56 protein-coding genes (1 of these 56 running past the window's edge) are annotated in these 57,671 nt (G+C 35.8%); 20 read left to right on the top strand and 36 right to left on the bottom strand.

The window, feature by feature from the left end:
* From purB to ACS8MM_RS16255, 3 genes are all read right to left on the bottom strand, one after another.
* Window positions 1-1,083 carry the 5' portion of an adenylosuccinate lyase gene (gene purB / locus ACS8MM_RS16265; RefSeq protein WP_379719224.1) on the bottom strand. 261 nt of this gene lie to the left of the window's left edge, so the window shows 1,083 of its 1,344 coding nt (coding positions 1-1,083); the start codon lies at window positions 1,081-1,083; its stop codon lies off the left edge, out of view.
* A gap of 259 nt (window positions 1,084-1,342) precedes the next feature.
* Window positions 1,343-2,026, bottom strand: a complete 684-nt coding sequence (locus tag ACS8MM_RS16260) for an SIR2 family NAD-dependent protein deacylase (protein ID WP_379719221.1) — start codon at window positions 2,024-2,026, stop codon at window positions 1,343-1,345.
* 471 nt (window positions 2,027-2,497) lie between these two features.
* Window positions 2,498-2,932 carry a protease inhibitor I42 family protein gene (locus ACS8MM_RS16255; RefSeq protein ID WP_379719218.1) on the bottom strand — a complete coding sequence of 145 codons (435 nt, stop codon included), beginning with the start codon at window positions 2,930-2,932 and terminating at the stop codon, window positions 2,498-2,500.
* A gap of 44 nt (window positions 2,933-2,976) precedes the next feature.
* Here ACS8MM_RS16255 and ACS8MM_RS16250 point away from each other — a divergent pair, with 44 nt between their 5' ends.
* Window positions 2,977-3,657, top strand: coding sequence for a TrmH family RNA methyltransferase (locus ACS8MM_RS16250; RefSeq protein ID WP_379719215.1), 681 nt, complete (start codon window positions 2,977-2,979; stop codon window positions 3,655-3,657).
* A 7-nt stretch (window positions 3,658-3,664) separates the two neighbouring features.
* Here ACS8MM_RS16250 and ACS8MM_RS16245 read toward each other — a convergent pair whose 3' ends face one another.
* The 9 genes from ACS8MM_RS16245 to ACS8MM_RS16205 form a co-directional block, all read right to left on the bottom strand.
* Window positions 3,665-4,831, bottom strand: a complete 1,167-nt coding sequence (locus tag ACS8MM_RS16245) for a WG repeat-containing protein (protein WP_379719212.1) — start codon at window positions 4,829-4,831, stop codon at window positions 3,665-3,667.
* Between the two features lie 125 nt (window positions 4,832-4,956).
* Window positions 4,957-5,847, bottom strand: coding sequence for a YARHG domain-containing protein (locus tag ACS8MM_RS16240; RefSeq protein WP_379719209.1), 891 nt, complete (start codon window positions 5,845-5,847; stop codon window positions 4,957-4,959).
* Complete coding sequence (locus ACS8MM_RS16235) at window positions 5,844-6,410, bottom strand: DUF2306 domain-containing protein (RefSeq protein ID WP_379719206.1); 567 nt, start codon at window positions 6,408-6,410, stop codon at window positions 5,844-5,846. Before ACS8MM_RS16235 ends, ACS8MM_RS16240 begins: the two co-directional genes overlap by 4 nt.
* Before the next feature lie 75 nt (window positions 6,411-6,485).
* A complete protein-coding gene (locus tag ACS8MM_RS16230; protein WP_379719203.1) occupies window positions 6,486-7,241 on the bottom strand; it encodes a carboxypeptidase-like regulatory domain-containing protein in 756 nt (251 codons plus the stop codon).
* A gap of 117 nt (window positions 7,242-7,358) precedes the next feature.
* Window positions 7,359-9,269, bottom strand: a complete 1,911-nt coding sequence (locus tag ACS8MM_RS16225) for a DEAD/DEAH box helicase (RefSeq protein WP_379719200.1) — start codon at window positions 9,267-9,269, stop codon at window positions 7,359-7,361.
* A gap of 176 nt (window positions 9,270-9,445) precedes the next feature.
* A complete protein-coding gene (locus ACS8MM_RS16220; RefSeq protein ID WP_379719197.1) occupies window positions 9,446-10,021 on the bottom strand; it encodes a non-canonical purine NTP diphosphatase in 576 nt (191 codons plus the stop codon).
* A gap of 324 nt (window positions 10,022-10,345) precedes the next feature.
* Window positions 10,346-10,924 carry a GDYXXLXY domain-containing protein gene (locus tag ACS8MM_RS16215; protein WP_379719194.1) on the bottom strand — a complete coding sequence of 193 codons (579 nt, stop codon included), beginning with the start codon at window positions 10,922-10,924 and terminating at the stop codon, window positions 10,346-10,348.
* Window positions 10,914-12,194, bottom strand: coding sequence for a DUF2157 domain-containing protein (locus ACS8MM_RS16210; RefSeq protein ID WP_379719191.1), 1,281 nt, complete (start codon window positions 12,192-12,194; stop codon window positions 10,914-10,916). Before ACS8MM_RS16210 ends, ACS8MM_RS16215 begins: the two co-directional genes overlap by 11 nt.
* Window positions 12,195-12,413: 219 nt before the next feature.
* Complete coding sequence (locus ACS8MM_RS16205; RefSeq protein WP_379719188.1) at window positions 12,414-13,742, bottom strand: APC family permease; 1,329 nt, start codon at window positions 13,740-13,742, stop codon at window positions 12,414-12,416.
* A gap of 217 nt (window positions 13,743-13,959) precedes the next feature.
* Here ACS8MM_RS16205 and ACS8MM_RS16200 point away from each other — a divergent pair, with 217 nt between their 5' ends.
* The gene (locus ACS8MM_RS16200; RefSeq protein ID WP_379719185.1) at window positions 13,960-15,219 is read left to right on the top strand and encodes an aminotransferase class I/II-fold pyridoxal phosphate-dependent enzyme; all 1,260 of its coding nucleotides are present in this window, start codon (window positions 13,960-13,962) and stop codon (window positions 15,217-15,219) included.
* 55 nt (window positions 15,220-15,274) lie between these two features.
* Here the strand turns inward: ACS8MM_RS16200 and ACS8MM_RS16195 are convergent, their stop codons facing one another.
* Complete coding sequence (locus ACS8MM_RS16195; RefSeq protein ID WP_379719182.1) at window positions 15,275-16,393, bottom strand: GTP cyclohydrolase; 1,119 nt, start codon at window positions 16,391-16,393, stop codon at window positions 15,275-15,277.
* A 3-nt stretch (window positions 16,394-16,396) separates the two neighbouring features.
* A complete protein-coding gene (locus ACS8MM_RS16190) occupies window positions 16,397-17,458 on the bottom strand; it encodes a transporter (protein ID WP_379719179.1) in 1,062 nt (353 codons plus the stop codon).
* A gap of 96 nt (window positions 17,459-17,554) precedes the next feature.
* Between ACS8MM_RS16190 and ACS8MM_RS16185 the strand changes: the two genes are divergently transcribed.
* From ACS8MM_RS16185 to ACS8MM_RS16170, 4 genes are all read left to right on the top strand, one after another.
* Window positions 17,555-17,821: a DUF4834 family protein gene (locus ACS8MM_RS16185; RefSeq protein ID WP_379719176.1), complete on the top strand. Its 267-nt coding sequence runs from the start codon at window positions 17,555-17,557 to the stop codon at window positions 17,819-17,821.
* A gap of 124 nt (window positions 17,822-17,945) precedes the next feature.
* Complete coding sequence (locus ACS8MM_RS16180) at window positions 17,946-20,387, top strand: YfhO family protein (RefSeq protein ID WP_379719173.1); 2,442 nt, start codon at window positions 17,946-17,948, stop codon at window positions 20,385-20,387.
* A 10-nt stretch (window positions 20,388-20,397) separates the two neighbouring features.
* Window positions 20,398-20,772 carry a fluoride efflux transporter CrcB gene (gene crcB, locus ACS8MM_RS16175; protein WP_379719170.1) on the top strand — a complete coding sequence of 125 codons (375 nt, stop codon included), beginning with the start codon at window positions 20,398-20,400 and terminating at the stop codon, window positions 20,770-20,772.
* Window positions 20,772-22,046, top strand: a complete 1,275-nt coding sequence (locus tag ACS8MM_RS16170; protein WP_379719167.1) for a glycosyltransferase family 4 protein — start codon at window positions 20,772-20,774, stop codon at window positions 22,044-22,046. Before crcB ends, ACS8MM_RS16170 begins: the two co-directional genes overlap by 1 nt.
* Window positions 22,047-22,240: 194 nt before the next feature.
* On the opposite strand, the gene ACS8MM_RS16165 is transcribed toward ACS8MM_RS16170, so the two are convergent.
* Window positions 22,241-22,936, bottom strand: coding sequence for a hypothetical protein (locus ACS8MM_RS16165; protein WP_379719164.1), 696 nt, complete (start codon window positions 22,934-22,936; stop codon window positions 22,241-22,243).
* A gap of 235 nt (window positions 22,937-23,171) precedes the next feature.
* Here ACS8MM_RS16165 and ACS8MM_RS16160 point away from each other — a divergent pair, with 235 nt between their 5' ends.
* Window positions 23,172-24,353, top strand: a complete 1,182-nt coding sequence (locus ACS8MM_RS16160) for a M28 family peptidase (RefSeq protein WP_379719161.1) — start codon at window positions 23,172-23,174, stop codon at window positions 24,351-24,353.
* 25 nt (window positions 24,354-24,378) lie between these two features.
* Here the strand turns inward: ACS8MM_RS16160 and uvrA are convergent, their stop codons facing one another.
* Entirely contained in the window at window positions 24,379-27,165 is a 2,787-nt protein-coding gene (gene uvrA, locus ACS8MM_RS16155; RefSeq protein WP_379719158.1) for an excinuclease ABC subunit UvrA, read from the bottom strand.
* Between the two features lie 243 nt (window positions 27,166-27,408).
* On the opposite strand from uvrA, the gene ACS8MM_RS16150 reads away from it, so the two are divergent.
* On the top strand, window positions 27,409-27,993 hold the full coding sequence (locus ACS8MM_RS16150; RefSeq protein ID WP_379719155.1) for an RNA polymerase sigma factor: 585 nt from the start codon (window positions 27,409-27,411) through the stop codon (window positions 27,991-27,993).
* A 50-nt stretch (window positions 27,994-28,043) separates the two neighbouring features.
* Complete coding sequence (locus ACS8MM_RS16145; protein ID WP_379719152.1) at window positions 28,044-28,187, top strand: hypothetical protein; 144 nt, start codon at window positions 28,044-28,046, stop codon at window positions 28,185-28,187.
* Between the two features lie 25 nt (window positions 28,188-28,212).
* On the opposite strand, the gene ACS8MM_RS16140 is transcribed toward ACS8MM_RS16145, so the two are convergent.
* Entirely contained in the window at window positions 28,213-28,872 is a 660-nt protein-coding gene (locus tag ACS8MM_RS16140) for an endonuclease III domain-containing protein (RefSeq protein ID WP_379719149.1), read from the bottom strand.
* Window positions 28,873-28,980: 108 nt separating this feature from the next.
* Here ACS8MM_RS16140 and bcp point away from each other — a divergent pair, with 108 nt between their 5' ends.
* Window positions 28,981-29,433 (top strand): thioredoxin-dependent thiol peroxidase, encoded by a 453-nt coding sequence (bcp, locus tag ACS8MM_RS16135; RefSeq protein ID WP_379719146.1) that lies wholly within the window; start codon window positions 28,981-28,983, stop codon window positions 29,431-29,433.
* A 33-nt stretch (window positions 29,434-29,466) separates the two neighbouring features.
* Here bcp and ACS8MM_RS16130 read toward each other — a convergent pair whose 3' ends face one another.
* A complete protein-coding gene (locus ACS8MM_RS16130; protein WP_379719143.1) occupies window positions 29,467-30,939 on the bottom strand; it encodes a TonB-dependent receptor in 1,473 nt (490 codons plus the stop codon).
* An 86-nt stretch (window positions 30,940-31,025) separates the two neighbouring features.
* Between ACS8MM_RS16130 and ACS8MM_RS16125 the strand changes: the two genes are divergently transcribed.
* Window positions 31,026-31,790 carry an MBL fold metallo-hydrolase gene (locus ACS8MM_RS16125; protein ID WP_379719140.1) on the top strand — a complete coding sequence of 255 codons (765 nt, stop codon included), beginning with the start codon at window positions 31,026-31,028 and terminating at the stop codon, window positions 31,788-31,790.
* Window positions 31,791-31,793: 3 nt separating this feature from the next.
* On the top strand, window positions 31,794-32,261 hold the full coding sequence (locus tag ACS8MM_RS16120; protein WP_379719137.1) for a hypothetical protein: 468 nt from the start codon (window positions 31,794-31,796) through the stop codon (window positions 32,259-32,261).
* A 55-nt stretch (window positions 32,262-32,316) separates the two neighbouring features.
* On the opposite strand, the gene ACS8MM_RS16115 is transcribed toward ACS8MM_RS16120, so the two are convergent.
* The 7 genes from ACS8MM_RS16115 to ACS8MM_RS16085 all read right to left on the bottom strand — a co-directional run bounded on the left by ACS8MM_RS16115 (window position 32,317) and on the right by ACS8MM_RS16085 (window position 38,892).
* Window positions 32,317-32,493: a hypothetical protein gene (locus ACS8MM_RS16115; protein WP_379719134.1), complete on the bottom strand. Its 177-nt coding sequence runs from the start codon at window positions 32,491-32,493 to the stop codon at window positions 32,317-32,319.
* A 213-nt stretch (window positions 32,494-32,706) separates the two neighbouring features.
* The gene (locus ACS8MM_RS16110; RefSeq protein ID WP_379719131.1) at window positions 32,707-33,357 is read right to left on the bottom strand and encodes an alpha/beta hydrolase; all 651 of its coding nucleotides are present in this window, start codon (window positions 33,355-33,357) and stop codon (window positions 32,707-32,709) included.
* Entirely contained in the window at window positions 33,358-33,681 is a 324-nt protein-coding gene (locus ACS8MM_RS16105; protein ID WP_379719128.1) for a DUF4870 domain-containing protein, read from the bottom strand. It abuts the gene before it with no gap.
* On the bottom strand, window positions 33,681-34,934 hold the full coding sequence (locus tag ACS8MM_RS16100; protein WP_379719125.1) for a dihydroorotase: 1,254 nt from the start codon (window positions 34,932-34,934) through the stop codon (window positions 33,681-33,683). The genes ACS8MM_RS16105 and ACS8MM_RS16100 overlap by 1 nt, the downstream gene beginning before the upstream one ends.
* Window positions 34,931-36,859 (bottom strand): BatA domain-containing protein, encoded by a 1,929-nt coding sequence (locus ACS8MM_RS16095; RefSeq protein WP_379719122.1) that lies wholly within the window; start codon window positions 36,857-36,859, stop codon window positions 34,931-34,933. Before ACS8MM_RS16095 ends, ACS8MM_RS16100 begins: the two co-directional genes overlap by 4 nt.
* 102 nt (window positions 36,860-36,961) lie before the next feature.
* Window positions 36,962-37,471, bottom strand: coding sequence for a DUF4442 domain-containing protein (locus tag ACS8MM_RS16090; protein WP_379719119.1), 510 nt, complete (start codon window positions 37,469-37,471; stop codon window positions 36,962-36,964).
* A 74-nt stretch (window positions 37,472-37,545) separates the two neighbouring features.
* The gene (locus tag ACS8MM_RS16085; RefSeq protein WP_379719116.1) at window positions 37,546-38,892 is read right to left on the bottom strand and encodes a DEAD/DEAH box helicase; all 1,347 of its coding nucleotides are present in this window, start codon (window positions 38,890-38,892) and stop codon (window positions 37,546-37,548) included.
* A gap of 135 nt (window positions 38,893-39,027) precedes the next feature.
* On the opposite strand from ACS8MM_RS16085, the gene ACS8MM_RS16080 reads away from it, so the two are divergent.
* Both ACS8MM_RS16080 and ACS8MM_RS16075 read left to right on the top strand, forming a co-directional pair.
* On the top strand, window positions 39,028-41,580 hold the full coding sequence (locus ACS8MM_RS16080; protein ID WP_379719113.1) for a PAS domain-containing protein: 2,553 nt from the start codon (window positions 39,028-39,030) through the stop codon (window positions 41,578-41,580).
* Window positions 41,577-41,963, top strand: coding sequence for a response regulator (locus ACS8MM_RS16075; protein ID WP_379719110.1), 387 nt, complete (start codon window positions 41,577-41,579; stop codon window positions 41,961-41,963). Before ACS8MM_RS16080 ends, ACS8MM_RS16075 begins: the two co-directional genes overlap by 4 nt.
* Window positions 41,964-42,023: 60 nt before the next feature.
* Here ACS8MM_RS16075 and dnaN read toward each other — a convergent pair whose 3' ends face one another.
* The 6 genes from dnaN to ACS8MM_RS16045 all read right to left on the bottom strand — a co-directional run bounded on the left by dnaN (window position 42,024) and on the right by ACS8MM_RS16045 (window position 47,621).
* Complete coding sequence (gene dnaN / locus ACS8MM_RS16070) at window positions 42,024-43,142, bottom strand: DNA polymerase III subunit beta (protein ID WP_250600958.1); 1,119 nt, start codon at window positions 43,140-43,142, stop codon at window positions 42,024-42,026.
* 118 nt (window positions 43,143-43,260) lie between these two features.
* Window positions 43,261-44,925 (bottom strand): gliding motility-associated ABC transporter substrate-binding protein GldG, encoded by a 1,665-nt coding sequence (gene gldG, locus ACS8MM_RS16065; RefSeq protein ID WP_379719106.1) that lies wholly within the window; start codon window positions 44,923-44,925, stop codon window positions 43,261-43,263.
* Window positions 44,925-45,656, bottom strand: coding sequence for a gliding motility-associated ABC transporter permease subunit GldF (gene gldF / locus ACS8MM_RS16060; RefSeq protein WP_379719103.1), 732 nt, complete (start codon window positions 45,654-45,656; stop codon window positions 44,925-44,927). Before gldF ends, gldG begins: the two co-directional genes overlap by 1 nt.
* Window positions 45,656-46,486, bottom strand: coding sequence for a class I SAM-dependent methyltransferase (locus ACS8MM_RS16055; RefSeq protein WP_379719100.1), 831 nt, complete (start codon window positions 46,484-46,486; stop codon window positions 45,656-45,658). Before ACS8MM_RS16055 ends, gldF begins: the two co-directional genes overlap by 1 nt.
* Complete coding sequence (locus tag ACS8MM_RS16050) at window positions 46,486-46,782, bottom strand: putative quinol monooxygenase (RefSeq protein ID WP_379719097.1); 297 nt, start codon at window positions 46,780-46,782, stop codon at window positions 46,486-46,488. Before ACS8MM_RS16050 ends, ACS8MM_RS16055 begins: the two co-directional genes overlap by 1 nt.
* Before the next feature lie 11 nt (window positions 46,783-46,793).
* On the bottom strand, window positions 46,794-47,621 hold the full coding sequence (locus ACS8MM_RS16045; RefSeq protein ID WP_379719094.1) for an SAM hydrolase/SAM-dependent halogenase family protein: 828 nt from the start codon (window positions 47,619-47,621) through the stop codon (window positions 46,794-46,796).
* A 94-nt stretch (window positions 47,622-47,715) separates the two neighbouring features.
* Here ACS8MM_RS16045 and ACS8MM_RS16040 point away from each other — a divergent pair, with 94 nt between their 5' ends.
* The 5 genes from ACS8MM_RS16040 to ACS8MM_RS16020 all read left to right on the top strand — a co-directional run bounded on the left by ACS8MM_RS16040 (window position 47,716) and on the right by ACS8MM_RS16020 (window position 52,423).
* Window positions 47,716-48,666 (top strand): PhoH family protein, encoded by a 951-nt coding sequence (locus ACS8MM_RS16040; protein ID WP_250600970.1) that lies wholly within the window; start codon window positions 47,716-47,718, stop codon window positions 48,664-48,666.
* A 3-nt stretch (window positions 48,667-48,669) separates the two neighbouring features.
* Entirely contained in the window at window positions 48,670-49,131 is a 462-nt protein-coding gene (locus tag ACS8MM_RS16035; protein WP_379719091.1) for a hypothetical protein, read from the top strand.
* 207 nt (window positions 49,132-49,338) lie between these two features.
* Window positions 49,339-50,778, top strand: coding sequence for an alpha-amylase (locus ACS8MM_RS16030; RefSeq protein ID WP_379719088.1), 1,440 nt, complete (start codon window positions 49,339-49,341; stop codon window positions 50,776-50,778).
* A 114-nt stretch (window positions 50,779-50,892) separates the two neighbouring features.
* The gene (locus ACS8MM_RS16025) at window positions 50,893-51,840 is read left to right on the top strand and encodes a phosphoribosylaminoimidazolesuccinocarboxamide synthase (protein ID WP_379719085.1); all 948 of its coding nucleotides are present in this window, start codon (window positions 50,893-50,895) and stop codon (window positions 51,838-51,840) included.
* Between the two features lie 181 nt (window positions 51,841-52,021).
* Complete coding sequence (locus ACS8MM_RS16020) at window positions 52,022-52,423, top strand: ankyrin repeat domain-containing protein (RefSeq protein WP_379719082.1); 402 nt, start codon at window positions 52,022-52,024, stop codon at window positions 52,421-52,423.
* A gap of 51 nt (window positions 52,424-52,474) precedes the next feature.
* On the opposite strand, the gene ACS8MM_RS16015 is transcribed toward ACS8MM_RS16020, so the two are convergent.
* From ACS8MM_RS16015 to ACS8MM_RS15995, 5 genes are all read right to left on the bottom strand, one after another.
* Complete coding sequence (locus ACS8MM_RS16015; RefSeq protein WP_379719079.1) at window positions 52,475-53,020, bottom strand: SRPBCC family protein; 546 nt, start codon at window positions 53,018-53,020, stop codon at window positions 52,475-52,477.
* A 27-nt stretch (window positions 53,021-53,047) separates the two neighbouring features.
* A complete protein-coding gene (locus ACS8MM_RS16010) occupies window positions 53,048-53,509 on the bottom strand; it encodes a DUF1801 domain-containing protein (protein ID WP_379719076.1) in 462 nt (153 codons plus the stop codon).
* Between the two features lie 98 nt (window positions 53,510-53,607).
* Entirely contained in the window at window positions 53,608-54,426 is an 819-nt protein-coding gene (locus ACS8MM_RS16005; protein WP_379719073.1) for a hypothetical protein, read from the bottom strand.
* Window positions 54,427-54,460: 34 nt separating this feature from the next.
* A complete protein-coding gene (locus ACS8MM_RS16000) occupies window positions 54,461-55,174 on the bottom strand; it encodes a tetratricopeptide repeat protein (RefSeq protein ID WP_379719070.1) in 714 nt (237 codons plus the stop codon).
* On the bottom strand, window positions 55,174-56,262 hold the full coding sequence (locus tag ACS8MM_RS15995; protein WP_379719067.1) for a M42 family metallopeptidase: 1,089 nt from the start codon (window positions 56,260-56,262) through the stop codon (window positions 55,174-55,176). Before ACS8MM_RS15995 ends, ACS8MM_RS16000 begins: the two co-directional genes overlap by 1 nt.
* An 81-nt stretch (window positions 56,263-56,343) precedes the next feature.
* On the opposite strand from ACS8MM_RS15995, the gene ACS8MM_RS15990 reads away from it, so the two are divergent.
* Window positions 56,344-57,027 (top strand): DUF4294 domain-containing protein, encoded by a 684-nt coding sequence (locus tag ACS8MM_RS15990; RefSeq protein ID WP_379719064.1) that lies wholly within the window; start codon window positions 56,344-56,346, stop codon window positions 57,025-57,027.
* Window positions 57,028-57,671 lie beyond the last annotated feature (644 nt).

The raw sequence follows: 57,671 nt of genomic DNA, 5'->3' as shown, positions 1-57,671 counted from the left end.
TTTTAAAGTCGCTTCAAAAGCAATGATGGTATGCCCCATTGGAACTCCAATGTTTCTCAATACAGTACTGTCAGTCAAATCACGTTGCAATCTCGAAATAGGCAATTTCGCCGATAAATGTTCGAAGATCGCATTGGCAATTCCTAAATTCCCTTCCGAGTTTTCAAAATCAATCGGGTTAACTTTATGTGGCATCGCAGAAGATCCAATCTCTCCGGCTTTGATTTTCTGTTTGAAATAATCCATCGAAACATACGTCCAGATATCTCTGTCCAAATCAATCAAAATCGTATTGATACGCTTCAATGCATCAAAAAAGGCAGCAAAATGATCGTAATGTTCAATCTGTGTTGTAGGGAACGAATGGTGTAATCCTAATACTTCTTCAACGAATTGCGTTCCGAAAGCCTTCCAGTCGTTCGAAGGATAGGCTACTTTGTGTGCGTTGTAGTTTCCGGTAGCACCACCAAACTTAGCACCGAACGGAATGTTATACAACAAACGCATTTGTTCTTCCAAACGCTCCACAAATACCAAAATTTCTTTTCCTAAACGAGTAGGAGAGGCCGGTTGCCCGTGCGTTCTGGCTAGCATTGGAATGTTTGCCCATTCTACACTTAATTCTTTCAGTTTGGAAACTACATTCATCAACGAAGGAAGGTATACTTTTTCATAAGCTTCTTTTGTCGATAATGGAATAGCAGTATTGTTGATGTCTTGTGAGGTTAGTCCGAAGTGGATAAACTCTTTGTATTGTTGTAAACCTAAAGTGTCAAATTTTGATTTGATGAAGTATTCAACTGCTTTAACGTCGTGATTGGTTGTTTTCTCCGTTTCTTTAATCCATAACGCATCTTCGGTTGAAAAATCTTCATAGATCTTTCTCAAATCGGCATACAAACTTTTTGCCACACCACTTAGTTGTGGAATACCGGCATCGCAAAGCGCAATGAAATATTCTACTTCAACCAATACGCGGTATTTGATTAACGCTTCTTCAGAAAAATAAGGGGAAAGTGAAACAGTTTTAGTTCTATAACGACCATCAATAGGCGAAATAGCATTCAATTCAGTTAGTTGCATTGTGTTGTGTGTTGTTTAAGAAAGCGCAAAAATAGTTATAAGTTATGAGTTATAAGTTATGAGTTGTTATTTTTTTGTTAGTATTTAGTCCTTAGTTCTTAGTCGATAGTGCATGGTAATTATTCTTCAATAATGAATTTTTATTCCATAAAATGATGAAACAAATTTCTTGTGATGAAATTATTTGCCTTGTTAAGAAACGCTAAGCGCTATTTGCTAAGCGCTAAAGACTATTCACTCACAACTCATAACTTATAACTCATAATTTATAACTCCTAACTTTCTCCATCCCTTCACTTGCACTCATCGCTAGTACTTTCAGTGGATTGGCCAAATCGTAAATGGTGGCGGGTTTCGGGTCGATATAATACACCGGAACATGGGGTGGTGCATAGTGCATCAATCCGGCGGCAGGATATACCTGTAAGGAAGTACCAATGATTATTACTACGTCTGCCTCTTCCATCATGGGAATGGCGTCTTCAATGGCAGGAACCGCTTCACCAAACCAAACAATGTGGGGTCGTAATTGGTGACCGTTAGCATCGGTTTCGCCCAAATGCAAATCTTCGGTCCAATCCAGTATATACTGTTCATCAGCAACACTTCGTACTTTGGTCAGTTCGCCATGCAAATGCAAAATGGTGGTGCTTCCTGCTTTTTCGTGCAGGTTGTCTACGTTTTGGGTGATAATCTGTACTTCGTATTCTTGTTCCATTTCGGCTAGAATCTCGTGTCCGCGATTGGGTTTTACTTCCTTCAACTGTGCTCTGCGCTTATTGTAAAAATCCAAGACTAAGGCCGGATTTTTGCGCCAGCCTTCGGGCGAAGCCACTTCCATGATATCGTGGTTTTCCCATAATCCGTTCGAATCTCTAAACGTATTGATACCACTTTCGGCACTCATGCCGGCTCCGGTTAAAACTACTATTTTCTTTTTCATATTTACTATTTTGGGCGTGTCCCTGCGGGTCAGGCTATGCGCTGCAAGTCCTCGTTCGTTCCTCACTGTGGGCTTTCCGCTTAACTTGTCTCGTCCTCAGACGAGATCCTTCACGCAATTTACTCAAAATAGTAGTAGGGTAACGTGAACTATAAACTAAAAGATGTGAACTAGTTATTAAGTAACGTGAACTATAAACTAAAAGATGAGAACTAGTTATTAAGTAATGTGAACTATAAACTAAAAGATGAGAACTAGTTACTAAGTAACGTGAACTATAAACTAAAAGATGTGAACTAGTTATTAAGTAACGTGAACTATAAACTAAAAGATGAGAACTAGTTATTAAGTAACGTGAACTATAAACTAAAAGATGTGAACTAGTTACTTAGTTTGGTGAACTACGAATCGAGTTTGGTGAACTCGTTACTTAATTAGGTGAACTCGTTATTAAGTAAGTAGAACTCCTTTTTAGTGCTCTACTGTAATAACAAAACGATTGTGAGGTGCTGTATTGGTTTCGTTGAAGTCACTGCATTTTTTGCCTTCTCTGGCGGTTGGGCAGGCCGCTACTTTCAAAGTATCTATTCCTTTGGAAACCGCACTAAACGTATATACCATTGTTCCTCCCGCTCCAACATAACCCAATGATTCATTCCAACTGGGATGGTATTCGGATTGGATTAATTGAACATGTTTGAAATGCTGTTCGTTGATCCAACAATTGGAATAACCTGTCGATCCATTGGTGATTAATTCTATTTGGAATGTTTCTCCAATACTACAGTTTTTTTCTCCGTTTTCACCTGGCTTGTAGTAGTCTTTAGTTGTCCAAAAATGGATAGTAAGTACAACAGCAAGTACAGTTAGGGTTATAATACCGAACCATTTTATTGTTTTGTTCACTTTTTACGCTTTATTTTGCCGAAAATACATAAATACCATTCAAAATGCAATCGTTATTCCAGGACGAAAACTATTTACGTTATTTAGAAGGTTTCATCACCGAAAGCCGCAAAGAGGGTTTTTTGAGAGTCTTATCACAGCGCACCAAACATTTTACTGTTGTTTGTGAAGATGTGTACCAATTGCACAATACAAGTGCCGTAATGCGCAGTTGTGAAGTGTTCGGGATTCAGGAATTGCATGTGGTAGAACAGCGATTTGGAAAAGCCATCGATAAGGAAATTGCATTGGGCGCCGAAAAATGGGTAGACATTCACCGTTTTGGGAACAATCAGGATTGTATTACCAATTTAAAAGAAAGAGGATATCAAATCATAGCCACTACACCGCACGAAAACGACTGTTTGCTGGAAGACTTTGACATTTCAAAACCTTCGGCTTTGTTTTTCGGAACCGAACGTCATGGTTTGTCCGATGAGGTGCTGTCGCAAGCGGATGGTTTTATGAAAATCCCAATGGTGGGCTTCACCGAAAGTTTGAACATCTCCGTTTCAGCGGCCATAATACTCCAGAATGTATCAACCCGATTGCGTCATTCCGATATACCATGGCAACTCACCGAAGCCGAATTGATGGAAAAACGCATCGATTGGACCCGAAAATCCATCAAAGACATTGATTTTATTACCCAGAAGTATTTGGAGTCGTTACACAGCCAAAAGTAGTTGTCTATTAGTTTTTAAAATATTCAACGCCATTTTCTCCTACAAAACCAATAGTTCCATCAGGATTCTTTACTTTAAATACGGTAAAATTCCACGCCCTAGAAATTGGTATTGAATGGTATTCTAGGATATCGGTATATTTGGCTGGGATGTATTTGTAGTAATTGTTAAAGTAAAAGATGCCTTTTTTGCCCGATTGTACAAAGACAAAGTTGGATACCTTTCTATCGTAGTACAAATCATCAATAGCAAAGGTGTTGATTTTCTCAAAGCGATTGTTTAATACTGTTATTTCATTGTTTTTGATTGCTTTAAAATAGATTTTTTCAAGCAAGAATGTTTCAATGTTGTCGTATTCGACAGCTAGTACTAACGCTTCTTTTTCGATATCAAAAACGCCTACTTTGTTGTTTGAATATACCAAATAGAAATTCGAATTTCTTACACTTTCTATTTTGTCATACTGTTTGAATAGTCGTTTTTCGTCATGGGAGTTCAAACCTCTTATATCGATATCGGAAATTGTTTTCGTTAATACAACGTCATCTTCTTCGTTCGTTTGGCTTTTTGCCATTACCATTTGATCCTCGATATAGCCTTCTTTCTGATCGGCATCTTGATAATACCATTTGAACTTCAAATGGGTTTTGATTAGAGTATCGTATCGGCTATCTCGATGTAAGGTAATGTACTGAATTGGTACGATAGTCTTATTAAAGTAATTGACTACGCCGAATTTGTTGTCTTTTTTGACAATTACACGCCCCTCAATATCCGGAAATAACTCGTCGTATTCGGGTAAGGATTTCTCTTTTTCACTAAAGCAAAACCCCATTTTGTTGTTTTTGTACAATTCAATCATCTTACTGTTATAAGGATTGATTTTGACGAAATCATAGGCTTTGGTTGGTGCTAGTACTAATTGATTCTTTTGATCAACCACAAAGAATTCATTGTTTTTTTTGGCAACAAATCTTCCCAAGTTGAATTCAAAAATAGAATAGTTCATATCGACTAACTCATCAAAATAAGGAGCAACAATTGTTTTTCCGAGGGTATCGCAAAATCCCCATTTGTTCCCGTCACGGTAAGGAATTATTGGGCGGGTTTTTATTTGTGCCAATAGCAATGATGTAAATAATAAGGTAAATACGACTGTGAATTTTTTGAACATTTGGATTATAACTATGAAAAAAAGGTTGATTTAACTCTAATTAATCTCTTCTTTATGCCATGCATTAGAAGGAAATAGCAATGCTTTGAGATATTGTGTATTTCTTTCCGTGTTTTATAAATGTGTTACCTTCCGAAAGTATCATAATTCTCTTCAGCATATTTCTCAAAACGCTGTAATAATTTGATGTTTTGTTTTTCAATTACCGTTAATTCGTTGGCTACATCATCAGAAACCGGTACGTACCAGTCTACCGGATCAAAGAACTGACGGTAGGTTTTCTTTTTGAACGTATAACCATGACGTGCAAAAATAGTATTGCGTAGGATTTCCAGTTCCAATTTTTTAAGATTCTTTACATCGCTTTCTTTTAAGAGCGTAGTGGAGGAGTTTAATTTGGTTACAATATCCGACGCCGTTCTGTAGAGTTGATCTTCATAGGTTTCTTTTTCGCCATCTTCCGTTTCATATTCAACCGTGTCTATTTTCATCGAATATTGGTCCATGAATTGTGTGTAGTCTTCATCATTAGGTAACATCAGATTCGGATTGTAGGCAAATTTTTGTTTGGTCAGTTTGTAGACTCTTTTTTTAACAACTGCTTTTGGGTTATTAGGAATCCATTCTCCTGCAAGGGTGTCATTTTTAATGGTAAAGGTAAATACACCGTCACGTTTGCTATCACCGGGTTCTTTCAGCAGGAACTTAAATTCACCCAAATCGACTACATTGACTTCACCAGTTAAAACGCGATTGTTTCCGGCTACTAAATTATGTCCGATTACTTGATTGCCCACAATGTTTTTGATAACAATGTTGATTTTATTGGAGTGAACGAATTCGCCCACCGTGTCGTATTCTTCAGCAATGAAATCGCCCACCCAGTTGCCATACAGTTCTTTGAATTGTTCGGCATCTTTGACAACGGTTTCTTTTTGTGCCAATGGTTTTTCAGCTTCTTTTTTACAAGAAACCAAGACAGCAAAAAGTGCGGAAACAACAAGTAGTTTTTTCATATTTTAAATCTTTTAAAGAGATAGAATTCTATAATTAGTAGGTTCGGTATCCATCCCAACCACGCAATGATTTGGTAGACATCCATGGGGGAAGGTTGGAACAAATATACCAAAATAACTTTCCATAAACGTAGGGTAATTGCCGAACAGGTTAAAGCAAAGCTGCGGTACATGAATTTTTGATGTGCTGCGATATTTCTTTGTTGGATGGAAGTGAATGCTTTCAGCGTGAAATAAAACCACAAAACGGCTAACAACACAAACGATATTTTGGAAATGAGTCCGCCATTGGCAAAACAACCAATAAATAAACCTGAAGGTGCCGCAAACAATAGAATGGTTCCCACGTATAGTTTGCCCATCCAACGGTGAATGCGAGGTTTTGTATTGAGTAGGTTGTTGTTGAATTGTGTAAATCCTGCCAACAGGCAAAATACCGAGGTCAATACATGTGCATAGAATATCGGAAGATATAAGGGAACGCCTAAAACTTCGGTTTGTTTGATATTCAGGAAAGCCACTTGAGCACTTAGGGGTATGTATTTGAGTGTAATTTCCAGCATTAACCAGAAAAAGTAACCAAACAGTACCAGCCAGAGAAGACTCTTATAATGACGGATTAGTTGCAAGAAACCGACTTATTTTTTCTTGAGTACTTTGTATTCTTCGTAGCATCCACTTACGGCATCCAAAACCTGAAGGTCATTGGCGCTTTTCATGAACGCTTCAGAATAGTTACAACGCGTTAAGATTTCTTGTAATTCCTTTTCGTTGATTCCTAACATCGCGTAAATGGTTTGACGGTCATACGTTGTTTGTAGTATTGTGCGTAGATTGTCGTCTTTCTTTAATTCACGTAGTTTTTTCAATTCCTTCGGTTTTTTACCAAAGAAATTATACAAGGCATCGGCAGGATTGAATAAGGAGCCCATTACACGGGAGAAGGCATTGGGAGAGTTTTCACCACCTTCATATCTTTTGGTTAAACCGGCAATAGAATACCAGTAATTTTCTCGTTCCGGGATTAGTTTGGCATCCACTTCCAGATAACCGGTCAATGTATAAGGAGCTATGACAATCTCCTGTAGAGCATAGGCTTTTTCGATTAGTGTAATTCGCGAAGTACGGTTTTTTATCCAATCGTTGGTAACTCTAACTTCTATAGACTGGAAGCCTAAGCAGGAAATTAATAGTATGTCGTTAACATCGGCATTGATTTCGAAATTACCATCATTATCCGAAATGGCTCCTCTTACTTTATTGGTGTTAACAATGTTCGCATTACTTATGGGAACTAAGGTGTTGTCGTTTATAATGGTTCCTTTAACGGTTGTTTCTTGAGAGAATACCGGGGAGAAAAGTAGGGTCAAAAAGAAAACTACAAAATATTTCATACTGATTTTTAGAAGTTCTAAAAGTACTAGATATTTTGTAGTTTCACTATGATTTAAAAGAAAATTAACAACTTTATTTCATAAAAGGCACTGGCCTTTTATTCAATAGGAAATCGTTTAGCTTCTTCTTGGTCTTCTTTCTCTTGGAGCGCTTGGAGAGTCAGAACGTCTTTGGATAGAACCAGGACGTCTTTCGTTTCTTGGAGCTCTGTCTGAAGAATCATTTCTTCTTTCTGAAGTTCTTCCTTCGCCACGTCTTTCTGTTCTTGGAGCTCTGTCAGACGAACGCGATTCGCTTCTTCCGCCAAAACCACCTTCTCTTCTTGGAGAAGAACTTCTTTCACCTCTGAATCCGCCTTCTCTTCTTCCACCAGAATTTCTTCCGTTGTGGTCACGACGTGAAGAATTTCCTCCACCGTCATTTTTAGAAATTTCAACGTTGATTCTTCTTCCGTTAAGGTCGAATCCATTCAATACTTCCATTACTTTGGCAGTGTGCTCACCATCCGTATTAAAGAAAGAGAATCCTTCTTTAACATCAACTTTGAATACGTCATCACGACCTAATTCCAATGTTTCTTTTAAGAAGTCTTTCAATTGCATCCAATCGAAATCATCTCTTGCACCGATATTGATGAAGTAACGTACTGGATCACCAGCTCTGATTTCTCTTGGTTCCGAACTTCTTTCGCCTCTTTCTCCACCTTGACTTGATAAGTCACGTTTTGATTTGTAGTACGATAAGAAACGGTTGAATTCAACAGAAACCATTCTTTTTACCAATTCTTCTTTAGTTAAGTCTTGGAAAACTTCATAGATAGCTGGTAAATAGTTGTCGATTTCGTGATCAATTTCCGTATCGTGTATTTTGTTCGCTAAGTGCAATAACTGGATTTCACAGATTTCGATTCCGCTAGGGATTGATTTTTCTTCAAACTTTTGTTTAATGATTTTTTCAATCGCGTGAATCTTACGGATTTCACTCTTCGTTACGATAACAATAGATGTACCTAATTTACCTGCACGACCTGTACGGCCAGAACGGTGGTTGTAAGTTTCGATTTCATCTGGTAACTGATAGTTTACTACGTGAGTTACATTGTCTACGTCGATTCCACGAGCAGCAACATCGGTAGCAACCAACATTTGAATTTGACGACCACGGAATGCTTTCATTACCCCGTCACGTTGTGCCTGAGATAAATCACCATGTAAAGCCGCAGCGTTGTATCCGTCTTCGATTAATTTTTCAGCAATAGATTGTGTATCACGTTTTGTACGACAGAATACTACCGAGAAAATATCTGGATTAGCATCTGCTAAACGTTTTAATGCTTCATAACGGTCACGAGCGTTTACCATGTAGAATTCGTGAGATACTGTTGAAGAACCTGAGTTCTTAGTACCTACAGTGATTTCTTGAGGATTGTGCATGAATTGTTTTGCAATTCTTGCTACTTCCTGAGGCATAGTAGCCGAGAATAACCATGTGTTTTTTTCATCCGGAGTGTCTGATAATATCGAACAGATATCGTCATAGAATCCCATGTTTAACATTTCATCTGCTTCATCAAGCACACAAAAGTTAATGTTTTTAATGTTCACAAGCCCACGATTGATCATGTCTTGCATACGTCCTGGAGTAGCCACAATAATCTGTGCACCTCTTTTTACTTCACGCGCCTGCTCGGTAATGCTTGCACCACCATAAACCGCAACGGTGTGTAAGCCCTTAATGTATTTTGAATATTGTTTAATCTCGTTAGTGATCTGTAAACAAAGTTCACGTGTTGGCGATAAAATTAAGCCTTGAGTGCTTTTGTCATCAGCGTCGATTTTCTGGATTAACGGAAAGCCGAAAGCGGCTGTTTTACCTGTTCCAGTTTGTGCCAATGCAACAATGTCTGTGTTTTGCTCCAATAGTATTGGAATCGCTTTTTCCTGTACTTCTGACGGATTCTCAAATCCTAGATCTTTAACCGCCAGCAGTAGCGATTCATTCAATCCTAATTGTTCAAATTTATTCATTATCTATTTTTAAATTGGGTGCAAAAGTAGTGTTTATAAACGATATAAACTAGCAGAATCTTTTTATTTGTGATTTTATTAATCTTTGATAATCAATAATTTATAAAAATGGATGTTGAAAAAGATTGAAGAATTACAGATTTAAGCGTGGGTTTGTTGAGAATTTATCAAAAAAATTAAAGAGATTCTAAGTAAGAAATCAATGATTTTACCGCTTTACCACGGTGACTTATAGCCGATTTTTCTTCCAAAGTGAGTTCGGCGAAAGTTTTGGAGTATCCATCAGCAGTGAAAATAGGATCATAACCGAATCCATTGTTGCCTTTCTTTTCGGTCATTATGGTTCCATTAATAATTCCGGTGAATTGATGTTGTTCACCATTTATATTTAGTGCGATGACCGTTTTAAAGTTGGCTTTGCGGTTGGTTTCATTTTCCAGTAGGCTTAATACCTTATTCATATTATCCTCATCACTTCTTTGTGGTCCGGCATAACGAGCAGAGTAAACTCCGGGTTCACCGTTTAAAGCATCAATTTCCAATCCGCTATCATCGGCAAAGCAGGGATATCCAAAATGCTCGGTTACATAATTGGCTTTAAGTAGGGCATTGCCTTCTATAGTAGTAGCCGTTTCAGGTATATCTACAAAACATCCGATATCTTCAAGACTTACTACTTTAATATGTGAAGGAACTAATTGTTGAATTTCCTTGATCTTGTTTTTATTGTTGGAAGCGAATACGAGTTGCATTGAGTGTTATTTTTTTCAAAAGTAAGAAAAATCTAAAGTTTAACAAGAAATGCGGAAAAACCGTACACTACATTCAGATATCTGATATACTTTTGACATATAAGTTTTAATTGAACAAGCAAACTAACTAGAATCTAATCTTAAAAAGAATGAATTAAAAAACCTAGAGAACAGAATACTACAAAAAACTATTAGATTGGGGACAAAAGTCAAATGTTTTTTAAAAGTTAATACCACATCTGTTTCACTATTTTTCAAAATTTTAACTCCATTTAGAATTTGTTCTTTAATTTTAGAAGATTAATTCGTTAGAAAAGCCACTCTTTAGAGTGGCTTTTCTTTTTTAGTCTTTTGCTTGCTGTATTCTTTGATTGAAATGTTGTTAATAATTACATCTTTCACAATTGCCTCTCCATCTTTTACAGCGACCAATGCATACACATTGTTTTGTATTGCTGATACGGCTTGGTTGTATTGTTTTTCTGCTTCGGGTGCTTTGTATTCGTTCATGTAAAAGCGATCGAAAGGAAAGTTTAAAAGTACTTGATATTGGTCTACAGTTTTATACATTCTAACGTCATTCAGTTTAATGTAATCACCACTTTTTGGTTTTTGGTTACTAATTTTACTGATTTTTGCGAACCCTTTTTCAGTGGTAAGCGTGGCATAAATAGCATTGGCTGTTGGAATTTCTTTTTTGATGAAAAGATCATCTTCTTCAAATGATAGGTTGATGTATTTACCTCTAAAGGGATCATAGGGATCAATAGGTTGTGTTTTGAATTTGTACAATTTTCCGGTTTCCAGTACGTCATTGTTGTGCGTTACCATTTGAACTGGAACAGCAAGTTGCGCAAAAACCATAACAAAAAATGCTATAAGGACTAGGGTTTTAGTTTTCATTTTGTTTGCGTTTTTTTAGTAGATAGTAATTCATCAGAAAGAAACCAAGACCGATACCGATAAATAATACGCCTCGAACAACGAAACTCATATTGGTATCGAAAAACCTGCAAATGGTTAATATGGAAATAATCAGTAACCCGAAGTTGAGTTTGTATAGACTGTTGCTTTCGGCTCCATTTCTAATTTCTGAAACACCAATAGCGAGAACAAATATATTAACGACAGTAATAATAAAGGCGTTTTCATTTCCTGCGAGACTATACAAAATCGTAATGAGGACAAATCCAAGGCTTACAGGATTGATTTTTAAAAGTTCGGTTTTCTTTAGGTGTATATACAATAGTACAATTGCTGTTATGAAAAGTGTGATCCATACCAATGAATCCAATTGATTTAACTTCTCATTTTCTCTTCCTATTTCGTTCCATGGAAATTTGAAACTAAGAATAAAGAGTAGAAATAGTGTGCCGGCTTTTCCAATGAGCCAATACGCATTTCGGTTTTGATTGTTGTTCAAAAAGAAATTTTGTTTTCCGATGAGGTAAAATATAGCCAATAACGATGCAAAACCGATAAGCATTAATGTGTTGGGTTCTTTAGAAATACTAGGTAGACAAAAAAGAAGGGAACCTGCGAAAAACCAATGGTGGAATCGGGTAAAGTTCGATGATGGATGGTTTTTAATTAAATTATAATAATGAGGAACGAGTGTTAGTAGTAATAACCAATGTATCCATCCATTTGATTTTGGATAATCGTAATGTGCTTCCGAGCAATACCAGACAATGCCTAGGATAGCGAGAAGTGATGTGAATGAAGAGCGCATGATGTATACTAATGGAAGAGAAAGTACGATCCATGTTAGTAGAAATCCTTCCATGTCTTCGGGGAGATTGTAAATTTGGGCAATTAATGAGATGGTTGCGGCGATGGCGAATACCAGAAATGTAGCGCTGCTTTCTTTCCATGTGATTGAGTTCGGTAGTTTGTTCAATGTATACCAACAAGCCACTTGGCCAAGTACCAAAGGGATAAATGCCACTACGGTTTTTGTAGTAATGGAAAAGTTATCCCAGTTATGTGCTACAATTAATATAATGCCTAAGCCGCCCAAGAGCGCTCCCAGTATTCCAAAAATGGTAAAGAGGCGGTTTGGATTTGTAGATGCCTTTCTATTGTAATAGTCGGTGATTTTTGCTGCAACTTCATCGGTGATAATTCCGTTTGACAGCAATTCCGGTAGTTCTTTCAAGATGTTATTTGACATTCGAATAATTTAAGATGTAACTAATGTAGGTTTTTTTCTTTAGATTGTTCGATAATTTGAGTATTCGATTGTTGGATTCCTTTTTACCGAAAGAAATTTCATAATGACAGGAAGTAAAAGTCTTTTGACAGTAAAGCGTTTTCTTTTGGTAGAAGGAATAAATTCCAAATTCACAGAAAGAAACTTCAAAGATGTTTCGCTATTTCTTCAAAAGGTTGTTTATTTCCTCTTTAACAAATTGAATGCAGGATAAGAAGCAATAACAATCCCAATTAGGATAAGTAAGCTTTTATAATCGGCAATGGCAAACCCTGTTAATAAAGCAAGCACGACACCAACTAGAAGCCAACTACTGAAAGGGAATCCTTTTTGGCGATAAGGTCTGTGTAAATCCGGTTCCGATTTTCGTAATTTAATTACCGAAGCATAGGCTAATCCGTCGACAATTAATACGGTGAAAGTACCTAATGCAAACAATTCGGAGAAAGACCCGGAAAAAATATAAACGATTTCGAGTAGGCAAATGATACCCATAGCAATGTATGGAGATCCTTTTTTGTTGATAATAGCACCTTGAGGAATAAAATGGCCACTTCGGCTTAAACCAAATAAAATTCGCGAAGGCACCATGATAAAAGCATTGAGGATGCTGGTTAGTGATAAAATGGCAATCAAGGTAAAAATTACACCTCCGGTTTTGCCAAAAATTAGGGTAGCTGCATCGGAAGCAGCAAGAGAAGAGCCTGATAAAACAGCGGTTGGTACCACACTTAATAAAGCCGTATTGAAAAGAATATAAATGATAATGACAATAATGACACCGATGAAGAGCGATTTAGGCAATTCTTTACCCGGGTTTTTAAATTCTTCGGCAAAATAACAAGCAGCGTTCCATCCTCCATACGTTCCGATAATCAATTGGAGCGATTTAAAAATAGCAATGATTATTCCACCTTGAGCCAAAGGAGTTGTATTGGTTGTTTCATTAAAAAGCAAACTCTTTCCGAAGGCAAAATAAAAACAAGCGATAATCAGAAAAGCGAAAACACAAACTTTCAGCAAACTTGTGATTTTTTGAAAGATATCTCCGTTTTTCACACCACCAATATGATATGCAGTAAAAGCAACCACGATGCTAATGGCAATTAGAATTTCGTATCCTTTTAAAGTTGGAAACAAGAGCGCTAAATATTCGGCGATGGCAATACTAATATAAGCAGGAGCGAGCGAATTGACCAGAAAGTCAAACCAACCTGTAAGAAAACCTAGGTAGGGGCCAAATGCTCTTTCGGCGTAGTTATAAGGGCCACCGGCTTTCGGAATCATTGTTCCTAATTCGGAATAAGCACCAATAGCCATCATTAAATACAATCCGCCCAATAGCCAACACAGAAGAATGAGCCAATGATTTTGTAGCAAACCGACAATGATGCCAGGGTTGTATAAGATTCCCGAACCAATGACACCACCAATTGTAACGGCAATGCCAAAACCTACTCCTAAAATACTTTTAAGATTGTTTTTTTCTGAAGAATTTTTTTCGATCATAGCCAAGAATAGCAGAATTATAAATGAAGGAAAGTGCTTTTGTGAAACTACTTTCGTTTTGTGAAGCTAAATATATGGTTTTAAAATTTATAAGCTTTGATTTTTAAGAAATAAAGAGACGGCTGTTCGTAAAAAAGAGTGCATTATTTTGCTAAATAATTATGTTTAAAAGACAGAAATAATTACTTTTGGGGCGTTTTTAAAACACAATTTTATCATGGTGAAAGATTTATTTGAAAGAATTCAAAACAATAAAGGTCCGTTAGGGAAATGGGCTTCACAAGCAGAGGGTTACTATGTTTTCCCTAAGTTGGAAGGAGAATTAGGACCAAGAATGCAATTCCACGGAAAAGAAATATTAAACTGGTCAATTAACGATTACTTAGGATTAGCAAATCATCCAGAAGTACGTCAAGCAGATATTGAAGCGGCTCAGCAATACGGAGCGGCTTATCCGATGGGAGCGCGTATGATGTCAGGTCATACAACGTACCACGAGCAGTTGGAAAATGAATTGGCTGAATTCGTAATGAAGGAAGCAGCTTATTTATTAAACTTCGGTTACCAAGGAATGGTATCTATTATTGATGCTTTAGTGACCAAGAATGACGTGATTGTGTATGATGTGGATGCACATGCTTGTATTATTGACGGTGTTCGTTTGCATATGGGTAAACGTTTTACGTATAAGCACAACGATATTGAAAGCATGGAGAAAAACTTACAACGTGCGACTAAATTAGCAGAAGAAACTGGAGGAGGAATTTTATTCATTACTGAGGGTGTTTTCGGAATGCGCGGTCAACAAGGTAAGTTGAAAGAAATTGTTGAAATGAAAAGCAGATACAATTTCCGTTTATTGGTGGATGATGCACATGGATTTGGTACATTAGGTAAAACAGGTGCTGGAGCAGGTGAGGAGCAAGGTTGTCAAGACGGAATTGATGTGTATTTCTCTACGTTTGCAAAATCGATGGCTAATATTGGAGCTTTCGTAGCAGCAGATAAAGATATTATTGATTATTTGAAATACAATTTACGTTCGCAAATGTTTGCTAAAGCGTTACCAATGATTCAAACAATTGGTTCATTGAAACGTTTGGAGTTATTGCGTAAATCATCAGAGTTAAAAGACAAACTTTGGTTGAACGTAAATACATTACAAAACGGATTAAAAGAAAGAGGATTCAATATTGGAGATACTAATACGTGTGTTACTCCAGTATATTTAGAAGGATCTATTCCAGAAGCAATGGTAATGGTGAACGATTTACGTGAAAACTATAATATTTTCTTGTCTATCGTTGTATATCCGGTAATCCCTAAAGGAATTATCTTATTAAGAATGATTCCTACAGCGACGCATACATTAGAAGATATTGCTGAGACATTGTCTGCCTTTGAAGCGATCCGTGAGAAATTGACAAACGGAACGTACAAAGCGATTGCTGATAAAACGACAGTTGACGTTTCTTAATTTAAGAAAATGAAACCTATAAAAAAAACCATCCAGATTAGGATGGTTTTTTATTTTATAAATCTTTTTTGTAGGTTCTTCTTCTTCTGAAAATAACGGGATCAAAGTGTTTCCAGATATTATGGATGGCAACGTTGTCTTCCAATTCCGGAGTACGCACACATTGTTCGATACCCAAGGCTTTGAAGGTGTTGTAGTATTCGTTAAAAATAACCGCTGTGACACCTTTGCTTTGGTATTCTGGATCGACACCAATAAGATAGAATAATACTTCTTTGCTTTGTTTTTTAGCTTTTAGCAAATGATAAAAACCGAAAGGGAATAGTTTACCTTTTGCTTTTTGTAGTGCTTCGCCGAAGCTTGGCATTACGATGCTGAAAGCAATAATTTTATTGTCTTTATCCACTACAAATTTGATGTATTCCGGATTGATAAAACCAATGTATTTCTTTTTGAAATATTCTTTCTGTACATCATTAATAGCAACAAAAGACGATAAGTTGGCATACGATCGATTGAAGAGGTCAAACATTTCATCCACATACGGCATGATGTCTTTTGTTTTGGTAAAGTTGACAGGTCGAAGTTCGTAGCGTTTTTTTATCAGTTCCTGTGCTTTCAAGAAGAATTCCGGTTTTACATTCGAAAAAGGGAATTTGTTTTCCAGATATTCCTTCTCTTTTACGTAGCCCAATTGTTCTAAATGGGTTTTGTAATAAGGGAAATTGTACCAAGTAATCATGGAGCCTATTTCGTCGAAACCTTCGGTTAAAACACCTACTTTGTCTAGGTTGGAAAAACCCATTGGACCTTCTACATGCTCTAGGTTGTTTTGTCGTCCGAATTCGTACACTTTTTCAAGTAATGCTTTGGTGACTTCGATATCGTCTATGACATCCCACCATCCGAAACGCACTTTCTTTTTTCCTTGATTGTTTACTTCATCCCAATTGATAATGGCAGCGATTCGGCCTACAATTGCATTGTTTTTATAAGCCAAGTAGAAATGAGCTTCGGCATTACTAAAAGCCGGGTTTTTGGTTTTGTCAAAAGTTTCGATTTCTTCCTGAATCAAAGGAGGTACCCAATACGGACTGTCTTTGTATAGTGAAAAGGGGAATTTAACAAATTGTTTGATTGCATCTTTAGAATTGGCTTCAATTATTTTGATCATGGCTTAGGGTTCAATTTCGTCTTCTAAACGTTTTGTTTTTTGTTCTTCTTGTTCCTGTGTAGATTTTTCAGGTAAATCTTCGTCTTTATTTTTACGTTTCTTTTTCGCTGCTTTTTCTTCTGCTTTTTTCAAATCTTCTTCGGATAAGACTCCGTTTTTAGATTTTTCTTCTTTCTTTTCTTTTACTTCTTTTCCATCTTTGATTTCGATGTCTTTGTGTTTTTTATCGAAACGCCATGAGAAACCGATACCGCCATAAACCAATCCAGGAGTGGTTTTGATGTTTTTACTGATAGAAGCATCGACTTGTAAATTGTCCATCAATAAGTGAGTGGCACCTAAAGTGAAAATTCCGTCAGAGTAATAATCGCCTTTTATTCCTTTGTTTTCTAGAAATGCCGACCATTTTTCATTTACACCATAGGTAACGGTAAGGATATAACCGAAGTTTTTAGCATCTGAAGTGATTTTGTCGGCAATTAAATTGCTTACAAAAACCCATTTTCCTTTGAAGTGGTTTTGGGTAATCAACATAATTTTTGGACTAACAGTTGCTTCGTTTGGGATACTGTAGTCATTGTCCATAGTATAATTAATTCCTGCGTAACCTGAGATTGCAGGAATAAGGCTTTTCCATTTGAATTTTTTATTGGCTTTCCAGCTATAAATATTAGGTTTTTCTTCACCTTTTTTATACGGATCGTAAAACAAGTATTTTGCACCTAATGTAGTATTTCGTAAGCCACTTCTGTTATCGTTCAGTATGACGCTTTTGTATTTATCCATTTGGTATTGTACGTCCAAAGTTAATTCGAACTGTTCTCTCCAGATACCGTAACGAGCAGTGAGATCTAAACCAAAACCATTGGCTTTATAATCAAGAACATCGTGGTTTTCATTGATGTAATACAACCCTGATTCCAATTGGAATACTTTTTTACCAACCGCAAAAGCTCCGGCAGATTTTCCGGGACGGTTGGAATTGATCTGGTCTGTGAATTGCGAGTAGGTTGAGGTTGAAGCGGATAGTAAACTTCCTAATACAATCAATCTGAGTAATTTCATTTTTATAGTATTTGAGAAAATCAAATGTAACATATTTTATCTTTATTTTAAGAATGTGATTGCCAATAATCCGTATTTTTGAAAAAAAAATGAATCATGCAAGAAGCATCTCCAATGGGCTTGTTAAAAGTCATTATTTATATCATCGGATTTTATTACTTAGTTAAAATTTTGACCCGCATTTTCATGCCTATGATCATGAAAAACATGATGGAAAAGGCGCAAGAAAATTTTAATCGTCATTACCAGCAAGGTAATTTTAATCAGCAAACCAATCAGGATTTTACTACTCCAAAGAAAGAAGGCAATCCCGTATCCAAAAAACAAGTAGGCGAATATATTGACTACGAGGAAATTGATTGATTTCTGAAACATTTGGTTTTCGATTATTCTTCATAACCGCCAAAAATCAAAAATATTGTACGGGGTATTTTAAATCTAAAATTTAACGTATCTTCACGCCTTGATTTGAATAACCTGAATATTTATGGACAAACTGAAGCGTTTTTATCCACACGCATTGGCCTTATTAGGCTTCGTATTGATTGCAATTATCTATTTTTATCCTGTTTTACAAGGAAGAAAAATTCTACAATCTGATATCGTTCAATACAAGGCAACTGCAAAAGAATTAATTGATTACAGACAAGAAACAGGGAAAGAAACCTATTGGATAAACAGTTCGTTTGGAGGTATGCCTACCTATCAGTTAGGTGCTCAATATCCGCATAATTACATCAAAAAAGTAGACAGTGTATTGCGTTTTCTTCCACGTCCAGCTGATTACTTATTTTTATACTTTTTAGGCTTTTATATACTGCTTTTAGTCTTAAAGATGAAACCATTAAAAGCTTTTTTTGGAGCTTTAGCTTTTGGTTTTTCGACCTATATGATAATCATTTTAGGTGTAGGACATAATGCCAAAGCGCATGCCATAGCTTATATGCCTATGGTTATAGCCGGAGCTATATTAGTTTACCAAAGACGATGGATAGTAGGTGGTTTGCTCACCATGGTTGCTGCCGCTTTGGAACTTAATGCGAATCACTTTCAAATGACGTATTATTTGTTGATATTCTTGTTGGTTTTGACCGCATTTTATACTTACAAAGCAATCAAAGAAAAAGAATTAAAAACGTTAATGTACAGTTTTGGAGTATTTGTAGTTGCAGGTTTAGTGGCTATTGGTACCAATGCTACTGGTATTTTGGCTACACAAGAGTATGCCAAAGAAAGTAATCGTGGTAAAAACGATTTGACGTTCAATCCTGATGGATCTAAAAATACTAATGAAAACGCCATTAGCTACGATTATATAACCGCGTACAGTTATGGTATTGCGGAAAGTTTCAATTTATTGTCACCGAGAATTTTTGGTGGTTCCAATAGTGAAAATGTAGGAACTAATTCGGAAATGTATGAATTTGTAATTTCCAATAATGTTCCAGAAGATCAGGCTAAAGAAATTGTAAAAGGTTTGCCAATGTATTGGGCAGATCAGCCCGGCGTTTCTGCTCCAGCTTATATTGGTGCAATCGTTTTCTTTTTAGCTGTTATCGCTTTATTTATTGATGATAGAAAATTAAAGTATGCTTTCTTAGGAGGCGCAATCGTTTCTTTGCTATTGTCTTGGGGAAAAAACTTCCCATTACTTACAGATTTCTTCATTAATTATGTGCCTTTGTATAATAAATTCAGAGCCGTTTCTTCAATTCAGGTAATTTTAGAAATATGTATGCCTGCTTTGGCTTTGATGGGATTGCAAAGTTTCTTTAAAGCAGAGGAAAAGGAGAAATGGAATGCGCTTTGGAAATCGGCTGCAGTTACCGGCGGAATCTTAGTTGTACTTCTATTGGCTAAAGGAATGTTCAGTTTTGCAGGAGGTAGCGATGGATATTTAGGACAAACATATGGGCCGGAATTTGTAGATGCCTTAAAGGCAGATCGTAAATCAATGTATACTAGTGATTTATTACGTTCTGGGTTATTTATTTTACTTGCATTTGGTGCATTGTACCTAACAATAAAAAATACCATTTCTTCTAAAGCGGGAGTTGTTGTGGTTGGAATTTTAATGGTTGCCGATTTGTTTTTAATTGACAGAAACTATGTAAACGCCGAAAGTTTTGTGAATCCGGTTGAAGTAGACGAACCTTTTGTAGAAACGTCTTTCGATGCCGAAATCAGAAAAGACAAATCGCATTATCGTGTATTTGAAGTTTCGGGTGACGCCTTAATGAACGCAAGAACGTCGTATTTCCATAAATCCATCGGTGGTTATTCTGCAGTGAAGCCAAAACGTATGGAACAGTTGTTTGACTATCAGATTACCAAAAACAACATGCAGGTTTTAAACATGCTGAATGTGAAATATTTGATTCAAACCAATGAAAAAGGAGAGCAAATAACTATTTTAAATACCCAAGCCAATGGTAATGCATGGTTTGTTAATGAATTGAAATTTGTAAATGGAGCTGATGCTGAAATGAAAGCATTGGATAAATTGGATACTAAAAATGTTGCGGTTAAAGATTTGAGATCAAATGATGAATTGATTTATAAGGTAAACCCGAATGCAAAGGAAGAAAAATTTAATGCAGAAGGTTCTAAAATTCAATTGATTTCCTACGAACCTGACGAGATGAAATATGTTTCCAACAATCCTAATGAAGGTTATGCCGTGTTTTCGGAAATGTATTATAAGAATGGATGGAATGCTTACATAGACGGGAAACCAGTAAATCACGATAGAGTGAACTATGCGCTTAGAGGTTTGAGAATTCCAGCTGGAAAACACAATATTGACTTTAAATTCGAACCGCAAGTCGTTAAAACCGGAAGTACCATTGCTTTAATTAGTTTTGTAGTAATGTTTCTATTAATTGGAGGAGGTGGTGTTTATCTAAACCGAAAAAAAATAGCAAGCTAAACCGATTTTTTTGAAAACCATTGTTTACATAGCTGTCGGAGGAGCGATAGGAAGTGTTTTGCGGTATCTTATGAACAGTGTTGTCGCAAAATGGAGTACTACGGCTTTTCCAATAGGAACATTTCTGGTTAATTGTATAGGGTGTTTAATGATCGGATTGTTTTTTGGCTATTTTGAGAAATACAATGTATTGTCAAAAGAGATGAAACTATTTTTAATTACCGGTTTGTGTGGAGGTTTTACTACTTTTTCGGCTTTTTCTGTTGAAAATGTCGGATTACTTCAGAGTAATCAAACAGGAACGATGTTGCTTTATACTGCTTTGAGTGTTCTAATCGGCTTTACAATGACGTGGTGTGGAATGTTAATTGCTGCAAAATTATAATGAAGAAAGTACTTATCATAACCTATTATTGGCCACCAGCAGGCGGACCCGGTGTTCAGCGTTGGTTGAAATTTGTCAAATATCTTCCTGATTTTGATATTCAGCCGATAGTTTATGTTCCGGAAAATCCTATGTATCCGATTGTTGATGAAGGTTTGGTAAGTGAGGTTTCGGATAAAGCAATTGTTCTAAAAAATAAAATTGTTGAACCCTACGGATTGGCATCTGTTTTCTCAAAAAAGAATACGAAAGGTATTAGTTCGGGGATAATTCCCAATCAGAAGAAACAGACTTTCTTACAGAAAATGATGCTTTGGGTGCGAGGAAACTTGTTTATTCCTGATGCTAGGATTTTATGGGTAAAGCCTTCTGTAAGTTATTTAAAAAAATATATAAAGGAAAACGGAATTGATACTATCATTACTTCAGGTCCGCCACACAGTCTGCATTTGATTGGTTTGCAATTAAAGGAAGATTTACAAGTGAAATGGTTGGCCGATTTCCGTGATCCATGGACTACAATTGGATACCATTCGGCATTGAAATTATCAAAATACGCCGATAAAAAACACAAATTACAGGAAAAAGCCGTATTGAATACCGCTGATACTATTATAGTTACTAGTAAAACAACCAAAGCTGAATTTGAACGTCTAACTACAAAACCAATCGAGGTGATTACTAATGGTTATGATGTAGAAAAGGTAACGAAACAACCTTTGGATGAGCAATTTACATTGGCACATATTGGTTCGTTATTATCCGACAGAAATCCCAAGATCCTATGGGAATCTCTGAGTGAATTGATTCAGGAAAATGAAAATTTTTCTCGTTATTTTCAATTAAAATTGATGGGGAAAGTGAGTCAGGAAGTTCTGGATACTATAACATCGTTTGGATTGAATAACTATTTGAATAATCTTGGATATGTTTCACATCAGGAAGCAGTGGAACACCAAAGGAAATCACAGGTTTTATTGTTAATTGAAATTGATTCTGAAGAAACGAAAAGTATCATTCCAGGAAAGGTTTTTGAATACATTGTATCGGAAAGACCTATACTGGCAATTGGTCCGAAAGATTCTGACTTTGCCGAAATAATAACATCGACCAATACCGGAACTTTTTTTACATATACTGAAAAAGATCAATTGAAAGCAACTATTTTGAATCACTTTGAGAAATACCTTCAAAATGAATTAAAGGTGTTTCCTATAGGTTTACAGCAATATTCACGTAAAAATCTTACCGGACAATTATCCAAGTTAGTATAGTTTCACTTTTTAACCGGATTTCCCTAGCCCCGTTTGCAGCGGCATCCTGCTTTGTGAGGAACGAACAAAGGCAGATACAGCGGAAGACGGGAATCAGCTCCAAAAAAGAAAACTCCGTAGTATGGCGACCACGGAGTTAACATAAACAAACCAACCTAACCAAATTTATATGAGATCTACTCGTCTCACAAAACTTATCTTTTATTTCTTTCTTCTTCTTCTTTTTTCATTGAAGAATCTTCAATTTTAGCTTTTGTACCGTCTGCTTTGTAGTAGTAGTAATCGTCATCATCGTTTTCATAACCACCACCTCTTGGATAATCATTTCTAGGATAGTCGTTTCTTGGCGATTCATAGCCTCTTGGGTAATCGTAGCCATAGCTTCTTCCTTTTACGTTTCCGTACATATCAATGATACATCTTTTACGGTCATATACAATTCGTAATCCACCTATTTGTGTCAGTGCAAAACTGTTGTATTTCATATATACAGTACCAATTCTGTTAACTCTATCGAAAGCATCATAGTTGATGAATGTATTTCCAACTCTGCGAACTCTACCGAAAGCATCATGTTCTATGCGTACTCCGTAGTTTATCGGATGTCTTTCTACAGTAACTGTGCCTCTACGACCAGCGGTTTTAAAATAGTATCCATCGTTAGGATTCGAGTCTTGTGGACGTGTGTTGAAATCAAAATCTCCATTTGGGAATACATAAAATTCTATTCCACGTTCCATAAAGCTGATTGGTTCTGCATCGCGGTAATCAATTGCCTTGTGCTTGCCGTAAGCTTTTCCATTATTGTCAGAAAAAACAGGATTTTCTGACGCATAGGCCATACTTCCTGCCAGGAAGATGCTGGCCACTAAAAGTGTAATCTTTTTCATAATACAATAATTTAATGGTTTGCCTACTCTTGCGATTTTCGGCTTCGTCGAACAAGTTATTTTTTCTTGTTGTTTAGCTATATCCAATTTGCGTGCCAAAACTAATTGTATGCGTGCCTAATTTTTTAAAATAATTGTAAGTAACTGATTACTAGAGGTTTTTGGGGCAGTTGTTTTTTTTAACGGAATGCGTTACATTTGTTATAAACCAAATCAAACCAAACTAAAAAACTTAATGAAAACCAAACTACTGTCTTTTTTGACGATTTTAACTGTTAGTACTTCCACATTTGGACAAACATTTATTCAACGATATGCTGATATCGCGAATCAGGTATCCCAAACCAATATCACCAATAACCTGACTCATTTTGAATCGCTTGGGGTGAAGTATAGAAATACACAAGCATTAGAAAACACTTATCAATGGTTAATAGCACAGTATTCTTCCTTTGGATATACACCAGCTCAGATTACAACCGATACTTATTCTTATTCAGGAAGTACTTGTAAAAATGTAGTGGTGACAAAAGTGGGAACAGTGTATCCCAATACTTATGTTATTGTTTGTGGACATTACGATTCTATTAATGGTACGGGAACCAATGATAATGGAAGTGGAGTAGTAAGTATTCTAGAAATTGCCCGATTGCTTCAGAATGTGGAAACGGAATATTCAATAAAATTTATCAATTTCAGTGGAGAAGAAGATGGCTTGAAAGGAAGTCAGCATTTTGTTTCCTCAGTAGTGAATGGAACGACTCCTAAAATGGATATTCGTTTGGTCTTCAATTTGGATGAAGTAGGTGGTGTAGCCGGTATGACTAATAATACCATTACTTGTGAGAAAGACACCAGTGGAACACCATCAACTAATAATGCGGCTTCGGCTACTATGACCAATCAATTGATTACTTGTGTTGGATTGTATTCTCCTTTGCAGACGTACCTTTCCAATGCATATGCTTCCGATTATATGCCTTTTGAAGATAACAATGAAGTTATTACCGGTTTTTTCGAAAGAAATGAAACAAGTCATAAACATACAGCTACCGATTTATTGGTGAACATGGATCCTGTTTATAATTTTAAAGTGGCAAAAGCAGCAACAGGAGCTGTGCTGCATTTTGCAAAGGCGGCAACGACTTTAAATAATGAGGAATTTGAAATGGATTATCAAGTGCGTTTTTTTCCAAATCCGGCAAAAGATAGTCTTCAGATTACTTTGGGTAGTCTGAATGTTGATCATTATGAGGTTTGTATAACCGACATGAACGGAAAAACGGCACTGCAGAAAACATTTGCAACGCCCAAGTTAATAGAATCACTTGAAATTAGTGGAATGTCCAAAGGAATGTATTTGGTAACCTTAACTTCGGGTAAAAGAAAAGTCAGTAAGAAAATTGTAATAGAATAAAGAAAGCCTCATTCGAGGCTTTTTTTTATAGTTTCTCCGCTAAGTAGTGAGCAGTGATTGATTTTTTGTTTTTGACTATTTCTTCCGGTGTTCCGAATGCAAGTAATTGTCCTCCATTTTCTCCACCTTCAGGTCCAAGATCAATGATATAATCAGCACATTTTATTAAATCCAGATTGTGCTCAATCACAACAATGGAATGACCTTTTTCAATTAGAGCTTCAAAAGAAGCTAATAGTTTTTTAATATCGTGAAAGTGTAAACCAGTGGTAGGTTCATCAAAAACAAATAAGGCTTTGTCTTTCGTTGCTCCTTTGACTAAGAAAGAAGCTAGCTTAATACGTTGTGCTTCTCCACCGGAAAGGGTTGAAGATGATTGTCCCAATTGAACATAACCTAAACCTACATCTTGTAATGGCTGCAGTTTCTGAACTATTTTGGTTTGGTTTTTTTCTTTGAAGAACGCTAAGGCTTCATCAATGGTCATCGTAAGTATGTCATCAATATTCTTTCCTTCGAATTGTACTTCCAATACTTCTTTTTTGAAACGTTTTCCACCACAGGTTTCGCAAGGAAGCGAAACATCAGCCATAAATACCATTTCTACATTGATAGAACCTTCTCCTTTGCAGGTTTCGCATCGACCCCCATCAACGTTGAACGAGAAATGTTTGGCTTGATACCCTCGATTTTTGGATAATTTTTCTTTGGCGTATAAATCACGAATGTCATCATAAGCCTTGATATAGGTAACCGGATTGGAACGGGAACTTCTTCCGATTGGATTCTGATCTACATATTCAATATGTTTGATGTGCGAATAGCTTCCGGTTAGTTCAGAAAATTGTCCTGCTTTTTCACCTACACCTTCAAGTTGCTTTTGTAATGCAGGGAAAAGTATTTTTTTTACCAATGTGCTTTTTCCTGAACCTGAAACTCCTGTAATTACAGTCAAAACATCTAACGGGAAAGTTACATCTACATTTTGCAGATTGTTTTCTCGAGCACCTTTTACTTCAACAAAATTTTTGAATTTTCTTCTTTTCTTCGGAACAGCAATTTCTAATTGGCCATTTAAGTATTGCGCAGTTAATGAATCCGATTGTAATATTTCCTCAAAAGTTCCCTGAGCCACTAGTTCACCACCGAAGGTTCCGGCTTCTGGACCAATGTCAATAATCATGTCGGCCGCTTTCATGATATCTTCATCATGCTCTACCACAATCACCGTATTTCCTAAATCTCGGAGCGACAACAATACTTTGATTAATCGTTCGGTATCTTTAGGGTGTAAACCAATACTCGGTTCGTCTAAAATATACATAGAACCTACCAAACTACTTCCCAACGAAGTAGCCAAATTGATACGTTGTGACTCACCACCCGAAAGTGTAGCGGAATTTCGGTTTAAAGTAAGGTAATCCAATCCAACATCCTGTAAGAAGGACAATCGGTTATTGATTTCGATTAAAAGTCGTTTCGCTACCTTTTCATCGTACTCTGAAAGTTGTAATTCTTTGAAAAAAGGAATTAATTTCTTGATTGGTAAATCTACTATTTCAGATATCGTGATACCACCAACCTTAATATTATTAGCTTCAGGACGAAGTCGTTTCCCTTTACAAGCGTTGCATTTTGTTTTTCCGCGGTAGCGAGATAGCATTACCCGGTTTTGTATCTTATAATTTTTCTCCTCTAACTCTTTGAAGAAATCATTCAGTCCTTCAAAATATTGGTTTCCTCTCCAAACCAAATCTTTTTGTGCGTCGGTTAACTGGAAATAAGGCTTGTGTATGGGAAAATCAAATTTATGACTATTGTTAACCAATTGATCTCGATACCAACTCATACTTTCACCGCGCCAAGGGAAAATAGCGTTTTCATATACCGATAAAGCGGTATTGGGAATCACCAAGTCCTCATCAATTCCAATTACATTACCGTAGCCTTCGCACTGTGGACAAGCACCATAAGGATTGTTAAAGCTAAATAAATGAATATTGGGTTCTAAGAAAGTTAGTCCGTCCAATTCAAAATTGGTACTGTATGAAAAGCGTTTCTCCGTACTTAATTCTTGTAAATAGCAAATTCCTTTTCCTTCATAAAAGGCGGTTTGAACAGCATCAGCTAAACGATTGTAGAAATCTTCTTCATGTTTGACAACGATTCTATCAATGATTAAAAGAATGTCTTTATTGTCTAAGGAATGTTGATCGATTTCGTCCAAGCGAATCATTTCGTTATCTACTAAAATACGAGCAAATCCTTGTTGTAATAATACTTTGAGTTTGTTCTCCAGTTGGCGGCCTTCTTCCAGGTGGATAGGAGAGAGTAACAACCATTTGGAATCGGCTTCAAAAGTTTGAACATCATTCATTACATCCGAAACCGTATTTTTTTTCACTTCCTGCCCAGAAACGGGAGAAAAAGTTTTACCAATACGTGCAAAAAGTAATTTGAGGTAATCGTAAATCTCCGTAGAAGTTCCTACCGTTGAACGCGCGTTAGTGGTATTCACTTTTTGTTCAATGGCAACCGCCGGAGCGATACCTTTGATATAATCTACTTTTGGTTTGTCCAAACGTCCCAAAAACTGACGGGCATAACTGGATAAACTTTCAACATAACGACGCTGACCTTCTGCATAAAGTGTGTCAAATGCCAAACTTGACTTCCCTGAGCCGGATAAACCGGTAACCACTACAAGTTTATTTCGAGGAATAGCAACATCTAAATTCTTTAAATTATGAATTTGTGCTCCTTTAATAAGAATGTTTTTTTTGGGCTCAAGGGTTGATATATCGGGATTCATATACTGAAGTCAATTTCGACAAAGTTAATCATTAATCTACTTTTTTTGACGCCCTATAACTCATTTTTGATGTAATTATTTTCCTAATAAATGTTAAAAAATGAATTTTTTGTTGCTTTTCTAAAAAAAATAACACTAAATTTGGCTTACCAAAACACTAAAACAAAAGCTTATAACACAAAAATACTTTTTATAGAGATATTCTCTGCAAGATTAAACACCCAAAATCTAAAAAGTATTGTTATGGCTATTACTCAACTCCCAGACGCTTTATTAGTTAAGAACTACATTGATGGTAATGAAGAAGCATTGGCTATTTTAATTGATAGACATCAATCCAAAATCTATGGATTTATCTATTCCAAAGTTTTTGATAGAGACTTAGCAGATGACATCTTTCAAGATACCTTCATTAAAGTAATCAAAACATTAAAAAGCAACTCTTATAACGAAGAAGGAAAGTTTTTACCATGGGTAATGCGTATTGCCCACAATCTGATTATTGATACGTTCAGAAAAGATAAAAAAATGCCTTTTTACCGCGAGACAGAAGAATTTTCTATTTTTTCGGTTATGGCCGATAATAGTCCCAACGTGGAAAGCCAAATTATTACCGAACAAGTAGAAAGCGACTTGTTACGATTAATCGAGGAATTACCATCGGATCAGAAAGAAGTTTTGGAAATGCGTATTTATCAAGACATGAGTTTTAAGGAAATTGCAGATATTACAGGTGTTAGTATCAATACAGCACTAGGAAGAATGCGTTATGCCTTGTTGAATCTGAGAAGAATTATTGAAAAAAATCAAATTATTTTGACGAATTAAGCAATATATAGATAGAGGTTGCGTTATACTTATAAATCTAAATTAAAAGTATGGCGAAACTTTACACTAAAGAAAAAAATGTTGCTACCGAGATGTCTCCAAAACAAGAAACTATCGATTTTATTCTGAGCTATTCTAAAGCACTGAAAATTGTTAAGGTAGGAACCGAAGAATTTGAATTGAATTCAAACTAAAACAACTAAAACGAAAAAACGCCCATTATGAGGCGTTTTTTTTATGGTATTCGTCTAATACACTTTTTCTTCCGATGGTTTTAGTGATAATGTCTTTCTCTAAATTCCATCCTCGTGCCGGTGAATATTCTCTTCCGTACCATATAATTTGAAGATGTAAATCGTTCCAGGTTTCTTCAGGGAATAATCGCTTGGCATCGGCTTCGGTTTGCTGTACATTTTTTCCATTGGATAAATTCCAACGGTACATCAAACGATGGATGTGGGTGTCTACAGGAAATGCCGGAACACCAAATGCCTGACTCATTACTACACTAGCCGTTTTATGTCCAACAGCGGGTAAAGCTTCTAACGCTTCAAAATTTTGGGGTACTTCGCCGTTGTGCTTTTCAATCAGTATCTGTGATAAACCGTAAATACCTTTAGATTTCATTGGAGAAAGTCCGCAAGGTTTGATGATTTCTTTAATTTCTTCAACCGAAAGTTTGACCATATCATACGGATTGTCTGCTTTGGAAAATAGGAGTGGCGTAATTTGATTCACTCTTACATCTGTGCATTGTGCCGAGAGCAACACTGCAATTAATAAAGTATACGGGTCTTTATGATCCAAAGGAATTGGAATTTCTGGATATAATTGGTCCAATGTGTCAATTACAAATTGTACTTTTTCGGCTTTTGTCATCTGAAACTATCAATTACGAATTGTAAAATGCGAATGTATGATTTTAATCTAAGATTAGAAACTCAATAAACTTTGTAACTTTGGCATTCAATAAATAGAAAAGCATCAATGACTACATTACAAAAAGGAGACAAAGCTCCAGCATTTTCAGCTGTCGATCAAGACGGAAATGTGCATACATTATCAGATTATAAAGGAAAGAAATTAGTGGTTTTCTTTTATCCTGCGGCCAGTACACCAAGTTGTACGATTGAGGTGTGTAATTTGAGAGATAATTACAGTTCGTTTATTAAAGAAGGCTATGCGTTGTTAGGTGTGAGTGCCGATACGAAAAAGAAACAGGCTAATTTTAAAAGTAAAAACGAATTGCCTTTTCCACTTTTGGCAGATGAAGATAAAAAAGTTATTGAAGCCTTTGGTGTTTGGGGACCGAAAAAATTCATGGGCAGAGAGTTCGACGGTATTCACCGAACTACTTTTGTAATTGATGCCAATGGTGTTATTGAAGAAGTAATTCTAAAAGTGAAAACTAAAGAACATGCAACGCAAATTTTAAAATAAAAAAAAGCAGGTTAACTACCTGCTTTTTTGTTTTTATGCCGTCTCGGTTTCTACCGAATTGGGTTCTTTGTAACCAAATAAATGATCGCGCTTAATCAACTCAGCAATTCCTTCAGGAAGCATTACTTCCCATCCCGGTTTGTCTTTACTGATCATTTTCAATACTTCTCTTGAGAAGATTTTTAAATGCGATTTATCAAAATCGGTAATGTCAATTACTTTTCCATTGTAAGCAAAGAATTTATACAATTCTTTCATACGCGGATGAACTTTAAGATTTTGCGAGTTCAAGATTACTCCATGCTCGTCTTCCATCGGATACAAATAGACTTTTAAATCACGATAGAATAACTTACCAAAAGCTTCTAAGATTCCACCGCTTAAGTGACGATAGTATTTCTCATCAAAAATATCCACCAGATTGTTAACACCTAATGCCAATCCCATTCTTTCTTTAGAATAGTTAGAGAAGTATTCCACTACTTTGAAGTATTCCTGGAAGTTGGAAATCATTACGGTTTGACCTAACGAACACAGTAACTCGGCTCTGTCCATAAAGTCTCTTTCGTCAATTTCACCGTCCGAACGTAAGTTGGATAGCGTAATTTCAAAAACAACTAACGTATTTTCTTTCTTTACTTTATTTTCATCAATGAACATTTGTAATGATTTCTCATACATGTCCATATTTACTTTGGTTACCGGGCGGAAACTACCGCGCAATGCTAAAATGTTTTTCTTATACAATACCGCAGCTGGAAGAATGTTTTTACCGTTGGGATCAAACATTACCGCATCGGTCATTCCGTTTTTAACAAGTTGTAAACTCATTAAGCGATTGTCAACCTCTGCAAAACGAGGTCCGGAAAAGTTAATGGTGTCAATCTCTAATTGATCTTTGTCGATATGATCGTACAAATAACGCAATAAACGTTTCGGATCATTATATTTATAGAAAGCACCATATATTAAGTTGACTCCAAGTTTTCCTAAGGTTTCTTGTTGTAAACGAGCATCAGTCTCTTTAAATCGGATGTGTAATAAAATCTCGTTGTACGCTTCGTCCGGTTCGATTTGGTATTTAATTCCTACCCAGCCGTGACCTTTGTATTGCTTCGCAAAATCAATTGTGGCTACTGTGTTGGCATAACTGAAAAACATTTTGGATGGATGTTTCTCTCGTTTCAAACGCTCCTCAATCAGTTCTACTTCATAATTGAGCATTTTGCGCAAACGGTTTTCGGTAACATAACGACCATCATCTTCAGCACCATAAATGGCATCACTGAAATCCTTATCATACGCTGACATCGCCTTTGCAATTGTTCCTGACGAACCTCCGGCTCTGAAAAAATGACGAACGGTTTCCTGTCCGGCACCAATTTCAGCAAATGTTCCGTAAATGTTTGCGTTTAGGTTGATTCTTAGGGCTTTGTCTCCTATCGATGGGATAGATTCAATGTCTTTGTCTCCTTTTAATTTGATTTCTCTCTCTAGATTTTTCATCTTCATTGACTAAATACCCTGCAAAGGTAATGAATGCGTTATTTTTTATCAAATATTATTTACTTTTGTAAAAAAGCAACTCGCAATTGAAAGTTTACTTCTTAGGTACCGGTACTTCACAAGGCATTCCTGTTATAGGAAGTCACCATCCAGTTTGTCTTAGTGACAACCCAAAAGACAAACGTTTTCGCGTTTCTGTTTGGGTAGAATGGGACGATTATTCGTTTATCATTGATTGTGGTCCCGATTTTCGTCAGCAAATGCTGCTGTCTAATTGCCCCAAAATTGATGCCATTTTTTTTACTCACGAACATGCAGATCATACAGCAGGTCTCGATGATATCCGTCCTTTTTTTTATAAACAAGGTGAAATCCCTATTTACGGACATCCACGTGTTCTCAAAAATCTGGAAAAAAGATTCGATTATATTTTTGCAACCGAAAATAGATATCCTGGCGCTCCAGGCGTTTTTCCTTTCGAAGTTCACAATAACGAAACTATTGAGATCGATGATAAAGTAATTATTCCTATTAACGCTATGCATGGAGATTTGCAGGTTTTTGGCTATCGATTCGATAAATTTGCCTATTTGACCGATGTGAAAACTGTGGCAAAAGAGGAATTGCACAAATTGGAAAACTTAGAGGTATTGGTTATTGATGCTTTACGTATCGATTCGCATCCAACACACTTCAATCTCGAGGAAGCACTCCGTTTTATCGAATTGGTGCAACCTAAAAAAGCATATTTAACCCATATTAGTCATGTGCTCGGGTTCCATGACGAAGTTCAAAAAAGATTACCCAAAAATGTGTATTTAGCTTACGATAATTTACAAATCAATTTATAGTTTATGAAAAAGTTACTTTTGTACGGATTTATTTTTTCGGTGTTGGTCAATATTTTTCAACTGATGTATGCCACTAAAAAAGCGGATTTCGAAGGTGGAAATCATGAAAAATACAAACAAAAAATGAAGGATTCCATCTCTAAAATTGTAGCTGAAAAAGAGGAAGGAGATTATTTCTCATTGGCGCATAATGACAATGCAATCAATTATTATGATGGGATTGATGTGAACCAATTGATGCCGCAAATCAAAGAACAATTGATGGAATACAATAATAATCCTAAAGGAAATTCTCTGATTTCTTATGAAGGTATGGTGCTCAATAAAGTTCGTTTTTTAAACCACAGATGGATTATCGCCGATTTTACCGGTGAAGCGGGATGGGGTGAAATCATCATCAAATACTTTGTGGAAAAAGACGGTAAGGTAACTTTCGAACCTGCCGAAACATTATTATACCCACAACAGTAAAGAATTAGCAATAGTAGTAATAAAGAAACAGTCGGTTTGTGCCGGCTGTTTTTTGTTATGTCAATAGTGCTGCTTGTGGAGCCTCGATCGTCGCTTGTGGAGCTTCAGTTATCTGTTGCTGAGTCAATAGTACTGATTGTGAAGCTTCGATTGCCGCTTGTGAAGCTTCGATTGCCGCTTGTGGAGCCTCGATCGTCGCTTGTGGAGCTTCAGTTTTCTGTTGTTGAGTCAATAGTACTGCTTGTGGAGCCTCAATTGCTGCTTATTGAGCTTCTGTTGTGTGTTGTAGAGTGGGTATTGTGTGTTGTTGAGCCAATAACTTTTATTGTGGAGTCAATGTTATGTATTGCAAAGCCAATATCGTCAAATACCGATAGCATTTACTAATTATGTTTCACTAAATACGTTGGACTAAAATAAAAAAGACTCCATCCGGAGTCTCTTATTATTTTGTTTCATTCAACCAATTCCTGAAATCGTAAAAATTTTGAGGAGCAACACCGTGTCCCACTGGATATTCTTTGTACACATTCTGAATGCCAAGGTTGTCAAGAAGTGGTTTGGCATTGCGAGCCCATTCTACTGGAACTACTTGGTCTACATTACCATGAGATGCAAATACTTTAAACGAACTAAAGTCATTTTTGTCGTAGTTGTCTATCGCAATTTCTTCATTGAAATAACCACTCATCCCAACAATACGCTGTACTTTTTGAGGATACGATAATCCAACGGCATAGCTCAAAATACATCCCTGACTAAAACCAATTAAAGTAACATTATTTGCATCAATTGGATAATTGATAAGTAATTCGTCAATGAATTGTGCAATCAAATCTCTAGAAATTCTCGCTTGATTCAAATCGGAAAACTTTTTGGCATCAGCATCAAAATTAATCGCATACCACGCATAACTCCCATACATCATATCATAGGGTGCACGTGCAGAAATTACATAATATTCGTCGGGTAATTCTGTTGCAAATGAAAATAAATCTTCTTCATTACTGCCGTAACCATGCAATAACAGCAATAAAGGGTTTTTGTCTAATTTTTGTTTCGGTTCTCTAACCAAATGGTATAATGATAACTCCATTTAAATGTTTTTGAAAATTTTTTGAAATAAATCACCTACTAAAGGGATTGATTTGGTTTCTCCTTTTACCGCAGTAAACATACCATACATTGCCAATACCGAAATAGCCACCCACATCGACATCGTTGCCATTGGGATATTGAAGTTCGATAAAAGTAAGCCTAAGGCCACAAATGTGATGGTTAGTCCCAACCCTTGTCGAATATGAAACGAGGCAAAGGTCGATTTGTCTTCTCCGCTGTTCATTGACATGGCAACTAGTGGTCCGATTAATAAGATATAACTGATGATGGCAGCGCTTTTGCCTTTTGTATTGTCTTCCATTATTGTAGTTCTAATTGTTGCTGATTGTAAATTCCGTATACTTTTCCTTGCATATTGCTTCCCAAAAAGGCAGAATTCTTTGATTTTGAAAGTAGGTTTGCGGTTTCAAATGTCCATTGGCCTTCCGGATTGAATAGGGTAAGATTGGCTTGTTGTCCTTCCGAAACGGTAACCTCGGGTAAACCTAAAACGCTTCTTCCTGAAGTTAGTTTGCTTATGATAACTTCTGTTGGGAGTACCGTTTGTAATGCGCCAAAAGCACTCTCTAATCCAACTGTACCGTTTTTGGCCAAATCAAACTCTAGTTTTTTGTGTTCAATATCAATCGGATTGTGGTCTGAGGTAATACAGTCAATGGTATTGTCTAAAACGCCTTCAATTAGTGCCTTTCTGTCGGCTTCTGTTCGTAGCGGTGGACTAACTCTATAATTGGCATCAAATCCGTTTAAAACATCGTCTGTAAATACCAATTGATGGACTGCTACACTGCAAGTGACTTGCAATCCTTTGGATTTTGCCTCGCGAACTAGTGCTACTGATTTTGCCGATGATAATGTAGGAATGTGTAGCTTTCCGCCGGTGTATTCTAAAATAAAGAGGTTTCTGGCGATAATTAATTCTTCTGCTAATGCAGGAATGCCTTTTAAACCGAGTTGGGTCGAAGTGATGCCTTCATTAACAATGCCTTTTCCTTTGATGTGGTTGTCTTGCGAAAAGGCGATGACAGTTCCTTCGAAATCTTGGGTATATTGTAATGCAATTTTTAGCAAATTGGCATTGTCTAAACTTTTATTGTAATCTCCAAAAGCAACAGCTCCCGCATTTTTCATGTCGAATAGTTCCGCTAGTTCAACACCATCACTGTTTTTGGTCAAAGCGCCTATTGGGTATAATGCAGTAGCAAATCCATGGGCTTTTTGTCGTACAAAATGAACTTGTGACTGATTGTCGATTACTGGTTGTGAGTTGGGCTGCAATGCAATTCCTGTAAATCCGGAACGGGCAGCAACTTGCAGTCCGTTGGCAATGGTTTCTCTTTCTTCATAACCGGGCTCGCCTAAAGAAGCACTCGTGTCAAACCATCCTGCAGAAACATGTAAATTAGGTAACTCAATTTCCTGAAAGCCGTCTTGTGATTGAATAGAATTTCCTATTTTTTCTATCGTTCCATTACTAATTTTAATATCAACGATTTGATTGTGAAAAGAATTTTTAGCTTCAATAATTCGGGCGTTTCTGATAATTAAGCTCATTTTATAAATTTTTGTATAAGTAATTCAAGTGCTAGAAACAGTAGTGCAAAAATAAGAAACCATTTCCAAATCTGATTGTCGGTGCGCTCGATTTGTAAGGTGTCAAAGAAGTTTTCTATACTGTCTATTTGGTTTGTATTGGCTAAGCTTTCGCTGCTGGGTTCGGTTAAAATACTTTCTCTTCTATCGTAGTTGAAACTAAGAAGACCTACATCATTTTTGTTTTGGATAATACTAAAATTCCCCGCACTTTTTGGACTATCACCACAGGTGATTTTGATTTTGTCGTCCATGATTTGTTGCATGGGTATAAATTCTTCCTCTTTATTTTTAATCGAGACTACTTCGTCTTTAGAAACTTTAGCAGCTACAACCACAGGTTTACTATTACCAATGGTTTCAAATTTGACTCCGTTCTTTTCATTGCTCATTCCCATCTTATAGAAGGTAGGTACAATCAATGGTGAATTCTGAAAATTGCTATTTTCTTTATTGATAGCTGCCGAAAACACATAGACTGCTCCCGAATTTTTATAGATTGTAGATAAAAATGCCGTCTGATCTTCATACAATATGGCTTGTGATGCCGCCGATTTGATAGCGAAACTTTCTTTTACCGAAGGGTATTGGAAATTACTGATTTTCTTCTCAAATACATTCGAAAACAAAGGGTTGGAGAAGTTGATCTTGGTTATTTTCTTTTCCTGTTGTTGGGATGAAAGAAATTGAACACCCCCGAAATTAGCCATAAAGGTATTCAGATTACTGATGGGAGTTTTCGTAGAAGGAATAACGACTAAATTGCCGCCTTTGCTCACAAATTGTTTTAAATTGGTAAACATAGCCAACGGAATGTTGTCCAATTCATTCAAAATGATAGCATCTTGCTTGCCTATATCACTATAATTAAGTGTGTTTAGCGCTACGTTTTTGTAATTAAAATCCGGTTGTGTATATATTTTAGATAAAAAAATACTTTTATCGTTGTCTCCTATACTCAATACGTTGCAGATTTCTGGTTTTGCAATATTGAAATAGAACGTATTGTCAAAAACCAGGCTATTGTCGTTAAGCGAAACATATCCGTTGAAGTTGTCTTTTGGTATCGTAAAACGTAAGGTTTGTTTGCGTTGGTTTAGTTGTAAAATAGCTTTGGCAATTAAGTTCTCTTTATTGTATATCGAAATTGGAATCGATTTGTCTTCTTCAAAATTAGAAGACACAGTTACGCCAATTTCATAGAAATGATCCAACACCTGTGAAACAAAAACACTGTCAATAGCAATGTTTTCAAGTTTTTCTGCCTCGGGTATAATGAAATACGATTTGGTGTTTTCCGGCAATTGGTCAAGATTAGCCGTTTTCATTCCTATCGCGTCGGTAATAACCAGAATATCTTTACCACGATTGCTATTGTGTGACTTGACTTTGATCAAAGCGTTTTCAATCGAAAATGGAAGGGCACTATACGGCAATTGCTGTAAATCCTTTTCAATCGATTTGATATTGGTGTTCCAGTAATCTTCGCTGTTGGTAACCACCGAAAGTGGTAAATCTTCTGGCGCATGTTCGAGTAAATCTTGAACAGCACGTTTGAGTAGTTCGCCTTTTTGTCCTTTGGCCTGCATACTGAACGAATTATCCAATACGACAAACAATTCATTGTTTTTACTTTCGCTGTCTTTGGCTTTGAAAAAGGGTTGGGCAAAGGCAAAAACCAATGCGGCTAAGAGCAACAATCGACAAGCAAGTAATAAGTATTTTTTGATTTTTGAACTTTTCCGGGTTTGAATGGCAAGTTCTTTCAGCAATTTTACGTTGGTGAAATATTCTTTTTTAAACTTCCGTAATTGAAACAAATGCACTAAAACAGGTATAACCAGTAAAAATAGAAAGTAGAGGATTTCCGGGTGTTTGAATTGCATTCAGTTTAGTGTTTACTTTACAAGGTCTTGCTTATCGGAGTTTAGTAATTTCGTCTGCCAAAGATAATTATGAATTGTCAATTGTCAATTATTAATTCATGATTATTTCTTCTTCTTTTGTTTGTAAAATTCTTTATCTGCAATATAAATCGTTTTCTCCACTTCACAAAAAACAGTTTCACCCGATTGGTTTGTAATTTGTGTAGTTTTGATATGCTCGGTTTCTTTGTTCTCTTTTACTTTCTGCAGTATATCTTGAAGTTCTTCCTCGGAGAATTCAAAAGAGGCATACATATGTTCTCGGGCCGGTCGTTTAAATCGAATGTGTGCCGATTTATCCCAAACGATATATTCTTCCTTAAGGATATACATTAATTGTATCATCGGAATCGGATCAACAGCAGCAAAAAGACTACCGCCAAAAATTGAACCTACATAGTTTCTGTTTTTATAACTCAAAGGGATTTTGATTCGTACTAATTTCAAATCATTTGAAACGTGTTCGATACGGGCAGTACTCCTACGATACATAGGAGATAAGTTGAATCCCACTTTGAAAATAGTAGACTCTTTAAGGAATTTTTTGGCTATTCGGCTTAACTGTTGGTACATATTCTAAATTTGATTTCAAAGATAGATATAAAATAAAATCCCCAATCAGTTGATTGAGGATTTCGTATAATGAATTATTTCTTTTTCTTCTTTTGTGCTCTCTGACGTTCAACTGCACGGTTACGTGGAGCTGTTTTACGTGGTGTACGTTTACCTGGTCCGCCAAGATTTACTTTTTTGTTTTTTTCTGATTTCTCGTGAAAAGCTGCATTTTCGCTTACTTTTGGCTTTTTCATCAAGAATTTCACCTTTTGTTTCTCTTTTTCAGGTCCAATCAATTGAGTGGAGATTTCAACTGTTGATGGTAGCTCCAAGATGGCAATCTCTTTTTCCATCAGTAACTCAGCTTCAACTTTAATGTCTTCTTCTCGTGGTGCAATGAAACTGATGGCAATACCACTAGCATCGGCACGCCCCGTACGTCCTATACGGTGAATGTATTGTTCCGGAATTTCAGCCATTTCAAAATTTATCACATGTGAAATACCGGAAATGTCCAAACCACGAGCCATAACATCGGTAGTGATTAAACCTCGTAAAGTTCCGTTTTGGAAGTCCTGCATAGTCAACAAACGATAGTTTTGTGATTTGTTCGAATGAATAACACCAAATTGTCCAGGAAATTCAACTTCGATTTTATCCAAAAGCATATCGGCAATCTTTTTGTTGTTCACAAAAACCAATATTTTATCTAAAGTTGTATCACTATTCAATAAATGTTTTAGTAAATTGACTTTAGTATTGAAATTAGGAACATGATACGATAACTGTTCAATTTTTTCCAATGGCGTTCCTGATGGAGCCAAAGAGACTTCTTCTGGGAAATCAAAATAGTCATTTAGAATTTCATCCACTTCATCGGTCATTGTAGCCGAGAATAAAATATTTTGACGCTTTGTTTTTAGCATTGCTAAGATCGAGGTCAATTGCGGACGAAATCCTAAGTTGAGCATTTCATCAAATTCATCAATAACTAACTTTGTTACTTCTTGAAGTGATAAAACACCATCTAACGATAAATCCATTATACGACCGGGTGTTCCCACCAATATGTCGATACCTTGATAAACTTGATTTTTTTGAGTATTGATGTTAACACCTCCATAAATCCCTAGCGTTCTAACCGACATATACTGGGTTAGTTTTTCGATTTCTTCTACAACTTGAACCACTAGCTCACGAGTAGGAACCAAAATCATAATTCTGGGATTGAACGTGTTTACAAACTTATATTGTTTAAGTAAGGGTAGCAAATAGGCAAATGTTTTTCCAGTACCTGTCTGAGCAATTCCCATCATATCGCGCCCCGACATAACCACAGAAAATGATTTCTCCTGAATAGGTGTAGGAGTTGTTAATTGTAAGTCGTCAATTGCTTTTTGTAAAGATTTTGGAAGGTTGAATTGCTCGAATGATGCCATCTTGCTCTATATATTTTATGCAAAGGTATTGTTTAAAATTCATATTTGTCAATTATGGAGCGCATTCATCGAAAAAAAATAGTTTTTTACGAATTATTCTGCTATATTGTACGTATAAATTCATAAGTGAAATAAATGCTAACCTCAAACCGTTTATCGTTACATTTTTCAAATGAACAATTTGAGATTCTTCTGAATTTGTACCAATCTTCATTTACTAGTTTTAATTCGATTGATCAGGTTCAAGAGGAAATAGTGAAATCGGTAGCTTTAGGGTTAAGAATACCCAGAGTAGGAATTTGGAAATTTGAAAATGATTTGCTCAAGTGTGAAAAGCTACTTCTTGCCAATTCTAAGGAATTCATTCAGTATGAGGCACTAAAAAAAAGTGATATCCCCATTTATTATGATTTACTACAAAAAGGAGCACCGGTAATTGCCAGCAATGCCTTCAACGATTTTCAGTTTGCAGAACTAAAAGATTCGTATCTGGTTCCATTAGACATTCAAAGTATTATGGATGTACCAATTTTGGAAAATGGTGAACTGGTAGGGATTTTATGCTGCGAATCACAAGGTGAGATTAAAGAATGGAACGAAAATGATATTGCTTTCGCTCGTTCTGTCGCCGATATACTAAGCCTCATCACGCAAGCATTCAAAAGAAAACAAAGTGAAAATGAACTTATCGAAAACCAAAAGCGATTTAATTTTATTTCCGAAAATATCTCGGATGGTATTTATATCATCGAAAATGACCAAATGGTTTTTGCATCTAAACGATATTATGAAATGATCCGAATGAGTCCTGATGAAAAACAGGATGCCCATCAGAAGGATATGTTTCATTTGGTTCATCCTGATGATTATGATTATGTTAGAAGCTTTATTTATGGTTCATTAGCGAAACAATTGCCTTCCTTTAAGTATGTTTTTAGACTTAAACGTGGCGATGGTACCTATATGTGGCGTGAAGATATCATGAATGTTCATTATAATGAAGTGGGTCATCCTTTTCGCGCTGTAACTATCGCTAGGGATATTACTCAGGAAAAAGAACAAGAATTCGAAGCCGAAGCCTTGCAAGAAACATTGGTTGTTCAAAACAACCTGCTCCTTAAATTGTATAGTGCTTCAGAGAAAAAAAGTATAACTGGCAAAATTACAGAAATAATCACTGTGGCCGCCAATGGACTAAATATTGATAGATCAAGTTTCTGGGTTGTCAAGGGTGATAAATTGGTTTGTAGAAAGCTCTATGATAAAATGGAGAACAAGTACAGGAAAGAAGGTTTTTTTGAAACACGGAATATACCCAAATATATTGCAGCAGTTAATAATCAAATGGCTTTGGTTGCCGATGATGTCTATACAAACGAACATACTGCTGAATTGATTGATAATTACTTAAAACCTTTGGGAATAACCGATATGCTGGATATTCCTATTCGGGCTAATGGAAAATTTTATGGAGTGCTTTGCTGCGAACATAGAAATGATCCACGAATTTGGAATGAGAATGATATTTCATTTGCACGAGCTTTAGCTGATTATTTGAGTCTGGCTCTTGAAGAAAATAAACGCAAAAAGGCAGAACGAAAACTAAAAGAGAGTGAACAGCAACTTCGACTTATCACAGAAAATACCTCGGATGGTGTTGTTGTTATTGAAAAAGGACTAGTAACTTATTGTTCGCCATCCTATTCTAAGTTGTTGAATTATCCTAAAAAAGAATACTTGCGATTTACAATTGAGGATCTTTTTGAACGAGTTCATCCGGATGATAGGGAATCTGTAAAAATGAAAATTTATGATTGTCTTTCGAAAAAATTAAAGGAATTCAAGTATGAGTTTCGATTTAAAAGTGCTGACGGCTATTATTATTGGAGGGAAGAGTCAGTGAATGTAATTTATGATGAAGATTCGAATAAATACATCAAATACATTATTGTTTCAAGAGACATCTCCAAACGAAAAGAAGAAGAGAAAGAACGAAATAGACTTCATAGGATTACCGAAAAGCAAAACGAAAAACTGATAAACTTTACGCATATCGTTTCTCATGACATTAGGTCCCATACAAGTAATCTGGCAATGATTCTTGATTTGTTCGAAGAATCGGATAACCCAGAAGAGCAAAAGGAATATTTCAAAATGCTGAAACAAAGCACAAACAAGTTGTCAGATACTATTTTCTTTCTTAATGAAACGGTAGCTGTTCAAAGTGGAATTAGTAATGAAAAAGTGAAGTTAAATCTTAGGGAAGAAATTCAAAAGGCAATTCTGGGTATTAGCGCCATAATCAAAACGAGTAATGCGGAACTAAACATTAATGTTCCTGAAAATCTGGAAATTGAAGCAACACAATCGTATCTAGAAAGCATTATTTTTAACCTATTAACGAATGCGATCAAATACAAATCAAAAGATAGAAGTCCTGTAATTAATATTACAGCTTCCAAAACAAATGATGAAATCAAATTGATAATTGAGGATAATGGTATTGGAATTGATTTAGAGAAGAATAAGGAAAAGATTTTTGGAATGTACAAAACATTTCATGGTAACCCGGATGCGGTAGGATTGGGGTTGTTTATGGTGAAAAACCACATTGAATCTATGGGCGGTAGAATAGAAGTGAATAGTGAAATAAATAAAGGAACAACATTTAGTCTGTATTTTATATGAGTAAAATTAAGATGACTTACATCGTTGATGACGATACAATTTTTGTTTTTGTTTTGAAAAAACTCCTAGAAAAGAATGGGAATTTTGGAAAAATGATTGATTTTAAAAATGGTAATGATGCAATTGATGTATTATTTGGTAGTGAATCCGAATTGCCTTGTGTGATTTTACTCGACTTGAATATGCCTATATTGGATGGCTGGCAATTTTTAGACCAGTTGGAAGATTCTAAATTGAAGGATCAATTGAATGTCTATATTATGTCATCCTCTATTGATCGAAGTGATATCGATAAATCCAAGAAATATTCGATTGTGAAAGATTTTATTTCCAAACCGGTTAATGCCGATAAACTGGATAAAATTCTCTCCGATTTAAGTTAAAAAAAAACCTTCAGATAGACTGATGGTTTTTTCAAGAATTGTATTGGGTTAGTTATACGTTTAGTTATTAAGCATTACTGGCATTACTAACATAGTTACAGTTTCTCCTTCATCTAATCCGTCAATTGGTGTTAAAATACCGGCGCGGTTAGGCATCGACATTTCAAGCATAATCATATCACTTTGTAAATTAGTTAGCATTTCAGTTAGGAAACGTGAATTGAAACCGATTTGCATATCATCACCTTGGTAATCACAAGTCAAACGCTCCTCTGCTTTGTTTGAATAATCAATATCTTCTGCAGAAATATTCAATTCAGCACCAGCAATTTTTAAACGAATCTGGTGGGTAGTTTTGTTAGAGAAAATAGCCACACGACGAACAGAACTTTGAAATTGTGTTCTGTCAATCATTAATTTGTTAGGATTTTCTTTTGGAATAACTGCTTCGTAATTTGGATATTTCCCATCAATTAAACGACAAGTCAATACATAATTGTCAAAAGAGAAAGTAGCATTGGCATCGTTATATTCGATAGTTACTTCAGCATCCGAAGTAGATAAAATACCTTTTAAAATATTCAAAGGCTTTCTTGGCATAATGAATTCAGCTACTTGAGATGCCTTAACATCAGTACGAGCATATTTCACTAATTTATGAGCGTCAGTAGCCACAAAAATTAAACCTTCTGTAGAAAACTGGAAGAAAACACCACTCATTACCGGACGTAAATCATCGTTACCGGCAGCGAAAATAGTTTTGCTAATAGCTGTCGATAATACTTCTGCAGGAACTAAGGTTTTTGATGGCTCTTCTAAATTTACAGATTTTGGAAATTCTTCTCCTGGTGCATAAGCTAACGCATATTTACCTGATTGAGAACTGATTTCTATAGTGTTGTTTTCTTCAACTGTAAAAGTTAAGGGTTGTTCAGGGAAAGTCTTTAAAATTTCTAATAACAACTTTGCCGGAACAGCTACACTTCCTTCACTCGTAGAGTCGATAGAAAGCGTCGCAGACATAGTGGTTTCCAAGTCAGATGCAGAAACTACCAACTGATTTTGTTTTAATTCAAACAAAAAGTTATCTAAAATAGGTAAGGTGTTACTGCTATTGATAACACTACCTAAAACTTGTAATTGTTTTAATAAATAAGAACTTGATACTATAAATTTCATTTGCATCTTTTTATATATTTCTTCTTTCGAATGAAGACTTTTTTACATTTTACAAATATATCGTAAACGAATCAGTATTGAAAACATTTTTATCAACAAGAATTGAGGTTTTCAACAATTATCGTGCGAATTTTCTTTTTCTTAAATAGGTTAGTACTAAACCGAAAAGCAATAGTATTACCAAAGGTAGCCCAACTGTCAGTATTTGAGTGTAAGTGTAATTTTCATATACTTTTTCTTTATCCAATAAAGGTAAATCCACTTCTTTACTTCTAATGTTGATAAGTCCGTTATCATCCAATAGATAATTCACACAATTCATTAAAAATTCCTTATTGGAATACACTTGATTGGTCCATTTATCGAAACCTAATTCTAATGGTTGTCCTTTCTCGTCCAATTGATTTTTAATGATATCTCCATCGGAAACCACAATCATTTTAGATGTAGCTCCTGTAGCTTTGAAAGCCGGATCTTTGAATGCCAAAACTCGGTTTTCAAATACCGAATGGAATTTTCCTTCCAACAGAACACCCACAGGGATATGCCCAGCCATATAGTCGGCTGGATTGGGTTTCTCGTTTACCATTTTTAATGCAACTTCTACAGGTGTACCCACTTTTTTGGAGTAGGCGGAAGTTTGAAGTAAAACCGTTTTTGTAATTCTGTTTTTTAAGGTGTCAATGCTGTTAGCGAACTCTAATTTTAATCCGTCAATATTATTCACTACAGGATGTTTGCTTTCCGGGAAAATGTAGGGCGAATACAACCAAGGGTATTTTTGGTATTGTGTTTCGTTTCCTTGTTTTCCTGTAGCTAAAGCAATTGGCGCACTTTGTAAGTCTTTTATTAGGATAGGGTTGATACGAAAGCCATATTTGAAGAACATATCATTCAATCCTAAATCGGTAGGGAATGCAAAACCGACGCCTGATTTATTCAATCCTTCGGTGTCAACGTTTACTGCATCAATCAACCAAATGGCCTTCCCACCATTAATGATAAACTGATCTAGAACTTGTTTTTCCGCATCGGTGAAAGCGGATTTAGGCTTGGCAATAATAGCCAAATCAAACGTTTTTAAAGCTTTTGTAAATAAAACTGGATCTTTGCTTACCGAATCCAAAGGAAATGGTGCGATGAAATAATTATCACGTACTGTTTGAAGGAAATCAGCTTTGAAAGCATCCGGTAATTCATTTTTTCCTTTAATAACGGCTATTTTCTTCTGCTTTTCGGTGGTCACTTTATTGAAACCATCGGCAAAAGCATACTCTAGATGTTGTACAGAACTGACTACCTTTTGCTCGGTCGTGGCGCCCAATCGGTTTTTTAATAAGGCAACTTTCGTGCTTTTGTTTTTATAAGTGATAATAGCCCAAGGAAATACCACTTCTTCCGATTGTTTTCCTTTTTCATCAACAGTGATTTTTATGGGAGTTAATCCTCTTTCCAGAAACGAATTCATTATAGCATCCGCTTCGTCAGGATTTTCCAACGGATTCACAAACTGATAAACGATATTCGAATTGTATGCTTTGAATTCGTCTAGTATTTGTTTGGTTTCCGATTGTAAACGCTTGAATTCGGCAGGGAAATTACCTTCTAAAAACACATCGATATAAACAGGTTCTTTTGCCTTTTTCAGAATTTCCAAAGAAGTATCTGAAAGGGTATAACGTTTGTCTGCAGTTAAATCAAAACGATGAAAGAAGAAATGGCCAACGATGTTGATTAAAAGTAATACGATTACGGTACCAACTAAAGTCTTTAACTTATTCATTATAATTTATAGGATTTTAGTTTGTTAACAGTCAGTAAAATAAAGAAAACAGTGATGCTTAGGAAGTAAATCACATCTCGGGTGTCAATCACACCACGACTCATGCTTTTGTAGTGATTGTCCATCCCAAAAGAGGCAACCATACTACCAAAGCTTCCGAATACTTCATAATTGGAAATACCCTGAAAACCGAAATACAAAATAAAACTCAATAATACAGCCAAAAGAAAGGCAACAATTTGATTGTCGGAAAGCGACGAAGTATAAATACCTATAGATGTATAGGCGCTCATTAAAAACAATAATCCGAAATAAGAACCTAGTGTACTCCCAAAATCTAAATTGCCTTCAGGCAAGCCCAAATCATAAATTACTTTTACGTATACTAATGTTGGGATTATAGCAATCAATAACAAAACAAAGGCACCTAAGAATTTTCCATTGACAATTTCCAATAAACTCATTGGTTTTGTTAATAATAGTTCCATGGTTCCTTGTTTTTTCTCGTCTGAAAAACTTCGCATGGTAACAGCCGGAATGAGGAATAACAAAATCCATGGTGCAATGGTGAAAAACGGTGTCATGTCGGCAAATCCCGAGTTGAGTATGTTGTATTCGTTTTCAAAAACCCAAAGAAATAAACCGTTGAGTATAAGGAAAATAGCTATAACCAGATAGCCTATGGGTGATCCGAAAAAGGAACGGAATTCTTTAAATAATATGGCTCTCATTAGATCGCTTTAAATATGATAATATCCTGATGTTCGTTTAATTCTGTGTTTTCAATACCGGACCAGTTTCCCTGTATGAAATTTAAGACTTCAAAATTATGCTTTTTTATGATATCGGAAATGTATTTTTTTTCATAGGCAACATTCGCTTCTTTGACATTCTTATCCATAAGGCGGTAATAACCCATGTCGTATGGGAAATTCTTCAATCCTTTTTTAGACATACTGTTTTTGCTTTCATCGTCCAGAATAAAAAATGTTGCAAAACAGATTTTGTCTTTTTTGATAACGCGTCTCATTTCCTGTATGTAGTTTTCCACATCTGAAGGCAGCATGTGTGTAAAAACAGAAGTCAGAAAAATAAAATCAAACTGACTGTCTGCATAAGGAAATCGAAGTTCTTCCGCTTTGACAGAAGTGTTCAAATAGTAGAGGTCATTCTGTAGCGGGATTAACCTGAAATGGAAATTGGGATGTTTTTTGGTAATATTTTCGGTGCACCAATCAACTCCCATTTTTACAATGTCAAATCCTTCGTAAGTTCCCTTTTCGGATAAAAATTGTGTAAAAGGAACAGCCATCCTTCCAATACCCGATCCAATATCAAGTATGGAATCATCCGGACTTATTTTTCCATATTTCAGAAAATAGTCAAAGTATTGTTTGCCTACTTTCAGATAGTCACCACTTCCGGTAAAAATAATTCCTTTGGGAGGTACCATAGCTTCCTTTCTTCTGAAAAGATCCGAAGGAAAATAAATGATTTTCCTTAATGTATATCTTGATGTAACAGGTAGCTTGTAATAAAGTTTCCTTAAAAAATTATTCATTATTCCAGCGTTACTAATTTATTTACACTCCAAGCTTCGGGTTTGTCGTTAAAGAGTTTTTTGGTGAATGTCCACACATCATAAAACAATTCCGAATTTCTGTAATTCTCCAAATCCTCTTCTGTTTCCCAATAACTATAGGTAAAGAAAATACATGGATTGTTTTTGTCTTGGTACAATTCCAAAAAACGATTGCCAGGAGCATTACGAATTTTGTCTTTCATGACTTCAAAATTCTCCAGAAATGCTGGAATATGCTCTTCGTGAAAACTTAATTTTACTATGCGTACAAACATTGTGTCTGATTTTATTTGAAAACAATATTGACTACATCTCTGTATTTTAATCCTAATAGAGAATGTGCAGTGCCCGTTGTTTTAGGGTTACTTTTATAGATAGCGATTTCCAAAAATCCAGCTTCATTGAATAATGCCAGTTTCTCACCTTCATAATCTTTTAATGTGTAATTCTCGCGAATGTTAAAATCGGAATACGACTGGTGTATTTTTTTAATGGATTTGGTACCGAATTTAATTTCAAAGGGTCGGCTTTTTCCAATATCACTAAAAAGCTTCTGAGTGATATTGGTAACACAATTGCCAAAATGATCAATGTAAACTACATAGCCTTTTATCTGTCCGAAGTCATTGGCTACGGTAGGTTGTAATTCGTTCAATGCTTTAATAGCGGTGATTTCTTTACCTACAACACTTAAAGCGCCACCTTTCGATAAATGATTCGCAACTGTTATAAATACATCCATATGGGTCGAATGGCTCGGTAAGCGATCGTGAATGTTGATTTCAACTATTTTTTGGGGTTTTATTTTTTGAGTTAAAATGCTCAAAATACCATTATCGGCACATATAAAGTAATGATCATTCCATTGCATGGCAATGTGCTGTGTTTCTCTGTTACGTTCGTTATCTACTCCAATTAGGTGTACAGTTCCTTTCGGAAAGCTACTGTAGGAAGCATTAACAACATAACTTGCCTCCGAAATATTAAATAGATCGATATCATGGGAAATGTCAACAATCTGAACTCCAGAGTTTTCAGAGAGAATTTTTCCTTTAAGCGCACCTACAAAGTGATCTTTCCAGCCAAAATCGGTAGTAAGTGTAATTATTGACATTATTTTGTTTATAACTATTCCTGAAATGTTTCGGTAAATTTAGTAGATTTGAGAGAAACATAACGAATTTATTGTTAACTAAATTTTTCAGCCTTTGAACGAAAGAATAATCGAATTAGAGAACATTGCACCAAAAGAATTTTGGGGCGCACACGATAGCCATTTGGAAACCATTAAGAAATACTATCCGAAGCTGAAAATCGTGGCACGAGGAACTACTTTAAAAGCTTTTGGCGAAGAAGAAGTACTGGATGAGTTTGAAATTCGATTTAGGCGTTTAATGACGCATTTCTCCCGTTTTAATAATATCGATGATAATGTGATCATGCGCGTAATTGAAGGTGATGCTCAGCAAACCGGTGTGATGGATGCAAGTGATCAGATTTTAGTACATGGTATCGGTGGAAAGCTAATCAAAGCAATGACTCCTAATCAACAAAAATTGGTTGATTATGTTCGTAAAAATGATATGGTGTTTGCTGTTGGACCTGCAGGTACCGGAAAAACATATACAGGTGTTGCACTAGCTGTAAAGGCATTGAAGGAAAAACAGGTTAAAAGGATCATCCTAACGCGTCCTGCAGTAGAAGCCGGTGAAAACCTTGGCTTCCTTCCAGGTGACATGAAGGAAAAACTAGATCCATATATGCAACCTTTATATGATGCACTTCGGGATATGATTCCACCACAAACTTTGGAAGATTATTTGCTAAAAGGAATTATCCAAATTGCTCCTTTGGCATTCATGAGAGGTAGAACTCTGGATAATGCTTTCGTGATATTGGATGAGGCTCAGAATACAACGCATTCCCAAATGAAAATGTTTCTGACCCGTATGGGTAAAAACGCAAAATTCATAATCACCGGAGATCCCGGCCAGGTGGATTTGCCAAGAAGAACTATTTCTGGGTTGAAAGAGGCGTTATTGGTGCTGAAAGATGTGGATGGCATTGGAATTATTTATTTGGATGATAAAGACATAGTACGTCACCGTCTAGTGAAGAAAATCATTGATGCTTATAAAAGTATCGAAAATCAGGATTAAGAAATGAAAGAATTTTTCAAGTACAGTAACGGATACATTAATTGTAATGACGAAAATCTCTACTTGACAAATTCAGGAAATTGGTCGGAAACAAAGGAATTACTAGAGAAATCCACTAAATCGGTAAAGAGGAATGCATTTAAAAAGGGAAAGTATTATGTTTTCATTATCGTTATCGGTGCTATTTTCCTGTTTTCTATCACGGTGGATAATGGTGTCAAAAGAATTGTTCCTATCGGGCTCATTGTAGTACTCATTCTAGCGTACCGATATTTTAGTAATGAAATGGGAAATACCTATAAAATTCCACTAGAGAAAATAAAAAATATTGAAATTAATAAAAAGGACGTCAGATTGGTTTTTCTGAATCTAAATGGAGTAGAAGATTTTGAAATTGTTCCAGGAGTTGAAAAAAAGGGATTGGTTTTTTTTTCAGAACTTCAAAAAAGAATAATTTCATCTTAATTGTTGAAAGTCAATATTTTAAAAAAGCACTGTGAAAAACAGTGCTTTTTTTATTTTTATGTGATTTTGTACAACGTAGTTTATCGATTAAATTGAAAACTTTTCAACACGAAAACGTTTTCGTTTATGCTCTAACTAATTCTAAATGTTTATCTTATATAAAAATGCATAATTTTAGTTTCAAACAAAAAACAAAAAACTGAAATTATGAAACAAACAACCACAAAATTGTTGTGTTTGTCTTTGTTGTTAACAGCCTTTGGATGTGATAAAGACGATACTACAGATGGCAATTCTTTAGAAGCTGCCCAAAAAATTAAAATTATCAACGTTACCAATCATGACGGTAAACCTTTCAGTACAGGAAATACCTATAATTCTACTACAGGAAAATATGTAGCAAATCCGGGTGGAGGAGTTATGATGCAAGCCTTTTACTGGGATGTACCTGCTGGCGGAACTTGGTGGAATACTGTGAAATCTAAAGTGACTGCTTGGGGTAATGCCGGAATCGGATCTATTTGGTTGCCACCTGCATCCAAAGCGCAAAACGGACCGTTTTCTATGGGATATGATCCAACCGATTATTATGATTTTGGAGACTTCAATCAAAACGGCACCATTGAAACGCGTTTTGGTTCTAAAACCGAATTGGTTAGCTTAATCACGCAAGCTCATACCGAAAATATGCAGGTTTATGCCGATATCGTAATCAATCATAATAGTGGAGGCCAATTGGAAAACAATCCATATACAGGTACGCAAACTTGGACAAACTTTTCAGGCGTGGCTTCCGGAAAATTCCAAAGAAGTTACCATGATTTCTATAAAAATGCCTATGGGAATAACGACGAAGGGTCATTCGGCGGTTATCCTGATTTATGTCATGCGAATCCGTATGTACAGGATTGGCTTTGGGGTAGAACAGATGCAGTAGGGAAATATTACAAGAACACGATGAAATTCGATGGATGGCGCTTTGATTATGTAAAAGGATTTGGTCCGTGGGTGGTCAACAATTGGAATGCCAATGTCGGAGGATTTTCTGTGGGTGAATATTGGGATGCTAATGTCAATACATTAGAATGGTGGGCAAATAATGCCAATTCTTCGGTGTTTGATTTTGCTTGTTACTATAAAATGAACGATGCGTTCGATGGTAATAATCTGGCATTGCTTAACGATGATATGATGTGGAAAAGAAATCCATACAAAGCAGTGACTTTTGTATCAAATCATGATACCGATGAAATATGGAAAAAAAACCTTGCGTATGCTTACATTTTAACACACGAAGGATATCCTACCCTCTTTTATCGTGATTACGAAGAGTGGTTGGATAAAAACAAATTGAACAACTTGATTTGGATTCACAACAATAAAGCAACCGGGACGACTTCGATACTTTATGCCGATAATGATGAATACATCGCTAGAAGAAACGGCTATAACGGAAATGTTGGATTGGTGGTTTATCTGAACAATTCTTCATCTTGGCAGGAACGATGGATTCAAACCAATTGGTCGAATGCTCAAATTAAAGATTTTACGGGCCATTCTTCTTGGTATCCAACAACTCAGGGTGATAAATGGGTTAAAATTCAATGTCCTCCGAATAGCTATTCGGTTTGGTCTATTAATATGTAATTGGGTTTATTTTAGTAGTTATAAAGTCGTTTCTTTTGAGACGACTTTTTTATTTTATATTCCTTTGAAATAAATTACTTTTGCGAAACAAAAACATACAACAACACAACTCTAATGAATACAATCACTTCAACCCAATTTAATTTTCCGGGTCAAAAATCAATTTACAAAGGCAAAGTAAGAGAAGTTTACAATATTAATGACGAATTATTGGTCATGATTGCCACTGATAGATTATCTGCTTTTGATGTTGTAATGCCTAAAGGGATTCCTTTTAAAGGACAAATCTTAAATCAGATAGCGACTAAATTCATGCAACTAACCGAGGATATTGTTCCCAATTGGCTGATTGCTACTCCAGATCCAAATGTAGCAGTTGGTCACCTGTGCGAACCTTTTAAAGTGGAAATGGTAATCAGAGGCTATCTTTCCGGTCATGCTGCTCGTGAATATGCTGCCGGTAAAAGAATGCTTTGTGGCGTTTCTTTGCCAGAAGGATTGAAAGAAAATGACAAATTTCCAACACCAATTATTACGCCAACGACAAAAGCAGATTTAGGGGTTCACGACGAAGATATCTCCCGCGAAGACATTTTGGCAAGCGGTATTGTCTCTGAAGAAGACTATTTAGTATTGGAAAAATATACTAGAGCTTTATTTCAAAGAGGTACTGAAATTGCAGCCTCTCGTGGATTGATTTTAGTGGATACAAAGTACGAATTCGGTAAAACCAAAGACGGAAAAATCGTTTTGATTGATGAAATTCATACCCCGGACTCTTCTCGTTATTTTTATGCCGAAGGCTATCAGGAAAGACAAGACAAAGGTGAGGCACAAAAGCAATTGTCCAAAGAATTTGTACGCCAATGGCTTATTGCTAATGGTTTTCAAGGTAAAGAAGGACAACAAATTCCTGAAATGACTGACGAATATATTGGCACTGTTTCTGAAAGATATATTGAATTGTACGAGAATATCATAGGAGAAAAGTTCGAAAAGGCAGATGTAACTTCAATTCAACAGCGTATAGAAAAGAATGTTACCGAGTATTTGAATCGGTAATAAAATTTCAATAACGATCATAAACCACGCTTGCGTGGTTTTTTTTATGCAATACTGTAAGAAAATAAATATAGTTCAATAGATAAGTGTTAAAATTCTGTTATAGTAAGGTCAGTCTTGTAACGGATGGCAACATTTGTTCGTCTACTACATAAATCATTAATCAAAAAAATCAATCATCATGAAATCAAAAATTCAAGAAAATTCAAAAAGTAATTTTAAAAAATCAATCGTTATTTTAGGTGTAGCACTTGGTGCCCTTGGAACGCAATCTTTTGCAGCAACTGTTTCAACTCCAGTAAAAAGTGTAGTTCTTGCTACAAATTCACCGCTATGTGCAGCCATTGCTAAAGGTGATTTAGAAGCCGTTAAAACCTTTTTAGAGTATGGTGCAGATGCGAATGAAGCTTCAAATGGTATTACTCCTTTAATGTATGCAGTACGTTATAATAGAGTAGAAATCATTAAGCTGTTGCTTGCAAAAGGAGCCAAAAAAGAAGTTAAAGATGAAAAAGGATTTACTGCTTACAAATATGCAGAATCTTCAAAATCAAAAGAAGCGATGGAGCTTTTAAAACCATAATCGATCCATGCTCAAAATAAAAAGCCCCGAATATTCGGGGCTTTTTTATAACTATTTTTTTTGCTCTAAAATGGCTTTTAATTGCTCTAATCCTGTCTCTAGATCTTTACCTATAATTTCATCCATATTCATAAAAGGTTTCATGATGTTCATTGGATAAGGTATGGTTCCTGTAAATCCCCATTTTACTTTGGTTTGTGAAGGTGACGAAGCTGCTGTGATGAAATATGCATAGTCGGTCGATTCAAACGGACGCTTGAAACGCAATTCCATATCAATTCGTTCTCCTGTAATTATTTTTTTGATTTCCTGATCTCCCGCGCCTACATCATCCATACTACTATCCCAAGTGTAAATAAATCCAACTTCACCATCTGTACCCTTGAAAGTCCTTTTGGAATTTGGATCTTTTTGATTCCAAACGCTAAAATGATCTTGGTTTTTTAAATATTTGATATAATTGAATACACTGTCTTTTGGGACATTGATTATGGTTTCTCGTTCCATGGCATAATTTTTATCCATGATTAACCCCGCTATTAAAGCAATACCAATAAGCGCAAGCAGTGTAAAAAAAATCTTTTTTAAAATTTTCATGGTACAATAGTTTATATTGAATGTTTCTTATTTGGATTTTTTAAATACCGTTTCATATCTATTAATCCATTCATCAACGGTTATTTTCTGTAGTAATTCTCCAATCAACTCAAAAGGAATGTCATCTGGTTTTTTAAAGCGGACACAACTTTTTCCCATATCCAGTTTTTTCTTGGAATGCTTTGGAAATTCAGAGGTAAACCAATTCAGCAATTCAGGATAGGAATAAATACCCATGTGGTAAAAGGCAATGAAGTTTTTTTGTGACGCTAAAGCAACAAACGGTAGTGGTGCTTTCGGATCACAATGATAACCATTAGGGTAAATACTGTGTGGTACAGAATAACCCAGCATGCCATAACTCATACATTCTTCAAAACCTTTAGGTAGATTTTGTAGTATTGTATCCCGTAACCGGTTGAATCCAATCTTTCTGTCTTCTGGAATTTCTTCTAAATAGTCGTTAACTGTGGTGGCTTTCGATTGCATAATTTACTTACTTAGTAATGTAAATTTAAAAAAAAAACCACTTATGATTTATCTAAGTGGTTAGTTTTAGTAGGAAAAAGATAAGGGAAAACAAAAAATTAATTCGTAATGAAAAGGTCAAAGTAAAATTGTCCTTGCCAACAGTTACTTGTTGAACTGGCAAATAAATCGGCTCTCGCGATATTAACAGTTATAGAATTTTGAGCACTTGCAGCATAATTTAAAACAAATGTATCAGGATAACCGCTATCATTGTAGGCATTAAAAATGATTCCTAACGGATTAAAAGGAAGTTGGGGAGTGAAGGTATAACTTACTTGTATTCGCTCTGCCGTTATTGGTGCTAAAGCAACCGTTCTTGTGGCTCCTCCATTATCAGTCACTGTTGCTGAACCACTTTTAGTTTGTTTGTTTAATACTTCCCAGGCAACATTAGTGGAAACCCCTTTGACATTTACAGTGAATGATCCAGTGCTTCCAACGGATATTGAATTGCAAATTGGAATCGTCATTCCTTGAATAGAGGCAATATTAGGAATATCACCAATATTGCTATTGGTAAGTTGTTGCCAGGTAGCGTTACCATTAGTGTCCGACATTAAAACTTTACCTGTTCCTTGGTTTCCATCAACAATTCTCATAGCTGCAGGAGCGGCAGAACTTATTGTAATGTTATCTATATAGGCAGCATCTTCTCCAGATGCAGTACTGCTATCTTTGCTATATTCCCAAGTTAAAGTTCGACTACCAGCTGTTAAAACATAAGTTTGTTGTGTCCAATTTACAGTCCCAGACCACTGTGTTTGTTGTACACCGTCAATATAGAATTTCAGATAATCATAGCCAGATTCACTACTTACACGGAAATAAAAACTTAAAGTTGCTCCTCCGGTAGGAACTGTAACCGTAGTAGACATATTAGTATTTTGATTATTTCCTATGGCGCCTGATTTAGCAGCATATGTACCAGCGTATTTTTGGGTTGTTTTTTAAACTAATGGATGTAATTTGAAGAGCTTTGTTGTAGTTGATTAACGCTTTACTATAGTTCTTGTCATAATAATAAAAAAGCCCCAAATCATTATATGCAGATGGAATGATTAATGAGTCTCTTTTTTTGGTGCTTTGCAAGAAATGAATCTCTTTTTCTAATTGTACAATTGCTTTTTTGTATTCTCGCAGTTGATAAAAAAGTCTACTTTTGATATTATAACTCCATAACGGAAAATCATAGCCTTTTTTAATTAAAGATTCGATAATATTATTGATCTCAAAAACTTTAGAATAAAGGTTGAGTTGTAAATAAGACTCTTGCAGACCAACGTAGATGTCTGTTAAATCCCGTGGTTTTAATTCGGTCTTGTGGTGTTTAAGCAATAAATTAAAAGTCTCAATTGCTTTGATGTGTTTGTTTTGTATTTGATAAATCGACGCTAAACAAAAAGTAAAATCCTTATTGTGCTTAGTAACACTGTTTCGGTTGATTTCATTTGTGAAGTAACTTTCGAAGAACAAATTGTGTTGCAATTTATCTTCATTTCTTAAACTCCTATAAAAGGAAGCCTTTTTATTGTAATCTACTTTTTTAAATTGGTCAACTACTGTAATATTATAGGAATTGAAATAAATAAAAAGTGATACCAATAAAAAGGCTATATGTTTCATTATTTAAAATACGAAAACGATTCGTTCTTTTCGATTTTTAATAAGGTTTCATAAATCAATTTAATCACGTTTTCTACATCTTCTTTGTGTACCATTTCTACAGTGGTATGCATATAACGTAGCGGTAAAGAGATTAAAGCTGAAGCAACACCACCATTGCTGTAAGCGAAAGCATCAGTATCAGTACCGGTTACTCTCGAAGTGGCATGACGTTGAAAAGGAATTTTCTTCTCATCAGCTGTATCGGTAATCAATTCACGAAGTTTATTTTGTACCGCAGGCGCATACGCAATTACCGGTCCACGTCCTATTTTAAGATCTCCTTCAATTTTCTTGTCAATCATAGGTGTTGTCGTATCATGACAAACATCCGTAACAATTGCAACATTAGGTTTGATGGTTTGTGTAATCATTTCAGCACCACGAAGTCCAATTTCTTCCTGAACAGCATTCACTACATACAAACCGAATGGTAATTGCTTTTTATTTTCTTTTAATAAACGGGCAACTTCAGCAATCATGAATCCACCCATACGGTTATCGATAGCACGACAAACAAATTTATTTTCGTTTAAAATCATAAATTCATCCGGGTAAGTAATTACACAACCCACATGAATGCCTAATTTTTCAACTTCTTCTTTGGTAGTACATCCGCAATCAATGAAAATATTGTGCTGGGTAGCGGCTTCTTCTTTCCCACGACCACGGGTATGAATCGCAGGCCAACCGAAAACACCTTTAACTATTCCATTCTTCGTATGAATGTTTACTCGTTTTGATGGTGCAATCTGATGGTCTGAACCACCATTTCGAATAACATAGATCAATCCATCATCGGTAATGTAGTTTACATACCATGAAATTTCATCACTGTGTCCTTCAATTACCACTTTGTAAGGTGCATCCGGATTAATGATTCCTACTGCAGTACCATACGTGTCAGTAATAAAAGTATCTACATAAGGTTTCAAATAGTCCATCCAGATTTTCTGACCTTCACTCTCGTAACCCGTCGGGGATGCGTTATTTAAATATCTTTCCAAAAAAGCCATAGAGGCTTTGTTTAATATAGATTTTGATGCCATAAAAATATTTTTCGGCTAATTTAAGCATTTGGCATTAGACTTGCTGATTAATTTATATTTTTGAACAAACAAATTTTACGAATGAAACCAATCAAATTCTTACTTCTTTTTTTATTATTTGCAACCTATGGGAATGCGCAAGTAATCAAAGATTCTACAGAAGTTGAAGAAATCGAAAATGATACCTTAGCCGAATTGAATATTCAGTTGGAAGAAATCTATGTATCGAATAAACCTATTTTAAAAACGGAAGAAGAACGCAAACGCTATTTGATCTTACAACGCCGTGTTCTTAAAACCTATCCCTATGCCAAAACAGCAGCGGATAAGTTGGAAATGTTGAATGAAGGTATGCGAGGTTTAAAATCTGAACGTGATAAAAAGAAGTATTTCAAATTAGTAGAAAATTATCTCACCAATGAATTTGAAGATAAATTGAAAAAAATGAGTCGTAAAGACGGTCAAATATTGGTGAAATTAATTCACAGACAAACCGGAACTACTACTTTTGATTTGATTAAGGATTTAAAAAGTGGCTGGAAAGCCTTCTGGTCCAATAGCACCGCCCGAATGTTTGATATCAATCTGAAATCGAAATACGATCCAAGCAATGTATCTGAAGACTTTTTGATTGAAGGGATTTTGGAAAGAGCTTTTGCGGAAGGAAAGCTACCGAAACAACAATCTCGTGTCTCGGTGAATTATTCCGAATTGCGAAAATTGTGGAAAGAAAAACTAAAAGCGAATCAAACAACAAGTCAATAAATAAAAAGCACCTATATATAGGTGCTTTTTATTTTCTATTCCTCATCCTTTTCATCGCTGTTATTCATCAATTCAACTGTCTAACAATCTAAATATTCTAATAATCTAGTATTCCAATAATCCAAATAATGGCGTGCCCCTTCGTTCCTCCGGGTCGCGTGTTCCGTTGTATCTTTTATCTATTGCCATAGGTTGTATTTGGATAAGTTCAAACGCTACTCTGGGCAATAGATAAAAGGATGCCACTGCACCCGCTCACGCGAACATTAGGTTCAAAGTAAGTACACCTATATATATAGGAGTAAATATATAGGTGTGTAGAATTCGAAACGAATAAGTAGCTAACCCTGTCAGCGGTTTTGAACCCTGACAGCGGTTGCTTCCAAAAGTAGAACTTAGATAAGCCGGTGATTTCAATAGCATGCCACAAGAATTACAATGATGATAATTCCTAAATAAGATATAAGGTTTGTATCGAATTGTTCAAAGTAGTATCAAAGTAGTATCAAAGTAGTATCAAAGTAATATTAAAGTAATATCAAAGTAATATCAAAGTAGTATCAAAGTAATATTAAGGTAGTGTTAGGCTACTAGTAAAGGATATAAAATCATGCCATCGCTCCTGCTAAAAGCCTACTTTGTGT

It is taken from the genome of Flavobacterium sp. MAHUQ-57 (assembly GCF_051908335.1).
Lineage (GTDB): Bacteria > Bacteroidota > Bacteroidia > Flavobacteriales > Flavobacteriaceae > Flavobacterium.
This window is presented reverse-complemented; position numbering and strand designations above follow the sequence as displayed.

Bases quoted from the DNA above. Each gene is read 5' to 3' on its own strand.
- ACS8MM_RS16260 (WP_379719221.1), bottom strand. From the start codon at position 2,026: ATGAAAAAGAAAATAGTAGTTTTAACCGGAGCCGGCATGAGTGCCGAA.
- ACS8MM_RS16250 (WP_379719215.1), top strand. From the start codon at position 2,977: ATGCAATCGTTATTCCAGGACGAAAACTATTTACGTTATTTAGAAGGT.
- ACS8MM_RS16245 (WP_379719212.1), bottom strand. From the start codon at position 4,831: ATGTTCAAAAAATTCACAGTCGTATTTACCTTATTATTTACATCATTG.
- ACS8MM_RS16240 (WP_379719209.1), bottom strand. From the start codon at position 5,847: ATGAAAAAACTACTTGTTGTTTCCGCACTTTTTGCTGTCTTGGTTTCT.
- ACS8MM_RS16235 (WP_379719206.1), bottom strand. From the start codon at position 6,410: ATGCTGGAAATTACACTCAAATACATACCCCTAAGTGCTCAAGTGGCT.
- ACS8MM_RS16230 (WP_379719203.1), bottom strand. From the start codon at position 7,241: ATGAAATATTTTGTAGTTTTCTTTTTGACCCTACTTTTCTCCCCGGTA.
- ACS8MM_RS16225 (WP_379719200.1), bottom strand. From the start codon at position 9,269: ATGAATAAATTTGAACAATTAGGATTGAATGAATCGCTACTGCTGGCG.
- ACS8MM_RS16220 (WP_379719197.1), bottom strand. From the start codon at position 10,021: ATGCAACTCGTATTCGCTTCCAACAATAAAAACAAGATCAAGGAAATT.
- ACS8MM_RS16215 (WP_379719194.1), bottom strand. From the start codon at position 10,924: ATGAAAACTAAAACCCTAGTCCTTATAGCATTTTTTGTTATGGTTTTT.
- ACS8MM_RS16210 (WP_379719191.1), bottom strand. From the start codon at position 12,194: ATGTCAAATAACATCTTGAAAGAACTACCGGAATTGCTGTCAAACGGA.
- ACS8MM_RS16205 (WP_379719188.1), bottom strand. From the start codon at position 13,742: ATGATCGAAAAAAATTCTTCAGAAAAAAACAATCTTAAAAGTATTTTA.
- ACS8MM_RS16200 (WP_379719185.1), top strand. From the start codon at position 13,960: ATGGTGAAAGATTTATTTGAAAGAATTCAAAACAATAAAGGTCCGTTA.
- ACS8MM_RS16195 (WP_379719182.1), bottom strand. From the start codon at position 16,393: ATGATCAAAATAATTGAAGCCAATTCTAAAGATGCAATCAAACAATTT.
- ACS8MM_RS16190 (WP_379719179.1), bottom strand. From the start codon at position 17,458: ATGAAATTACTCAGATTGATTGTATTAGGAAGTTTACTATCCGCTTCA.
- ACS8MM_RS16185 (WP_379719176.1), top strand. From the start codon at position 17,555: ATGCAAGAAGCATCTCCAATGGGCTTGTTAAAAGTCATTATTTATATC.
- ACS8MM_RS16180 (WP_379719173.1), top strand. From the start codon at position 17,946: ATGGACAAACTGAAGCGTTTTTATCCACACGCATTGGCCTTATTAGGC.
- ACS8MM_RS16170 (WP_379719167.1), top strand. From the start codon at position 20,772: ATGAAGAAAGTACTTATCATAACCTATTATTGGCCACCAGCAGGCGGA.
- ACS8MM_RS16165 (WP_379719164.1), bottom strand. From the start codon at position 22,936: ATGAAAAAGATTACACTTTTAGTGGCCAGCATCTTCCTGGCAGGAAGT.
- ACS8MM_RS16160 (WP_379719161.1), top strand. From the start codon at position 23,172: ATGAAAACCAAACTACTGTCTTTTTTGACGATTTTAACTGTTAGTACT.
- uvrA (WP_379719158.1), bottom strand. From the start codon at position 27,165: ATGAATCCCGATATATCAACCCTTGAGCCCAAAAAAAACATTCTTATT.
- ACS8MM_RS16150 (WP_379719155.1), top strand. From the start codon at position 27,409: ATGGCTATTACTCAACTCCCAGACGCTTTATTAGTTAAGAACTACATT.
- ACS8MM_RS16145 (WP_379719152.1), top strand. From the start codon at position 28,044: ATGGCGAAACTTTACACTAAAGAAAAAAATGTTGCTACCGAGATGTCT.
- ACS8MM_RS16140 (WP_379719149.1), bottom strand. From the start codon at position 28,872: ATGACAAAAGCCGAAAAAGTACAATTTGTAATTGACACATTGGACCAA.
- bcp (WP_379719146.1), top strand. From the start codon at position 28,981: ATGACTACATTACAAAAAGGAGACAAAGCTCCAGCATTTTCAGCTGTC.
- ACS8MM_RS16130 (WP_379719143.1), bottom strand. From the start codon at position 30,939: ATGAAAAATCTAGAGAGAGAAATCAAATTAAAAGGAGACAAAGACATT.
- ACS8MM_RS16120 (WP_379719137.1), top strand. From the start codon at position 31,794: ATGAAAAAGTTACTTTTGTACGGATTTATTTTTTCGGTGTTGGTCAAT.
- ACS8MM_RS16110 (WP_379719131.1), bottom strand. From the start codon at position 33,357: ATGGAGTTATCATTATACCATTTGGTTAGAGAACCGAAACAAAAATTA.
- ACS8MM_RS16105 (WP_379719128.1), bottom strand. From the start codon at position 33,681: ATGGAAGACAATACAAAAGGCAAAAGCGCTGCCATCATCAGTTATATC.
- ACS8MM_RS16100 (WP_379719125.1), bottom strand. From the start codon at position 34,934: ATGAGCTTAATTATCAGAAACGCCCGAATTATTGAAGCTAAAAATTCT.
- ACS8MM_RS16095 (WP_379719122.1), bottom strand. From the start codon at position 36,859: ATGCAATTCAAACACCCGGAAATCCTCTACTTTCTATTTTTACTGGTT.
- ACS8MM_RS16090 (WP_379719119.1), bottom strand. From the start codon at position 37,471: ATGTACCAACAGTTAAGCCGAATAGCCAAAAAATTCCTTAAAGAGTCT.
- ACS8MM_RS16085 (WP_379719116.1), bottom strand. From the start codon at position 38,892: ATGGCATCATTCGAGCAATTCAACCTTCCAAAATCTTTACAAAAAGCA.
- ACS8MM_RS16080 (WP_379719113.1), top strand. From the start codon at position 39,028: ATGCTAACCTCAAACCGTTTATCGTTACATTTTTCAAATGAACAATTT.
- ACS8MM_RS16075 (WP_379719110.1), top strand. From the start codon at position 41,577: ATGAGTAAAATTAAGATGACTTACATCGTTGATGACGATACAATTTTT.
- dnaN (WP_250600958.1), bottom strand. From the start codon at position 43,142: ATGAAATTTATAGTATCAAGTTCTTATTTATTAAAACAATTACAAGTT.
- gldG (WP_379719106.1), bottom strand. From the start codon at position 44,925: ATGAATAAGTTAAAGACTTTAGTTGGTACCGTAATCGTATTACTTTTA.
- gldF (WP_379719103.1), bottom strand. From the start codon at position 45,656: ATGAGAGCCATATTATTTAAAGAATTCCGTTCCTTTTTCGGATCACCC.
- ACS8MM_RS16055 (WP_379719100.1), bottom strand. From the start codon at position 46,486: ATGAATAATTTTTTAAGGAAACTTTATTACAAGCTACCTGTTACATCA.
- ACS8MM_RS16050 (WP_379719097.1), bottom strand. From the start codon at position 46,782: ATGTTTGTACGCATAGTAAAATTAAGTTTTCACGAAGAGCATATTCCA.
- ACS8MM_RS16045 (WP_379719094.1), bottom strand. From the start codon at position 47,621: ATGTCAATAATTACACTTACTACCGATTTTGGCTGGAAAGATCACTTT.
- ACS8MM_RS16035 (WP_379719091.1), top strand. From the start codon at position 48,670: ATGAAAGAATTTTTCAAGTACAGTAACGGATACATTAATTGTAATGAC.
- ACS8MM_RS16030 (WP_379719088.1), top strand. From the start codon at position 49,339: ATGAAACAAACAACCACAAAATTGTTGTGTTTGTCTTTGTTGTTAACA.
- ACS8MM_RS16025 (WP_379719085.1), top strand. From the start codon at position 50,893: ATGAATACAATCACTTCAACCCAATTTAATTTTCCGGGTCAAAAATCA.
- ACS8MM_RS16020 (WP_379719082.1), top strand. From the start codon at position 52,022: ATGAAATCAAAAATTCAAGAAAATTCAAAAAGTAATTTTAAAAAATCA.
- ACS8MM_RS16015 (WP_379719079.1), bottom strand. From the start codon at position 53,020: ATGAAAATTTTAAAAAAGATTTTTTTTACACTGCTTGCGCTTATTGGT.
- ACS8MM_RS16010 (WP_379719076.1), bottom strand. From the start codon at position 53,509: ATGCAATCGAAAGCCACCACAGTTAACGACTATTTAGAAGAAATTCCA.
- ACS8MM_RS16005 (WP_379719073.1), bottom strand. From the start codon at position 54,426: ATGTCTACTACGGTTACAGTTCCTACCGGAGGAGCAACTTTAAGTTTT.
- ACS8MM_RS16000 (WP_379719070.1), bottom strand. From the start codon at position 55,174: ATGAAACATATAGCCTTTTTATTGGTATCACTTTTTATTTATTTCAAT.
- ACS8MM_RS15995 (WP_379719067.1), bottom strand. From the start codon at position 56,262: ATGGCATCAAAATCTATATTAAACAAAGCCTCTATGGCTTTTTTGGAA.
- ACS8MM_RS15990 (WP_379719064.1), top strand. From the start codon at position 56,344: ATGAAACCAATCAAATTCTTACTTCTTTTTTTATTATTTGCAACCTAT.